The sequence below is a fragment of the Bradyrhizobium tunisiense genome, from assembly GCF_042263385.1.
Lineage (GTDB): Bacteria > Pseudomonadota > Alphaproteobacteria > Rhizobiales > Xanthobacteraceae > Bradyrhizobium > Bradyrhizobium tunisiense.
Genome location: NZ_JBHLEV010000002.1, coordinates 1,068,799 through 1,124,758 on the forward strand (window position 1 = coordinate 1,068,799; position 55,960 = coordinate 1,124,758).

The 55,960-nt window shown below is 65.1% G+C and carries 52 protein-coding genes (2 of these 52 running past the window's edge); 27 read left to right on the forward strand and 25 right to left on the reverse strand.

The window, feature by feature from the left end; all coding sequences use genetic code 11:
• Positions 1–162, reverse strand: the start of a protein-coding gene (locus tag ACFDR6_RS12545) for a response regulator (protein WP_212085023.1). The gene continues 216 nt to the left of window position 1, outside the view; 162 of the gene's 378 nt are visible here — the first part of the coding sequence; it begins with the start codon at positions 160–162; the stop codon falls past the left edge of the window.
• Between the two features lie 112 nt (positions 163–274).
• On the reverse strand, positions 275–1,060 hold the full coding sequence (locus tag ACFDR6_RS12550; RefSeq protein WP_375858466.1) for a Spy/CpxP family protein refolding chaperone: 786 nt from the start codon (positions 1,058–1,060) through the stop codon (positions 275–277).
• A 454-nt stretch (positions 1,061–1,514) separates the two neighbouring features.
• On the opposite strand from ACFDR6_RS12550, the gene ACFDR6_RS12555 reads away from it, so the two are divergent.
• The 6 genes from ACFDR6_RS12555 (at position 1,515) to ACFDR6_RS12580 (ending at position 7,667) form a co-directional block, all read left to right on the forward strand.
• Entirely contained in the window at positions 1,515–2,855 is a 1,341-nt protein-coding gene (locus ACFDR6_RS12555) for an ABC transporter substrate-binding protein (protein WP_375858468.1), read from the forward strand.
• Positions 2,856–2,987: 132 nt separating this feature from the next.
• A complete protein-coding gene (locus tag ACFDR6_RS12560) occupies positions 2,988–3,926 on the forward strand; it encodes a carbohydrate ABC transporter permease (protein WP_212085017.1) in 939 nt (312 codons plus the stop codon).
• Positions 3,926–4,837, forward strand: coding sequence for a carbohydrate ABC transporter permease (locus ACFDR6_RS12565; RefSeq protein WP_212085015.1), 912 nt, complete (start codon positions 3,926–3,928; stop codon positions 4,835–4,837). Before ACFDR6_RS12560 ends, ACFDR6_RS12565 begins: the two co-directional genes overlap by 1 nt.
• Positions 4,838–4,843: 6 nt before the next feature.
• Complete coding sequence (locus tag ACFDR6_RS12570; protein WP_212085013.1) at positions 4,844–5,944, forward strand: ABC transporter ATP-binding protein; 1,101 nt, start codon at positions 4,844–4,846, stop codon at positions 5,942–5,944.
• 34 nt (positions 5,945–5,978) lie between these two features.
• The gene (locus tag ACFDR6_RS12575; RefSeq protein ID WP_375858469.1) at positions 5,979–6,968 is read left to right on the forward strand and encodes a hydroxyacid dehydrogenase; all 990 of its coding nucleotides are present in this window, start codon (positions 5,979–5,981) and stop codon (positions 6,966–6,968) included.
• Positions 6,969–7,139: 171 nt separating this feature from the next.
• Positions 7,140–7,667: a hypothetical protein gene (locus tag ACFDR6_RS12580; protein WP_375858470.1), complete on the forward strand. Its 528-nt coding sequence runs from the start codon at positions 7,140–7,142 to the stop codon at positions 7,665–7,667.
• Between the two features lie 89 nt (positions 7,668–7,756).
• Here ACFDR6_RS12580 and ACFDR6_RS12585 read toward each other — a convergent pair whose 3' ends face one another.
• On the reverse strand, positions 7,757–8,260 hold the full coding sequence (locus tag ACFDR6_RS12585) for a DUF1993 domain-containing protein (protein WP_375858568.1): 504 nt from the start codon (positions 8,258–8,260) through the stop codon (positions 7,757–7,759).
• A gap of 112 nt (positions 8,261–8,372) precedes the next feature.
• Between ACFDR6_RS12585 and ACFDR6_RS12590 the strand changes: the two genes are divergently transcribed.
• From ACFDR6_RS12590 to ACFDR6_RS12605, 4 genes are all read left to right on the forward strand, one after another.
• The gene (locus tag ACFDR6_RS12590; protein WP_317239456.1) at positions 8,373–9,152 is read left to right on the forward strand and encodes a transporter substrate-binding domain-containing protein; all 780 of its coding nucleotides are present in this window, start codon (positions 8,373–8,375) and stop codon (positions 9,150–9,152) included.
• A gap of 1 nt (position 9,153) precedes the next feature.
• A complete protein-coding gene (locus ACFDR6_RS12595) occupies positions 9,154–9,654 on the forward strand; it encodes a hypothetical protein (protein ID WP_375858471.1) in 501 nt (166 codons plus the stop codon).
• A 195-nt stretch (positions 9,655–9,849) separates the two neighbouring features.
• Positions 9,850–10,707: a DUF2147 domain-containing protein gene (locus ACFDR6_RS12600; protein WP_317239454.1), complete on the forward strand. Its 858-nt coding sequence runs from the start codon at positions 9,850–9,852 to the stop codon at positions 10,705–10,707.
• 178 nt (positions 10,708–10,885) lie between these two features.
• The gene (locus ACFDR6_RS12605) at positions 10,886–11,242 is read left to right on the forward strand and encodes a hypothetical protein (RefSeq protein ID WP_317239453.1); all 357 of its coding nucleotides are present in this window, start codon (positions 10,886–10,888) and stop codon (positions 11,240–11,242) included.
• A gap of 74 nt (positions 11,243–11,316) precedes the next feature.
• On the opposite strand, the gene ACFDR6_RS12610 is transcribed toward ACFDR6_RS12605, so the two are convergent.
• On the reverse strand, positions 11,317–11,721 hold the full coding sequence (locus ACFDR6_RS12610; RefSeq protein WP_375858472.1) for a (R)-mandelonitrile lyase: 405 nt from the start codon (positions 11,719–11,721) through the stop codon (positions 11,317–11,319).
• Between the two features lie 16 nt (positions 11,722–11,737).
• Positions 11,738–12,436, reverse strand: coding sequence for a ribonuclease activity regulator RraA (locus ACFDR6_RS12615; RefSeq protein ID WP_011087336.1), 699 nt, complete (start codon positions 12,434–12,436; stop codon positions 11,738–11,740).
• Between the two features lie 258 nt (positions 12,437–12,694).
• Between ACFDR6_RS12615 and pxpB the strand changes: the two genes are divergently transcribed.
• Genes pxpB through ACFDR6_RS12630 form a run of 3 tightly spaced genes read left to right on the forward strand, consistent with a single transcriptional unit; the run spans position 12,695 to position 15,264 of the window.
• Complete coding sequence (gene pxpB / locus ACFDR6_RS12620) at positions 12,695–13,426, forward strand: 5-oxoprolinase subunit PxpB (RefSeq protein WP_317239451.1); 732 nt, start codon at positions 12,695–12,697, stop codon at positions 13,424–13,426.
• A complete protein-coding gene (locus ACFDR6_RS12625; protein WP_212084981.1) occupies positions 13,423–14,460 on the forward strand; it encodes a 5-oxoprolinase subunit C family protein in 1,038 nt (345 codons plus the stop codon). The genes pxpB and ACFDR6_RS12625 overlap by 4 nt, the downstream gene beginning before the upstream one ends.
• A 33-nt stretch (positions 14,461–14,493) precedes the next feature.
• Positions 14,494–15,264 (forward strand): LamB/YcsF family protein, encoded by a 771-nt coding sequence (locus ACFDR6_RS12630; RefSeq protein ID WP_317239450.1) that lies wholly within the window; start codon positions 14,494–14,496, stop codon positions 15,262–15,264.
• Positions 15,265–15,375: 111 nt separating this feature from the next.
• Here the strand turns inward: ACFDR6_RS12630 and ACFDR6_RS12635 are convergent, their stop codons facing one another.
• From ACFDR6_RS12635 to ACFDR6_RS12660, 6 genes are all read right to left on the reverse strand, one after another.
• Positions 15,376–15,528 (reverse strand): hypothetical protein, encoded by a 153-nt coding sequence (locus ACFDR6_RS12635; protein ID WP_035677849.1) that lies wholly within the window; start codon positions 15,526–15,528, stop codon positions 15,376–15,378.
• A 203-nt stretch (positions 15,529–15,731) separates the two neighbouring features.
• On the reverse strand, positions 15,732–17,342 hold the full coding sequence (locus ACFDR6_RS12640) for a sulfite reductase subunit alpha (protein WP_212084976.1): 1,611 nt from the start codon (positions 17,340–17,342) through the stop codon (positions 15,732–15,734).
• Positions 17,339–19,123 (reverse strand): NirA family protein, encoded by a 1,785-nt coding sequence (locus ACFDR6_RS12645; RefSeq protein WP_375858473.1) that lies wholly within the window; start codon positions 19,121–19,123, stop codon positions 17,339–17,341. The genes ACFDR6_RS12640 and ACFDR6_RS12645 overlap by 4 nt, the downstream gene beginning before the upstream one ends.
• Positions 19,124–19,457: 334 nt before the next feature.
• Positions 19,458–20,621 (reverse strand): CmpA/NrtA family ABC transporter substrate-binding protein, encoded by a 1,164-nt coding sequence (locus tag ACFDR6_RS12650; RefSeq protein ID WP_317239448.1) that lies wholly within the window; start codon positions 20,619–20,621, stop codon positions 19,458–19,460.
• Positions 20,618–21,208: an ANTAR domain-containing response regulator gene (locus ACFDR6_RS12655; RefSeq protein WP_027542860.1), complete on the reverse strand. Its 591-nt coding sequence runs from the start codon at positions 21,206–21,208 to the stop codon at positions 20,618–20,620. The genes ACFDR6_RS12650 and ACFDR6_RS12655 overlap by 4 nt, the downstream gene beginning before the upstream one ends.
• A 326-nt stretch (positions 21,209–21,534) precedes the next feature.
• Positions 21,535–22,098: a hypothetical protein gene (locus tag ACFDR6_RS12660; protein ID WP_375858475.1), complete on the reverse strand. Its 564-nt coding sequence runs from the start codon at positions 22,096–22,098 to the stop codon at positions 21,535–21,537.
• Between the two features lie 368 nt (positions 22,099–22,466).
• On the opposite strand from ACFDR6_RS12660, the gene rimO reads away from it, so the two are divergent.
• Entirely contained in the window at positions 22,467–23,786 is a 1,320-nt protein-coding gene (gene rimO, locus ACFDR6_RS12665; RefSeq protein ID WP_212084967.1) for a 30S ribosomal protein S12 methylthiotransferase RimO, read from the forward strand.
• A 93-nt stretch (positions 23,787–23,879) separates the two neighbouring features.
• On the opposite strand, the gene ACFDR6_RS12670 is transcribed toward rimO, so the two are convergent.
• On the reverse strand, positions 23,880–24,821 hold the full coding sequence (locus ACFDR6_RS12670; protein WP_375858476.1) for a hypothetical protein: 942 nt from the start codon (positions 24,819–24,821) through the stop codon (positions 23,880–23,882).
• A 431-nt stretch (positions 24,822–25,252) separates the two neighbouring features.
• Between ACFDR6_RS12670 and ACFDR6_RS12675 the strand changes: the two genes are divergently transcribed.
• Complete coding sequence (locus ACFDR6_RS12675; RefSeq protein ID WP_375858477.1) at positions 25,253–26,449, forward strand: acetylornithine transaminase; 1,197 nt, start codon at positions 25,253–25,255, stop codon at positions 26,447–26,449.
• A gap of 148 nt (positions 26,450–26,597) precedes the next feature.
• Here the strand turns inward: ACFDR6_RS12675 and ACFDR6_RS12680 are convergent, their stop codons facing one another.
• From ACFDR6_RS12680 to pcsA, 3 genes are all read right to left on the reverse strand, one after another.
• Positions 26,598–27,572, reverse strand: a complete 975-nt coding sequence (locus tag ACFDR6_RS12680) for a quinone oxidoreductase family protein (protein WP_094890344.1) — start codon at positions 27,570–27,572, stop codon at positions 26,598–26,600.
• Positions 27,573–27,664: 92 nt separating this feature from the next.
• Entirely contained in the window at positions 27,665–28,387 is a 723-nt protein-coding gene (locus tag ACFDR6_RS12685; RefSeq protein ID WP_375858478.1) for a TerC family protein, read from the reverse strand.
• On the reverse strand, positions 28,384–29,151 hold the full coding sequence (pcsA, locus tag ACFDR6_RS12690; protein ID WP_212084958.1) for a phosphatidylcholine synthase: 768 nt from the start codon (positions 29,149–29,151) through the stop codon (positions 28,384–28,386). The genes ACFDR6_RS12685 and pcsA overlap by 4 nt, the downstream gene beginning before the upstream one ends.
• 86 nt (positions 29,152–29,237) lie before the next feature.
• Between pcsA and ACFDR6_RS12695 the strand changes: the two genes are divergently transcribed.
• Positions 29,238–30,422, forward strand: a complete 1,185-nt coding sequence (locus ACFDR6_RS12695; RefSeq protein WP_375858479.1) for a UbiH/UbiF family hydroxylase — start codon at positions 29,238–29,240, stop codon at positions 30,420–30,422.
• 6 nt (positions 30,423–30,428) lie between these two features.
• On the opposite strand, the gene ACFDR6_RS12700 is transcribed toward ACFDR6_RS12695, so the two are convergent.
• Positions 30,429–31,382: an AEC family transporter gene (locus tag ACFDR6_RS12700; protein ID WP_317239441.1), complete on the reverse strand. Its 954-nt coding sequence runs from the start codon at positions 31,380–31,382 to the stop codon at positions 30,429–30,431.
• Between the two features lie 106 nt (positions 31,383–31,488).
• Between ACFDR6_RS12700 and hspQ the strand changes: the two genes are divergently transcribed.
• Complete coding sequence (gene hspQ, locus ACFDR6_RS12705; protein WP_212084946.1) at positions 31,489–31,821, forward strand: heat shock protein HspQ; 333 nt, start codon at positions 31,489–31,491, stop codon at positions 31,819–31,821.
• Between the two features lie 73 nt (positions 31,822–31,894).
• On the opposite strand, the gene ACFDR6_RS12710 is transcribed toward hspQ, so the two are convergent.
• The gene (locus tag ACFDR6_RS12710; protein WP_212084944.1) at positions 31,895–32,713 is read right to left on the reverse strand and encodes an invasion associated locus B family protein; all 819 of its coding nucleotides are present in this window, start codon (positions 32,711–32,713) and stop codon (positions 31,895–31,897) included.
• A gap of 261 nt (positions 32,714–32,974) precedes the next feature.
• Here ACFDR6_RS12710 and ACFDR6_RS12715 point away from each other — a divergent pair, with 261 nt between their 5' ends.
• The 3 genes from ACFDR6_RS12715 (at position 32,975) to ACFDR6_RS12725 (ending at position 37,648) form a co-directional block, all read left to right on the forward strand.
• On the forward strand, positions 32,975–34,831 hold the full coding sequence (locus tag ACFDR6_RS12715; RefSeq protein ID WP_375858480.1) for an extracellular solute-binding protein: 1,857 nt from the start codon (positions 32,975–32,977) through the stop codon (positions 34,829–34,831).
• A gap of 4 nt (positions 34,832–34,835) precedes the next feature.
• Positions 34,836–36,338, forward strand: coding sequence for an AMP-binding protein (locus ACFDR6_RS12720; protein WP_375858481.1), 1,503 nt, complete (start codon positions 34,836–34,838; stop codon positions 36,336–36,338).
• An 86-nt stretch (positions 36,339–36,424) separates the two neighbouring features.
• Positions 36,425–37,648 (forward strand): GGDEF domain-containing protein, encoded by a 1,224-nt coding sequence (locus tag ACFDR6_RS12725; RefSeq protein ID WP_375858482.1) that lies wholly within the window; start codon positions 36,425–36,427, stop codon positions 37,646–37,648.
• Positions 37,649–37,655: 7 nt separating this feature from the next.
• Here the strand turns inward: ACFDR6_RS12725 and mfd are convergent, their stop codons facing one another.
• Positions 37,656–41,174 carry a transcription-repair coupling factor gene (mfd, locus tag ACFDR6_RS12730; RefSeq protein WP_375858483.1) on the reverse strand — a complete coding sequence of 1,173 codons (3,519 nt, stop codon included), beginning with the start codon at positions 41,172–41,174 and terminating at the stop codon, positions 37,656–37,658.
• Positions 41,171–41,461: an FAD assembly factor SdhE gene (locus ACFDR6_RS12735; protein WP_375858484.1), complete on the reverse strand. Its 291-nt coding sequence runs from the start codon at positions 41,459–41,461 to the stop codon at positions 41,171–41,173. Before ACFDR6_RS12735 ends, mfd begins: the two co-directional genes overlap by 4 nt.
• A 184-nt stretch (positions 41,462–41,645) precedes the next feature.
• On the opposite strand from ACFDR6_RS12735, the gene recG reads away from it, so the two are divergent.
• On the forward strand, positions 41,646–43,754 hold the full coding sequence (recG, locus tag ACFDR6_RS12740; RefSeq protein WP_375858485.1) for an ATP-dependent DNA helicase RecG: 2,109 nt from the start codon (positions 41,646–41,648) through the stop codon (positions 43,752–43,754).
• Here recG and panE read toward each other — a convergent pair.
• The 4 genes from panE to glmS form a co-directional block, all read right to left on the reverse strand.
• Positions 43,751–44,680: a 2-dehydropantoate 2-reductase gene (gene panE / locus ACFDR6_RS12745; protein WP_375858486.1), complete on the reverse strand. Its 930-nt coding sequence runs from the start codon at positions 44,678–44,680 to the stop codon at positions 43,751–43,753. The genes recG and panE overlap by 4 nt on opposite strands.
• A 159-nt stretch (positions 44,681–44,839) precedes the next feature.
• The gene (locus ACFDR6_RS12750) at positions 44,840–45,697 is read right to left on the reverse strand and encodes an NAD(P)-dependent oxidoreductase (protein WP_375858487.1); all 858 of its coding nucleotides are present in this window, start codon (positions 45,695–45,697) and stop codon (positions 44,840–44,842) included.
• 128 nt (positions 45,698–45,825) lie between these two features.
• Positions 45,826–46,572 carry a DUF502 domain-containing protein gene (locus ACFDR6_RS12755; RefSeq protein WP_375858488.1) on the reverse strand — a complete coding sequence of 249 codons (747 nt, stop codon included), beginning with the start codon at positions 46,570–46,572 and terminating at the stop codon, positions 45,826–45,828.
• Positions 46,573–46,656: 84 nt separating this feature from the next.
• Positions 46,657–48,483, reverse strand: coding sequence for a glutamine--fructose-6-phosphate transaminase (isomerizing) (gene glmS, locus ACFDR6_RS12760; RefSeq protein WP_375858489.1), 1,827 nt, complete (start codon positions 48,481–48,483; stop codon positions 46,657–46,659).
• A 219-nt stretch (positions 48,484–48,702) separates the two neighbouring features.
• Between glmS and ACFDR6_RS12765 the strand changes: the two genes are divergently transcribed.
• Entirely contained in the window at positions 48,703–48,936 is a 234-nt protein-coding gene (locus ACFDR6_RS12765; RefSeq protein WP_212084909.1) for a hypothetical protein, read from the forward strand.
• A gap of 70 nt (positions 48,937–49,006) precedes the next feature.
• On the opposite strand, the gene glmU is transcribed toward ACFDR6_RS12765, so the two are convergent.
• Entirely contained in the window at positions 49,007–50,362 is a 1,356-nt protein-coding gene (glmU, locus tag ACFDR6_RS12770) for a bifunctional UDP-N-acetylglucosamine diphosphorylase/glucosamine-1-phosphate N-acetyltransferase GlmU (protein ID WP_375858490.1), read from the reverse strand.
• 171 nt (positions 50,363–50,533) lie between these two features.
• Between glmU and ACFDR6_RS12775 the strand changes: the two genes are divergently transcribed.
• The 3 genes from ACFDR6_RS12775 (at position 50,534) to ACFDR6_RS12785 (ending at position 53,283) form a co-directional block, all read left to right on the forward strand.
• Positions 50,534–51,871, forward strand: a complete 1,338-nt coding sequence (locus ACFDR6_RS12775) for a hypothetical protein (protein WP_375858491.1) — start codon at positions 50,534–50,536, stop codon at positions 51,869–51,871.
• A 136-nt stretch (positions 51,872–52,007) separates the two neighbouring features.
• The gene (locus ACFDR6_RS12780; RefSeq protein WP_212084903.1) at positions 52,008–52,448 is read left to right on the forward strand and encodes an MgtC/SapB family protein; all 441 of its coding nucleotides are present in this window, start codon (positions 52,008–52,010) and stop codon (positions 52,446–52,448) included.
• Positions 52,449–52,902: 454 nt separating this feature from the next.
• Entirely contained in the window at positions 52,903–53,283 is a 381-nt protein-coding gene (locus ACFDR6_RS12785; protein WP_212084900.1) for a hypothetical protein, read from the forward strand.
• Here ACFDR6_RS12785 and ACFDR6_RS12790 read toward each other — a convergent pair.
• On the reverse strand, positions 53,243–54,802 hold the full coding sequence (locus ACFDR6_RS12790; protein ID WP_375858492.1) for a glycoside hydrolase family 17 protein: 1,560 nt from the start codon (positions 54,800–54,802) through the stop codon (positions 53,243–53,245). The genes ACFDR6_RS12785 and ACFDR6_RS12790 overlap by 41 nt on opposite strands.
• A gap of 353 nt (positions 54,803–55,155) precedes the next feature.
• On the opposite strand from ACFDR6_RS12790, the gene ACFDR6_RS12795 reads away from it, so the two are divergent.
• Entirely contained in the window at positions 55,156–55,737 is a 582-nt protein-coding gene (locus ACFDR6_RS12795) for a beta-1-3, beta-1-6-glucan biosynthesis protein (protein WP_212084898.1), read from the forward strand.
• Between the two features lie 217 nt (positions 55,738–55,954).
• A protein-coding gene (locus ACFDR6_RS12800) for a glycosyltransferase (protein ID WP_375858493.1) crosses the window boundary here: on the forward strand, positions 55,955–55,960 show its 5' portion. Its footprint extends 2,655 nt past the window's final position; only the first 6 of its 2,661 coding nucleotides appear in the window; its start codon is at positions 55,955–55,957; its stop codon lies beyond the right edge, outside the window.

The following is a 55,960-nucleotide window of genomic DNA, read 5'->3' on the forward strand; positions in this document are numbered from 1 at the left end:
GATGGCCAGATCGTATTGCGCGGTCATGGCGAACGCGCTGGCGTCCCGGACATTGTCCGCTTCAGCGACGACGTGGTGGCCGAGTTCCACCACCATGTCGGCGATCATCATCCGGATCAACGCCTCGTCTTCGACCAGGAAAACGGAGAGTCCGTCCGCCATATCAACCCCGCAGTCAGCCTTAAGAAGCTAACCATAACCGAATTGCGGAGAGGATACACGAATTCGTGGCCAGCGCCGTTAATTCAGACGCGCACGATCCGATTCAACTTGATCAATCCAGTCCGCGCTCGTGGCTCAGGCGCACCATCTCCTGAATGAAGACTTGCTTCTGCTTGTCATCGAGGCTCGAAAAGAGCGGCTCCGCCGCGTCTGCGACATTGCGCTGGTCGGCGGCCCGGTCGATCAGGAACTGCGACTCGTTGCGCATCTGCTCGATGATGTCGTCGGGCGGATCCCGCTTGGCGCGCGCAACCCGCAAGTTGAGCCGCTCCGCACCATTATGCCCCAGGTAGTGCATGGCGCTTGAGAAGCCGTACCAGTGCTTCTCCTGGTCGGGCGTGAGATTCAGTTGGGTCTTGATCCGCTCGATATAGGCATCGCTGTTGGCGACGATCTGTTCGGCGGTCTGCTGCGGCGCGCCGGGCTGGGTGAGGACGGTGACATCCTTATCCTTGCCCTGCGGTGCGGTCTTCGCCTCCTTGGTCGCCTTGGCGCCCTTGCCTTTGGCGTTCTTGGCATCCTTGTCCTTGGCCGCGCCCTGCTGCTTGGCATCCTTCCCGGTGTCCTTGCCGGCGTCCTTTGCGGGTGGCGCCTGATTGCCATTGTTGTTGCCGACGCCGAGCACACCGGTGAAGACGCCGACCACACCGCCGATTGCGCCGCCAAGGACGCCACCGACCGGACCGGCCGCCTTGTTCCCCGCCGCCGCACCATCCTGAACGCCTTTGACCAGACCTTGAGCATTGGCCGCCGCGGGGTTGCAGAGCAGCGCGAGCACGGCCCCCAGCGCGCACCATCGCCGCATGTGAAGCCGCGCTGACGGCGCCGGGTTGATCATTCTCGTCTCCATCGTCGATCTGACTGGCCTGTTGGGGCGGAGCCCCGACAAACCGCAACTCTATCGTTTCCCCCGCTTCGCGGTCCAGACGCAACCGATTGCTGTCCACGCCCGAAAACTCTTTCGCGCGAAGCGGTTATGCAGGCTCATTCGAAACTGCGGCGTAATTGCGCACGGATCGTCCGCGGGCTCGCTTGCACGACGTGTGCGTCGCAAAATGAACGGCTGCGTCGACGGACGACGCGGGTGGCGGGCACACCATTAGTTCTAGACGAGGAGCCGTTCGGCTTTCTCGACAGACGCGATCAATCATGATCTGATCGCGCTACCAATTTGCTGTGGCCTGAATGCTCACGTCAGGCGACAGCACCAATAAGAAGATCCAACAACAAGAACTCGATAAGAAAGTCTCCCAGAGGAAACTCCAACAACAACACCCAGGCGAGGAAACGAGATGTCACGCAAGACACTGACGCGACGTCAATTTGTGGCTGCCACTGCAATGTCCTCCGCGGCGCTTATCACGGCGCCCTACGTCCGGGGCGCTTACGCCGCCGGCAAGCTTTCGATCGGTTTCTGGGACCATTGGGTGCCAGGCGCCAACAAGGCCTCTACCGATCTCGTCAACGAATGGGCGGCGAAGGAGAAGGTCGAAGTCTCCATCGACTACATCACCAGCAACAACAAGAAGCTCGAGCTGACGGTCGCCGCCGAGGCGCAGGCGAAATCCGGTCACGACATTCTCCAGATGCCGACCTGGTGGCCGCACGCCTATGCTGACCAGCTCGAGCCGGTCACCGACATCATGGGGCCGATCATCAAGCAGAACGGCGAGGTCAACGGCACGACCAAATATCTCGGCCAGGCCGGCGGCAAATGGCTCGCCGTCCCCGCGACCGTCGGCAGCCAGATCAAGGGCCCTTGCTCCCGCATCGACCTGATGAAGAAGCATGCCGGCATCGACGTTCAGGAGATGTATCCGGCAGGCAGCACGCCCAAGGACGAGAACTGGACGACCGACGTCTTCCTCAAGGCCGCCGAAGCCTGCAGCAAGGCCGGCTTCCCGTTCGGCATCGGCCTCGGCGAGACCACCGACAGCGTCGACACCGCCGGCGCGATCTTCCAGTCATTCGGCGCCGAGCTCGTGAACGCCAAGGGCGACGTCACCGTGAAGACCGACGCCGTGCGTCAAGCTCTCGAGTTCTACAAGAGGCTGATAGCGGTGCTGCCGGCGGACGCGGCCTCCTGGGATGACGCATCCAACAACAAATGGCTGATCTCGGGTCGCGGCGCACTGATCCTGAATCCGCCGAGCTCGTGGGCCGTTGCCAAACGCGACGCGCCACAGGTCGCCGAGCAGTGCTGGACGCACGGCATGCCGGTCGGTCCAAAGGGCCGCTTCGCGCCCTTCCTGCCCTATTTCTGGGGCGTCTGGGCCTTCGGCAAGAACAAGGAAGCCGCCAAGAGCCTGCTGACCCATCTGTCGCAGCCGTCGTCGATCGAAAAGTTCGTTGCGGCGAGCGGCGGCTACGACCTCCCGGCTTTCGCGAACATGACGAAGCTGAAGACGTGGGCCGAGGAAGGGCCGCCGAAGGGCACGCTTTACAGCTATCCCGACCCGCATGGCCGGCAGACGATGTCGATCGCAGCATCGCCGGCTCCGCCGAAGATCGCGCAGCAGATCTACTCGCAGGCGACGCTGACCAAGCTGGCGCTGCGCTATGCGAGGGGCGAGACGATGGAGCAGGCGCTCGCCTGGGCCGAGGGCGAGTGCGAAGGCTTCATGCGGAGCTGACCCCTGTGCGCCACGGCGGTACACCTGCTTGCATGTGAGCCGCCGACTGTCTCCGACCGTTCCATTCTCTTTCGAGAGGAGGCCGGCCGTCATGGCCGGCTTCCATTGAACCTTCCGTAGGAAAGTCCAAGCATGGCCGATGTCGTCGTTGAGCAAGCTCGCTCCGTACGCGCCGCGAGCCCGCGCAAACGCACCAGCTTGCACAATGCGCTCAGGCGGAAGTCGACGGTGGCGTTCTTCCTGACGCTGCCCCTGATTCTCCTGATCGCGCTATTGGTGCTCTATCCCGCCTTCTACTCCGTGCATCTGGCGACGCTGAACAAGTCGATGCAGAAGTTCGTCGGCTTCGCCAACTTCACGTTCCTGTTCAAGCGTGACACGTTCTGGATGGTGGTGAGGCAGTCCTGCATCTTCGCCATCACCGCCGTGTTCTTCAAGGCGCTGCTCGGCTTCATCGTCGCTCATTTCGTCCACAACCTTCCGGCCAAGGGCCAGCGCAAATGGCGCGGCATGCTGCTGGTGCCGTGGGTGATCCCTCCCGCAATGAGCACGCTGGCCTGGTTGTGGCTGTTCGACCCCTCCTATAGCGCCTTCAACTACACGCTCTCGTTCTTCGGCATCGGCCCGATTCCCTGGCTCGGCGACACCTTCTGGGCGCGCTTTTCGGTCATCCTCGTCAACGTCTGGTACGGCGCACCCTTCTTCATGATCATGTACCTGGCCGCGTTGAAATCGGTGCCGGACCAGCTCTACGAGGCGGCCGCCATCGACGGCGCCAATTGGTGGCAGCGGATCTGGTACGTGACCCTGCCGATGATGCGCAACATCATCGCCATTACTACGCTGTTCTCGCTGATCGTGACCTTCGCCAATTTCGACATCGTGCGCATCCTGACCTCGGGCGGCCCGCTGGACTCCACGCATATCTTCGCCACCTGGGCGTTCCAGGTCGGAATCCAGAGCAGCGACATTCCGCTCGGCGCCTGCGTCTCGCTGTTCATGGTGCCGATCCTCGCCGTCGCCGCGATCTTCATTCTGCGCGATGTCAACAAACGTGGGAACGAAGCCTGATGAGCACGATTGCGATCGACAAGGGCGGACCCACGCGCAAGGTCAAGTACCGCAGCATGAGCCGGGATCGCACCTGGGCGCTGCGCTGGTCCTACTTCTTTCTGGTGCTGTTCGCGATCTTCTCGCTCACCCCGCCAATCTACATGCTGATCACCTCGCTGAAGAGCAGCGCGGAGATCTCGGCGGCGACCAATCCGTGGTGGGTGTTTCACCCTACCCTGTCGAACTACGTCGAGCTCTTGACCTCGAACCAGTTCTTGCGCTTCTTCTGGAACTCCGCCATCGTCTCCATCGTGGTCGTGATGGTCACGATGCTGATCAGCATTCCCGCAGCGTTCGCCCTGGCCAGGATGAAGTTCTGGGGCTCCACCACGCTCGCGACCGGCGTATTCCTCACCTACCTGGTTCCCGACAGCCTGTTGTTCATTCCGCTGTTCAAGATGCTGGCCATGGTCCAGGACCTGACCGGCATCACGCTGCTGAACAGATGGTACGTTCTGCTGTTCATCTATCCGACGCTGACCGTGCCGTTCTGCACCTGGATCATGATCGGCTATTTCGCCTCGATCCCCAAGGAGCTCGATGAGGCCGCCCTCATCGACGGCGCCTCCTGGCTGCAGACGCTGACGCGAATCTTCATTCCCGTGGCGCTGCCCGGGCTGATCGCGGCGACCATCTTCGCCTTCACCGTCTCCTGGGCCCAGTTCCTCTATCCCCTGGTGTTCACGACGTCGGTGGATCAGCTCGTCCTGCCGGTCGGTATCACCACCACGCTGATCAAGGGCGACGTCTTCAACTGGGGGCAGATCATGACCGGCGCGCTGCTCGGCGCCGCGCCGCCGCTCATCATCTACGCGTTCCTGATGGACTACTACATTGCCGGCCTGACCGCCGGTGCGACAAAGGGTTGATGTCTCATGGCTGACGTTGCTTTGCGGAAGGTTGTCAAGCGTTACGACGATGTCGAAGCCGTGCGAGGCATCGATCTCGACATCGCAGACCATGAATTCATCGTGCTGGTCGGCCCCTCCGGCTGCGGCAAGTCGACGACGCTGCGCATGATCGCGGGACTCGAAGACATCAGCGACGGCGACATCATGATCGGCGGCGACGTCGTCAACGACGTGCCGCCGAAGGACCGCGACATCGCGATGGTGTTCCAGAACTACGCGCTCTACCCGCACATGACGGTCGCGGAGAACATGTCGTTCGGGCTGCGCCTGAAGCACTATCCCAAGGCCGAGATCAAGGCGCGGGTAACGGAGGCTGCTCGCCTCCTCGACATCACCGATCTGATCGACCGCAAGCCGAAGCAGCTCTCGGGCGGCCAGCGCCAGCGGGTCGCGATGGGCCGGGCCATCGTGCGCAATCCGAAGGTCTTCCTGTTCGACGAGCCGCTGTCCAATCTTGACGCGAAACTCCGCGTGCAGATGCGGATCGAGATCAAGAAGGTGCACCAGAAGGTGCGCACCACCACCGTCTACGTCACCCACGACCAGGTCGAGGCGATGACGCTGGCCGACCGCGTCGTTGTCATGAACAAGGGCCGGATCGAGCAGATCGGCACGCCGAACGAACTCTACCACAAGCCGGCCACGCGCTTCGTCGCCGGCTTCATCGGCTCGCCCGCGATGAACTTCATTCCGTGTCGGCTCGAGGATGTCGGCGGCACGCTTCAGATCCGCCTGACCGACCGGATCGCTTTCCCGCTGCCGCCGGCCCGTGCCGCGCGCTACAATGCGCTGCCGCGCACGGAGAAGCTGCTGCTCGGCCTTCGGCCCGAGCATCTGTCCGAGGCGCATGCGCATCTGGAGCCCGGCGTCGAGACTTTCGAAACCGTACTCGACGTCACCGAGCCGATGGGGATGGAAACGTTCGTTTATTTCGGGCTCGAGGGCACACCGATCTGTGGCCGCGTCAACCCCAATGCCGGCGCCAAGGACGGGGCACCCATGCGTTTGGCGATGGACCTCAACAATATGCACCTGCTAAACGAGGCGTCCGGCGTCGTGTTATGACGACCGGACAAGAAACTCGCGCAGGCAGGGGACGATGGCGACCAACAAGAAGAAGATTTTCGTTACGCAAACTTTGTCGCAAGGGGCGCGCGCCCTCCTCACCCAGCGCGACGATATCGAACTCGTCGAGTTTCCGAACCTGATCTCGGCCGGGGATTTCGAGGCGTTGCTGAAGAGCCATGCGCCGGTCCACGGCGTGGCACTTGGCGCCACCGCCTTCGGCGAGACCGAGCTCGAGGCGTCCCGCGGCATGCAGGTGGTGACCCGCATCGGCGTCGGCTATGACGCCGTCGACGTGCCCGCCCTCTCCCGCCGCAAGGTGCCGCTGATGGTGGCCGGCAGTGCGAACTCTCCTTCGGTCGCGGAAGCGGCGCTGTTCATGATGCTGACGCTCGCCAAGCGCGCGCAGGAGCTGCACGCCTGCGTCAGGGACGGCAAATGGGCCGACCGGCTCGGCATGCTGCCGTTCGATCTCTACGGCAAGACCGTGCTGGTCATCGGCTTCGGCCGCATCGGCAGCCGTACCGCCAAGCGGTGCCTCGCGATGGAAATGAACGTGCAGGTCTACGATCCCTACAAGCCTGCCTCCGAGATCAAGGCCGCCGGTTGCGAGCCGGTCGCCGACCTCGACGCCGCACTGCCCCAGGCCGATTTCGTCACCATCCACTGCCCGAAGACGCCCGAAACCGTGGGCCTGTTCGATGCGGCGCGGATCGGTCGGATGAAGCCGAAATCCTATCTCATCAACACGGCGCGCGGCGGCATCGTGAAGGAAGCCGCGCTCTACGACGCCCTGGTCTCCGGCAAGCTGGCCGGCGCCGGGATCGACGTGTTCGAGGTGGAGCCGCCGCCGGTCAGCAACGCGCTGTTCGCGCTGCCCAACGTCATCATTGCCCCGCATGTCGCCGGCGTCACGGTCGAGGCGGTCCAGCGCATGAGCGAGCAGACCGCGCGCAACATCCTGAGTGTGCTCGACGGCGATCCGATCAGACAGAACGTCATCAATCAGGACGTGCTGGGCTGAGCGAAATCACGCGCCGGCGTCCGGTCCACCCGCCTTCGGGACGCCAGAAAGCGTCCCATTTTGGTGCAGATCGGGCCCCAACTCAGCCTTAATCAAACGCGCGTAATGGAGGCGGAAGCACGGCGGTAGCGGGACAGACTGGCCGCCCGTGTCGAGCTGGAGGATGCCCCCTTGTCAGAGATCGATCCGACCGACCAAACGCTGGCGACCATCGCCAGCATCCTGGAGAATCCCGAGCCCGTTCTCGTCATTCGCAAGACCGAGACCGAAATCGTGATCGCCGGCGAGCGCGATCACAAGGACCCCCACGAGCAGCAGGTCGTCGACGAACATCCGGTGCTCGACGAGCATCCGTCGATCGACGAGCATCCGTCAGTCGAAGAGCATCCGGTCGTCGAAGAGCAACCGCTGGTGCCGGAGCACACCGATGCCGACGGCTACAGCAAGGTCGGCCCCGGCCCGATGGTCGCGATCCGCCTCAAATGGACGGTGCATCGCGGCGATGACGGCCAATTCTACGTCCACGAGACCATCGGCGAGCAGTCCGCGCCCGTGGTCAACGGCCCGATGACGAGCGAGGCCGCCGTGCGCTTCGTCGACGAGCAGGAGGACGAGGCCCAGCGGCGCTTCGAAGAGCTGCGCAGCGAGATCGCCGGCCGCAGCTCGCTCGCCGATTACGAGCGCAAAGGCGAAGCCTAAAGCGCGATCAGATATCGTCTGAGCATGATCTCCCCGGAAAGCCGCTTCGCACTTTGCGCTAACGCGGCCTTTCGGGTCCGGATCATGCTCTAGCGCTCGCGCGGGCCGAGAAAGTCCCGCTTCACCAGCTCGACGCCGGCGTGCCGCAACAGGTCGTAGGCCGTCGTCACGTGAAAGAAGAACTGCGGGACGCTGAACGTCAGCAGCAGCGTCCGCCCGGTGAAGGGCAGCTCGGTCCCGTTCTTCAGCTTGAAGAAGACATTCCGCTCCGCCGCCGCGTCGATCTCTGCGCGCGGCAAGCTCTCGATGAACTCGATCGACGTCGCGATGCGGGCCTGAAGCCCGGCCAGGTCGTGCTCGAGCACCGGCATCGCCACCGGCTCGCGCTGCGCCAGCAGGGCCGCCGCAACGGTGGCGTGGCGGCAGGCCTCACCGACCTGCTGCGCCAGATCGTACATGTCCGGCGCAATGCGCATACCGAGCAAAACCGTCGGATTGAACTTGCGGGTCTCGGCATAGGCCACACCTTTGTCGAGCAGGACAGACAAGTTGCGCAGGTAAGGCACGAACAGGCCGACCGAGGCCTCGTGCATCGAGATCGTCATTTCAAATTTCCCTTCGATTTCCGCCTCGTCAGCGACGGGCATCTGATCTAAACCCAACCTCAAGAGCCGCACAATGACAGCTCGCGCAGGGGTGGAGAAGATGATCGTTCGAATCGTAACCGCTTTGGCCATGGCGCTGTTGGCAAGCCTTTCGGCGCAGGCGCAGCAGACGCCCTCACGCCTCGACGAGATCGTCAAGCGCGGCACGTTGCGCGTCGGTATGACCGGCGACTACAAGCCGTTCACCTATCTGGACAAGCCGACGCAGCAGTTCAGCGGATTCGATGTCGACATGGCGCAGGCGCTCGGCAAGGCGCTCGGGGTCAAGGTCGAATTCGTCCCGACGGGCTGGCCGAAGCTGATGCAGGATTTCGAGGCCGACCAGTTCGACATCGCGATGGGCGGCGTCTCGGTCACGCTCGACCGACAGAAGAAGGGCTTCTTCTCCACGCCGATCATGCGCGAGGGCAAGACGCCGATCGCCCGCTGCGCCGACGTCGGCAAGTACCAGAGCATCGCCGACATCGATAAGAAGGGCACCCGCGTGATCGTCAATCCCGGCGGCACCAACGAGCGCTTCGCGCGCGCCAACATCCGCGATGCCGAGATCACCGTCTTTCCCGACAACACGATGATCTTCGACGAGATCGCCAAGGGCAATGCCGATTTGATGATGACGGACGCTTCCGAGACACGCTACCAGCAGAAGCAGCACGCAGGCGTGCTCTGCGCGGTGCATCCCGAAAAGCCGTTCGACTTCTCGGAGAAGGCCTATTGGCTCCAGCGCGACATGGCGCTGAAGGCCTTCGTCGACCAATGGCTGCACATTTCCATGGAAGACGGCAGCTACAAGAAGATCTACGCAACGTGGTTCGACTGACATGCGAAGGAAACTGGTGGTCGCAATTGTGCTCGGGATCAGCGGCGTCCACGGTGCGCTCGCACAGTCGAAGTTCACACCGGCGACCGGGCCGGCCTGCAAGGACGAGTCGACAGACGAGCTTGGTGTGTGGACCTGCCCTGGGCCGGCCGGTTACGTGGTGAGCTTTGCCGACGAAGGCAACATCGTATCGGTCACGATTGCGCCTCGGAGCGCAATCGAGAAAGTGTCCGGGCCGACTGCGCAATGGCGCGGTGCCCGCAAATCGTTTGGCGATAAGGTGCAGTGGATCATGCGTGCCGGCGTACCGAGGGCCGCGGTAATCCGCACGTGGCGACGGGTCGGCGAGGATGAAAAGGAGCTGCAGGAGCTCTCCGTGTTCGCGATCAGCGGCGCAAAGGCCTGCCTCGTCGGTTCCGTCGATGTTCATGCCGACAAGGCGAACGACGTAGCGCTTGCCCGCGCCCAACAGGCGGCCAATGCGGGTTGTCCGCGGAAATAGGCGGGGCGCGCTGAATTCTCGCGGATCAGGCGCGGACGGGGGGCATCGCCCGCCCAACTCCAGGCAGAGTTCGGCGTTATTGAACCAAGGCCGGCGTGAGCACGACTCATACCGAGAACAGTGATCTAGATCACGTTTGAGGATCAAGCCGGGGCGTAAGCGTCGGTCCGGGGACTATCTGCTCAGGAGATGGAAATGAGGAAGCTGTTGGCCGCGGCCGCATTCCTTTTGGCGAGTACAGCTGCTCAAGCACAGTACACGTTCGAATATGGCGGGCGCACCATCCGGATCGATCCGGACCGCGGCACGGTGCAGATTCCCGGCGTGTACGACAACACCGGCCAGGGCAAGGCCAAGAAAGCCAAGAAGAATGAGCAAGCGCCGCAGCAGGCGACGGTCGATCCGCAAGCGCTGGCGGCACCAGCTCCAGCTCCTGCCGCGCCGCCCGCCACCGCGCAGACGCCTGCAGCTGCGGCCGTAGCACCGGCTCCTGCACCGCCACCGCCACCGCCGGCGCCGCCGGCAACTACTGCCGCCACCGCACCGGCCGATACGGCCGTGCTGCCGCCGCCTGCGCCGCCATCCGCCCCTGCGCCGCAGCAGCAGGCAGCCCCCGCCGTGGCGCCTCCGCCCGCGCCGACCGTGGCTGCAGCGCCACCGGCACCGCCTCCACCACCTGCCGCGGCGCCCGCTCCCGCTCCCGTTCAGGCTGCCGCAGCCACGTCGGCTCCGGCCGCAGCCACTCGCGATCTCAGCTCGCCACTCGGCGTCTGGCTCACCGAGGAGAAGGAGGGCAAGGTCCGCATCGAGCAATGTGGCAGCAATCTCTGCGGCTATTCGGTCGATTCCAAATCGAACCAGAACGGCGAGCAGGTGCTGATCAACATGAAGCCCGGCAAGGACCAGAAATGGTCAGGCCGTATCCTCGACCCCAACTCGGGCTCGACCTACGATTCGACCATCGCGATGAAGGGCACGGACCGGCTGCGCGTGCAGGGCTGCGCCTTCGGCGGCATGTTCTGCGGCGGCCAGACCTGGACGCGGGTGAACTGAGGCCGGCTGTCGTTCCGGGAGAGACAAGGGGCCCGTCATGCGGGCCCCTTTGCTTTTGTGCGCGTGCCGTGGCGAGGTGCGCAACGTCACACAGCCTCGCGCGCACGTGACAGCCCTCACATCGCCGGTTCCACAGGCATGTCACCGTCCCCGCATGGTCAACCCACAGGGGCGTGTCATGAACGGATTTCGCAAGGGTCTCTTCGCCACCATCGTCGCCATCGCCTTCCCGCTCGCACAGGCTGATGCGGCGACAAGCACTTTCGACGGCACCTGGAATGTTCGCATCTCGTCAGCGAGCGAGACCTGCGGCAACGGCGCGAACGTTGCGATCGGCATCAACAACGGCCAGATCGCCTCGAGCAGCGCGGCCGTGTCGGCGTCGGGCCGCGTGGCCGATGCCGGCAGCATCAACGTCACCCTGAGCACCGGTATCAAGCGTGCCGTAGGCTTCGGCCGGCTCAGCGGCACCTCGGGCTCCGGCACCTGGCGCGGCGCGCTGTGCAAGGGCACCTGGACGGCGGAGCGGATGTAGGTTTGCCGTGTCCCGGACGCGCTGCAACGCGCCAGCGTTGCTGCGCAAATCCGGGATACACGCACAAGGCTTTCTTAGCCCAACGCCGCCCCATACTCCGCGTCCGTCACCGGCTCCAGCCAGGTCGAGTAGACGCCGTCGAGCGCTTCCTGCATGGCGATGTGGCACATGCCGTTGGTCGGCGAGGCCCCGTGCCAGTGCAATTCGCCCGGCGGAATCCAGACGGTGTCCCCGGGACGGATGTCCCTGACGGGGCCGCCCTTGGTCTGCACCCGCCCGACGCCGGAGATGACGTAGAGCGTCTGCCCGAGCGGATGGTAATGCCAGTTGGTGCGCGCGCCCGGCTCGAAGGCAACGCGCGAGCAGTTCAGCCGCGCCGGCGCGGGCGCCATGATGACCGGGTCCTGCCACACGGTGCCGGTGAAGTTTTCCTTGGGCGCGCGGCGGGTCGGCCGCGTGCCTGCAACAGTGATCTCCATGGGGTCCTCGCTCCTGTTACTTCTTGCTGGCGGCGTAGCGCGCCTTGGTCTCGGCGTTCATGGGATAGAGCCCCGGCAAGACCGCGCCGTTGTTCACCTCGTTGACGATCCAGGCTTCCATCCGCTCCTGCTCGACGCCCTCGTTGAGGACGTGATCGAGCATCGCCTGCGGGATCAGCACGCAGCCGTCCTGGTCGGCGACCACGATGTCGTTCGGGAAAACAGCGACCCCGCCGCAGCCGATCGGCTCGCCCCAGCCAACGAAGGTCAGGCCGGCCACGGAGGGCGGCGCGGCATAGCCGTCGCACCACACCGGCAAATTGGTGCCGAGCACGCCCTCGACGTCACGCACGACACCGTCAGTGACGAGCGCGGTGACGCCGCGCTTCATCATGCGGGCGCAGAGAATGTCGCCGAAGATGCCGGCGTCGGTGATGCCCATGGCATCGACCACGGCGATGCATCCCTCCGGCATCGCCTCGATCGCGGTACGGGTCGAGATCGGCGACGACCAGGATTCCGGCGTCGCCAGATCCTCGCGCGCCGGCACGAAGCGCAGCGTGAAGGCCGGTCCCACCAGGCGCGGCAGGCCCGGGCGCAGCGGCCGCGCGCCCCGCATCCACACATTGCGCAGGCCCTTCTTCAGCAGGACCGTGGTGATGGTGGCGGTGGTGATGCCGGCGAGGGTCTTGCGGGCTTCGGGGGACAGCGACATGGACGACAACGAGCTCCGAGGTGCGGGAAAGAACGCGCGCATCTTGCGAGCCGCAGCTCTTGCGTCAAGGGCCAAGAGGCCATCAATAACGCAGGGCGGCTGAGCCGTTATGCGACGCGATAACAAGGTCTTATCGCGCCCACTTGCATTAATTTATTGGACTTGCGGCCGCATTTACGCGAAGCAGGACGAAGCGGAACCCTCACGTCGGGGGCCGCATTCCTCAGAAGCCCGATTTCGACAGCTCTTCGACAGCTCATGGCCGCGACGCTTCCCCCGCCCCGCCTTCTGCCCAGTGGCGACAGCGCCGTCACTGTCGAGTTCAGCCGCACGATCGATGACGTCGCCAACCAGCGCGTGCTGGCGCTCGACAAGGCGCTCGCTGCGAGCCCCATCGACGGCATCACTGAGACCGTGCCGACCTATCGCTCGCTGCTGGTGCACTACGATCCCAGCAAGATCGGCTTCGACGCGCTCGGCGACAAGCTGCTCGCGCTCGCCACCCGGCCGCTGCCGCCGGTGACCAAGGCTCGCCGCTGGCGCATTCCCGTCGCCTATGGCGGCGAGCACGGCATCGATCTCGAGGATGTCGCCAAGGCACTCGGCACCACGCCAGACGACATCGTCGCCCGCCATGCCGGCGGCGACTACAAGGTTGCCATGATCGGCTTCACGCCGGGCTGGTCCTATCTCAGCGGTCTCGACAAATCGCTGCACATGTCGCGGCGGCAAAATCCGCGGCTGCTGACGCCCGCCGGCACCATCTCGATCGGCGGCATCCAGGCGGGCATCCAATGCCTGGCCGCGCCAAGCGGCTGGCACCTGCTCGGCCGCACGCCTGTGCGAACCTATCAGCTCCACCGCAATCCGACCTTCCTTACCGAGCCCGGTGACCGCGTGACGTTCTTCGCCATCGACCACAAGAGGTTCGACGAATTGGACCGCGCGGCGGAAGCCGGCGAGATCGTTGCCGAGCAGGTGAACGCATGAGCCGGCTCGTCGTCGCCAGCATCGGCCCTGCCAGCTCCGTCCAGGACGGCGGCCGCCATGGCGCGCAGCGCTATGGCCTGACCGTGAGCGGGGCGATGGACCGGTTGTCGCTGGCTGCAGCGAACACGCTGGTCGGCAACGAGCCGTTCGCGGCCGCCGTCGAGATCGGGCCGTTCGGCGCCTCCTTTACCGCGCGTGACGGCGCCGTACGCGTCGCGATCTCGGGCGCGCCGCGTAACGCTGACGTTGCCGGAAGCCCCCTCGCCATGGACACGTCAGTGACGCTGAAGGACGGCGAGACGCTGACGCTGGGCTTTGCCCGCGGCGGCGCCTTCACCTATCTCGCCATCGAAGGCGCCATCAAGGGCGAGCCGGTATTCGGCAGTCTCGCGGTCAATGCGCGCGCGGGCCTCGGCAGCCCCTACCCGCGCCCGCTCCAGGCCGGCGACGAGTTCAACGTTGATGCGGCGAGCGGCGCACCGGAACTGCGGATCGAGCTGCCGAAGCCCGCGAGCGGCCCGATCCGTGTGCTGCTGGGGCCGCAGGACGACGAGTTCGACGATGCCAACAAGGCACTCTTCCTGGACAGCGAGTGGAAGATCTCGGCAACGTCCGACCGCATGGGTTATCGGCTTGAGGGCCCCGCCATCAAGCATCTGCACGGCCACAACATCGTTTCCGACGGCACGGTCAACGGCAGCATCCAGGTCCCCGGCAACGGTTCGCCGATCGCGCTAATGATGGATCGCGGTACCTCCGGGGGCTATCCCAAGATCGCAACTGTCATCACGGCCGATGTCGGCCGTCTCGCGCAGACCTCGGCGGGAACGGCGTTTCGCTTCGAGGCGGTCGGCATGGCCGAGGCGCAGGACGAGGCAAAGAAATTCGCGCAACTGATCCGGGCCCTGCCCGATCGGCTGCGTTCTGCCGACACCGTCGCGCTCAACATCGAGGCGCTCAGCGATGCCAACGTTGCAGGCTATGCGGTGAGCGCCGTCGACGCCGGGACCTGGCAGGTCACCGCGGAGCCATAAACGCAACAACAAGACCAGAGGCGGAGAGCACCCATGAAGACAGTCGACCTCAATTGCGACCTCGGCGAAGGTTTTGGCGCGTGGGAGATGGGCAACGACGCCGCAATGATTGAGCTCGCAAGCTCGGTCAATGTCGCCTGCGGCTTCCATGCCGGCGATCCCGACATCATGCGAAGGACGGTGGAGCTTGCAAAGGCGCGCGGCGTCTCGGTCGGCGCACATCCCGGCTACCGCGACCTGCACGGCTTCGGCCGGCATCCGATCGCGGGGCTGAAAGCCTCCGAGATCGAGAACCTCGTCGCCTACCAGATCGGCGCGCTTCAGGCGATCGCCACCGCAGCCGGCCACAAGGTCACCCATGTGAAAGCGCATGGTGCGCTCTCCAACGTCGCCTGCGAGGACGACATGACGGCAAAGGCGATCGCCGCCGGCATCAAGGCGGTCGATCCCAGCCTGATCTTCGTCGTGCTCGCCAATTCGAAGCTGGTGCAGGCGGGCGAAGCGGCCAACCTGCCCATGGTCCACGAGGTATTCGCCGACCGCGCCTATGAGGACGACGGCAATCTCGTCTCGCGCAAGAAGCCCGGCGCGGTGCTGCACGATGCCAAGGCGATCGCCGACCGCGTGGTGCGCATGGTGCAGGACGGCGCGGTGGTCTCGGTCACCGGCAAGGTGATCAAGATGCGCACCGACACGGTCTGCATCCACGGCGATACGCCCGGCGCGGTCGACATAGCGCGCGGCTTGCGTCAGGCGTTGAAGGCTGCGGGGATCGAGGTCGCGCCGTTCAAGCGCGGGGCTTGAGGCACGAGAGGTGCCGTAGGGTGGGCAAAGGCGCAGCGCGCCGTGCCCACCATCTTCGCATGATTGAGACAAGCGGTGGGCGCGCTTCGCTTTGCCCACCCTACGAGACCGTCAGAACGGATGCACCGATAGCGTGCCGAACACGATGGCCGCGATAACCGCAAACGCGCTGTAGAGCGCCAGATGATGGGCGTTCGCCCGGGTCTGCCGCGAGAGCGAGCGCGCGTAAAAGTGCAGTCTGGCTTCCGCCGATAGTTCGCGCATGGTCGATCTCCAACGCCCCATTTGCGCGATTATGAAGGATCAACCAGGGCGGGAGGCAAGACGGTCGCGCAAATAGCGATAATGGTTCTTCGGAAGGGCCCGATTGCAGGTCCAAATTCTTCCGAAACGAGGGTTCCGAGAATCTTATTCGTTCAAATCCGAGCCAGTTGGAACCGGCTCGGATGATGGTGGAGTGACAGTCCTCAGTACACGTCAGCCTGGAAACGGCCGCTCTTCTTGAGTTCGGCGACGAAACTGACGGCCTCATCGGTCGAACGTGCGCCGAACTGGGCGACGATGTCGACCAGCGCGCGCTCGACGTCCTTGGCCATGCGCTTGGCATCGCCGCAGATGTAGAGATGCGCGCCTTCGGCGAGCCAGGTCCAGACCTCGCGGCCGACCTCACGCATGCGGTCCTGTACGTAGAACTTCTTCTCGCCGTCGCGCGACCAGGCCAGCGACATGCGCGTGAGCAGGCCCGAGGTCTTCATCGCGTTGAGCTCCTCCTGGTAGAAGAAGTCGCAATCGCTGCGCTGATGACCGAAGAACAGCCAGTTCTTGCCGGGTGCGCCGGTCGCCTTGCGGTCGAGCAGGAAGGCGCGGAACGGCGCGATGCCGGTGCCGGGACCGATCATAATGATTGGCGTCTTCGGGTCTCGCGGCAGGCCGAAGGCGTGCGCCTTCTGCACATAGACCTTGAGATTCTCGCCCTCATTGATGCGCTCGCCGAGGAAGGTCGAGGCGACGCCGAGACGCCTGCGCTTGCCGACGACGTAGCGCACGGAATCGACCGTCAGCGACAGCTTTCCGGGCGTTGCATTGTGCGAGGACGAGATCGAATAGAGCCGCGGCTGGAGCGGCTCCAGCGCCTCGACGAAGGCCTCCGGGTGCGGCCGCGTGCCGGAAAACTTCTGCAGCGCCGCCATCACGTCGAGAGTTGCGGCATCGCCATCGGGATCCTCCCCCTGTGCCAGCGCCCGCGCCTTTTCGCGCGCCCCGCCGCCGGTGATGAAGGAGATCAACTCGAACAGCGTGTCGGGTGCCGGCGACAGCGAGACGTCGTCGATCAGCACCTCGCGCAGCGTCTTGCCGTTGACCTTGGTGGTGTGGGAGGCGCCGAGCAGCGCGATGATCTGGTCGACGAGGCCGACATCGTTGCGCGCGAACACGCCAAAAGAGTCGCCGACGACGTAGTCGAGCCTACTCTCGGAAAGATCGAACTCGACGTGATAGGTTTCCTTCTCCGATTTGCCCTTGTTGAGCAGGCGGCGCGACAGGAAGGTCGCGGTAACAGGGTTGTCGCGCGAGCGGCCGGGCTCTGCGATCGTGACGGTCACCGCCGGCGCTGGAGCGTCCGGCTTGTCACCTGCCTTGGCCGCCGGGGCCTTGTCGAGCTCCTCGTACAGCGACTTCAGCATCCGCGCGGTTTCCTTGCCGCCGGGAACGCAGAGATTGAGCCGCGCTTCGCTGCGGCCTGCGATCGCCTCCGAATAGTCGTGGCAATTGTAGCCGCACTGGCCGCAATCCTGCTGCGCCATCGCCGCCATCATCTTGCGGCGCACGGGACGGCCCTCGGCGAGCTTCATCCGCTCAGTGATCGGCATGGTCTGGTCGTGCCAAGGCGCTTCGCCGTCGTCACCGTCACCGGCTCCGCCTTGCATGACGGCAGCGCCCTGCTCCGCCGACAGCGGCGCGGCGACGTCAGGCGACAGCAGCCCTGCGAAGAAACCGTTCAGCCAGGAGCGCTGCGCATCGGAGAACGGGGCGCTGGCGGGAATGATGTCGAGCTTGGGCGGAGGGGTGATCTGGTTCATGCGGACACCTGTGCATCGGCAAGCTTGCGCAGCGCTTCGCCGTCATGGCGGCGCGCGAAGGAGAGGAAGGTTTCGTCGGGAGACGCGCGATGGGCGATATAGGCCTTGAGCAGTGCCTCGACCGTCTTCGGCGCGTCCTCGGCCTTGAGGTCGTGATAGACCTCCTGCCCGACATCGGCGTCGGGACCGAAGCCGCCGCCGGTGAAGAGGTGATAACCCTCGACCGTATCGTCCTCGTTGACAGGCACGCGCGCCCCGATCAGGCCGATGTCGCTGATGTAATGCTGCGCACAGGAATGGTGGCAGCCGGTGACGTGGATGTTGACCGGCTTGTCCATTGCAACGCGCGGCTCGCACCAGTCGCCGATCTCCGCGGCATGGCGCTTGGTATTGGACGCGGCAAAGCGACAGCCGGCATTGCCGGTGCAGGCGATCAGGCCCGCGCGGATATGCGAGGCCTCGACCGCGAGCCCGATCTGCTTGATGGCCGCAATGGCGAGTTCGACGTTCTCGTCGCGCACTCCTGAAATCAGCAGGTTCTGCCAGACCGTCAGCCGAATCTCGCCGTCGCCGAGGTCGCGCGAAACCTTGGCAAGGCCGCGCATCTGCTCGGAGGTGAGCTTGCCGAGCGTCAGCGACACGCCGAGCCAGTTGAGGCCGTCCTGCTTCTGCTTGTGCACGCCGACATGCGCCATGCGGTCCGCTGCGGGGCGCGGGAGAAACGCCTCTTCGGGCACGCGCACGAATGACGTCTTCAGCCGTTCCTCGACCAGCTTGAGGAAGCCGTCGTGGCCCATCGCGTCGAGCACGTATTTCAGCCGCGCCTTGTTGCGGTTGGTGCGGTCGCCATGGTCGATGAACACGCGCACGATGGCATCGGCAACAGCGGTCGCCTGCTCCGGCTTGACGATGATGCCGGAATACTTTGCAAAATCCTTGTGGCCGGTAATGCCGCCGAGGCCGAGCCGGAACCAGATTCCGGGCTCGACGCCGAAGCCGTCCTTCACCTCATAGGCCGTAAACGCGATGTCGTTGGTCTCCTCCAGCACGGCGATCCTGCCGGCGCCGTCGAAGGCAACGTTGAACTTGCGCGGCAGGCCGTAGAGCGAGCGGTCGTTGAGGATGTGGTAATGCCACTCGCGCGCATAGGGCCGCGTGTCGACGATTTCCTGCGGATCGATGCCCGCCGTCGGCGTGCCCGTGACGTTGCGGATGTTGTCGGCGCCGGAGCCGCGCGAGCACAGGCCGAGTTCCTGAATGCCTTCGAGCAGCTTGATCGCGTGCTTCGGCGGAATCTCGCGGAGCTGCAGGTTGGCGCGCGTCGTGACGTGGCTGTAGGGGCCGCAGAGCTCTTCGGCGAGATCGGCAAGCCCTGACATCTGCCAGTGCTTCATGATGCCGTTCGGAATCCGCAGGCGGCTCATGTAGGAGTCCTGCGTCGGCGCGACATAGAAGATGCCGTAATAGCGCCAGCGGAAATTGTCCGCCGGGCTCGGCGGCGCGTTGTCGAGCGCTTGCTGGCGCAGTCTCGGATAGGCGTCGAAGGGGTGCTCGTCGCGCTTGAACTTCTCTTGGTCGGCGAGCTTCTTGCCCGACGCGATGACCTTGTCCTGCGCCTTGATGTGCACGGCATCGGGACCGGTCGGCTCCGCGTTTGCCTTGCCGGCGCCGCCGCCGCCAAGACCGCGCCCGACCCGGCTGATCTGCAGACCGGTCGTGAAGCCTTCGAGATAGCGTTTCTGCTCGTCGGTAAAGTCGACTGCGAGCGTATCGATTTTCATGGTCGGTAACGAAGCTCCTGCGGCCACCTCGGTGGCTTCGACGGAAATTGGTGCGACCCGCGAGCAACCTTGCCGGCTCGAGAGCCCGCCTGGCCACCAACGGTCCGATCAGCTTCGTTGCTGTAGGACTCGGCTCAGCAGGCACCTGTGACAAGCTGGCCGCACTGCAACATTCAAGTTGCGTGCCAGCTTAGTGAAAATGGAAAGCTTCGTCTTTTCAGTTGATTAGGCGCCCACCCGGAAAATCTCGGGGTGTGCACGTTCACGAAATTCGGGCACTCTGATCAATGTTTGGGCGATCGAATCGACTGCTCAAAAACGATGCAAACCCGAATCAGGCCTTCCAGCGCCCAACCTCGAAGGCCTCAAGATGCCCTGGGATGTTGTCGGGATCAAAAACCGGGCCAGCGAAAGCACCGAACGCTGCCGGAGCCTGCTCGGGCGGCCGACGGCCGAGAGCTGCATCGTAAAGGTCGGGCCTGAACACGGCCATCGCCGTCTTGACGCCCTCCGGGCTGAGCGCGGTCTGCCCCCAGCGCACCATCTGCGCATAGAGCCAGGCGGCCTGGACCGGATCGGGGCGCCCTGCCCCTTCCCGCCCCACCAGAAGGTAGCGGCCGCTTTCGCGGAAGGTGCCATCCGGGGAAATCTTCAGGCGTCCTGTCAGAGTGCGCTGGATGACTTCGGCGTCGACGCCGATCCGCTCGGGCTGCGCCAGGATACGCGCCGCCTCGGTCCGGTTGTCCGGATGCTCGATGAACTCGCCGGCCTTCACTGCCGCGCGCACGAGGCGAGCGACCACATCCGGATTCTTGTCGGCCCAGACCTGGCGGACCGCCAGCACCTTCTCCGCTGCGCGGTCCAGGATGTCCGAGACGAAGTGCAGGATATGACCAATGCCGAGATCGACTGCAATCGAGTTCCAGGGCGCACCGACGCAGAATGCGTCGACATGGCCATTGGCGAGGCTGTCGACCATGTAAGGCGGCGGCAGCACCACGAGGCGCACGTCCTCGTCGGGATCGACGCCGGCCGCGGCCATCCAGAACCGTAGCTGGTAATTGTGGGTCGAGAACGGGAAGGTCATGCCGAAGGTCAGCGGCTCAGCCCCTGCCTTGCGGCGCTTGGCAACCACCCGTGCCAGCGCTTTCGCAGTGGCGAGCGGGTCGAAACGGTCGCCCTCGACCTCCTCCATCAGGGCAGCATGGAGCGCCGGCGACACCGTGATTGCATTGCCGTTGACGCCCAGATTGAAAGGCGCGGCGATCGGCACCTTGACGTGGCCGAGCCCGAGCGAGGACGCGATCGCCACGGGCGCTAGCAGATGCGCGGCGTCGAACAGGCCGATATTGAGCTTGTCGCGGACGTTGGACCAGGAGACTTCGCGCACCAGTTCGACTTCGAGCCCCTCGGCGGCGGTGAACCCCTTGTCGACGGCAACGATCAGGGCTGCGGCATCGACCAGCGGAATGAACCCGATACGGAGGGGAGCAGTCATTTCAGCATCTCCGACGCGGTGATGATCGACTGCGCGATCTCGCCGATTTTTTTCTTCTCGCGCATCGCCGTGGAGCGCAGCAGCACATAGGCCTCGTCCTCGGTGAGGCCCTTCACCTTCATCAGAATGCCCTTGGCGCGTTCGATGATCTTGCGGTCCTCGAGCTGCGACTTGGTGCGCTCCAGTTCCTCCTGGAGCTTGGCGAAGGCGTTGAAGCGGGACACGCAGAGGTCGAGGATCGGCTTGATGCGCTCCTTCTTCAACCCGTCGACGATATAGGCCGAGACCCCCGCCTCGACCGAGGCCTGGATCGAGGCGGAATCGCTCTGGTCGACGAACATGGCAATCGGCCGTTTCACGGCGCGGCTGACCTGGAACATCGCCTCCAGCACGTCGCGGCTGGGGTTCTCCAGATCGATCAGGATGATGTCGGGGTCCACCGCATAAATACGGGCAAGCAGGCTCTGCATCTCGCGGATATGGGCGACCTGCGTGAATCCGGCCTCCCGCAACCCCTCCTCCAGGATCGCGGCCCGGATCGGGCTTTCGTCGACGATCACGATTTTGGGCGACTGTTCGGCGCTCATGGCTCACTCGCGGCAGGTGATTCATCCATAGCACGCCCGAACGCTCTGCAAAGGGTTGTAATTGTAAGCGATTGGAACTAGCTCAGGCCCCTCAATCAGGCAGTTCAGATATGGATCAGACGGCTGCGCCCGAGGTCAGCTTCGTGTCGCTCGGGTGCGCCTGAACGAACGGATGTAAGCTTGAGCTGCAGCTCCCAAAAAGCGTACCGCGCAGGCGGGCTCGTACTCGCTCAGGCGAGATTTGGGCTTTCGGACGCGAAGCAGAGCTATGTGGTCTATCGGAGCCCGATCGGTCGCTAGCCGGACCGAGCATCTGGCTCATGCTCTCACGGAATCTTCGCGCCAGCGATCATCTTGTCGAGAAGTGGTACGGCAGCCAGCACCGCCGCCTCGCTGAGGCCGGAGACCACTAGCCGCACGACGTAGGAATTGCCGTCCTTGTCGAGATCGGCGTAATGCGCGATCACTTCGACCGGTTGGTCCTTCAGGGACGGATTGTCGTAACGTTTGATAATGACCTTGGGGTCGACCGAAGGAAGCGTGGTGATCTTGGCATTCTTGCCGGACGTCGTCGCCCAGTCCCGATCGCTGGCTGCGACCCATTGAACCAATTCGGTCCGGTCCTTGTTGTAGCGGCCTTCGGCATAGATGATTGCCTCTGCTTTACCGAAGCTCTTCCCGTTAGGCACGAACATCGAGGCGCCGTATTTGAGACTGGCCGCCTCGTCCCTCGTCCACCGATCAGGTGCTTTCACGCGTGGCCTGAATTCCGGACATAATCCTTCTTGCCGGCCGCAGACATGGGCGATCTTGTCGACTTCAGCTCGCGCCGGAAACATCGCTCCATAGGAAACGATAATCAAAGCCATGCCGAAGATGAAACGGCGCATCGCAGTTACGCTCCGTGGAATCAAGCAAGTTCGTCGGGAGTGAGGACGGTTGGTTCACTCTCAAAAAGGGCGAGAGGTCCATGTCCGGCGGAAACTCGCGGCTCCCGCTAAGCCTTGGTCGTCTGATTGATCTATCCCGTTCAAGGAGCACAACGCGACCCGCCACCAACAGGTCCGCGTCAGCGGGGACCACCTGTCGGGTGTGTTGAACCTGCGCTGTCGCGTTGACTTGTGTCCAGGGCACCGATGAGCTCCAGCCGTCACGGACGAGCACCGCTTTATCATCACGGAAGCATTCTAAACGGTTGAATTTTTCTGTCAGATCAATTACTTGGATCGCAAATCTCAACGATCTAGAAGCAAGTTTCATGGAAAGAGCGCCGCGCATTAGCTTCCACAGCTTGGGTTGTCCCAAGGCCTTGGTGGATTCCGAGCGCATCATCACGCGCCTGCGCGCCGAGGGCTATGAGCTCGCCCGCAAGCATGACGGGGCTGATATCGTCATCGTCAACACCTGCGGCTTCCTCGACAGCGCCAAGCAGGAATCGCTCTCGGCGATCGGCGAGGCTATGGCCGAGAACGGCAAGGTGATCGTCACAGGCTGTATGGGCGCGGAACCCGAGCAGATCGAGCAGGCCTATCCCGGCGTGCTCTCCATCACCGGCCCGCAGCAATATGAAAGCGTCCTCGACGCCGTGCACCGCGCACTGCCGCCCGCCCACAATCCGCATCACGACCTGGTGCCGCCGCAGGGCATCAAGCTGACGCCGCGGCACTACGCCTATTTGAAGATCTCCGAGGGTTGCAACAACCGCTGCACCTTCTGCATCATTCCGAAGCTGCGCGGCGACCTGGTCTCGCGCCCCGCCAACGACGTGCTGCGCGAGGCCGAGCGCCTGGTCGGGGCCGGCGTGAAAGAGCTGCTGGTGATCTCGCAGGACACCTCGGCCTACGGCGTCGATCTCAAATATGCCGAGAGCCCGTGGAAGGATCGCCAGGTCCGCGCCAGATTCCTCGACCTCGCGCGCGAACTCGGCGATCTCGGCGCCTGGGTCCGGCTGCAATATGTCTACCCATACCCGCATGTCGACGAGGTCATCGCGCTGATGACGCAAGGCACGGTGCTGCCCTATCTCGACATCCCGTTCCAGCATGCGAGCCCCGAGGTGCTGAAGGCGATGAAGCGCCCGGCGGCGCAGGACAAGACGCTGGCGCGGATCAAGCGCTGGCGCGAGGAATGCCCCGATCTCGCTCTGCGCTCCACCTTCATCGTCGGCTTCCCCGGCGAGACCGATGCCGATTTCGCCTATCTGCTCGACTGGCTCGATGAAGCCGAGATCGACCGTCTCGGCTGTTTCAAATACGAGCCGGTGGCCGGCGCCACGTCCAATGCGATCGAGAACCCCGTGCCGGAAGAAGTCAAGCAGGAGCGCTACAACGCGCTGATGGCGCGACAGCAGAAGATTTCCGCGCGCAGGCTCAAGCGCAAGGTCGGCACCCGCCAGCAGGTCATCATCGACGAGGTCGGCCCGACGGTAGCGAAAGGCCGCTCCAAGGCCGATGCACCGGAAATCGACGGCGCGGTGTATCTCACCAGCCGCCGCCCCTTGCGCGTCGGCGAGATCGTCACCGCGAAGATCGAGCGCGCGGATGCGTACGATCTGCACGGCAGCGTCGCGGGGTTTTAGACCCCGGTCCTTCTGCCTGGTTGGGATAGTGCTGCGGTAAGTCGCTGGTGCAGCGCCAACCCTGGCAAATGCGACAATCAGGACTACGACTTGTCACGCCAGCCATTTCGGCACCCAGCGCTCCGGGCGCGGGGCGCGCGCAAGATCGGCTTGCGCCTCGGACAGTTTTGCCGGCTCGCCGTCAATGTTCGGGCGTACATCGTATTCGAAATTGGGCATGACGCGACCGTCCGCATAGAGCCCAAAATTCATCGCGTACCACAACCCAAGCTCGGGCTGCGCACGACGCATCTCCTCGCGCAGATCGCGCAGCAGGGATTCGATTGAGGCAGCTTCCTCGAACGGCTGGGGCCCGCGCGAGAGCACGCGCGCCTCGTATTGCTTGCCGACGATCGCGACCTCGAAGCGCGTCCGGTCCCAGGGCTTCTTGCCCTTGGGCAAATGCGCGGCCAGCCGCCAGCCGAGCTCCGCCATCAGCCGGTGATTGGCCCAATAGTCCTCGCGATCCCGGCTCCATTTCTCCACGAAGCCTCGGAAGTCGGGCAGCTCCGACGAAGCTTCCTCCGGAGGAGTCGGCTCGCCCTGCGGCCGTCCGGCAAGCCATTGTGCGAGCTCGACCGTCTGGCACTCGACCTCGTCGTGCGGATTGAGATCGCTCCAGGCATTGTCGAATTGTTGCGAGGTCAGTTTGGCGAGCAGACCATCAAGGCTCGGCGCGAGCAATTCGTAGTCGCCTTCCGACCCCAGTCCCACGATCGGCGGATTGTCGCGGTCGAGACCTGCGCCGTACCAGCCGCCGATGGCCGAGCCGTCCGGCAGCCGCATGAACAGCGAAAACCTGTCGCGCAAGGAACTGCCGTCGACGATCGGGGCGTGATCGGAGAATTGTCCCTGCAAAGAGAAACAGCCGACGCTGCCCCACGGGCGCCCCTTGAGCCAACCCGCAAAGTCGACCAGCAGCGGAGGCGCTTCGATGCCGGGCGGAAACGCGCCGCGAATGCTGTCGAGGTCGATCGGATAAGGCGTATCGGACAAGGCTGAAACTGTCTCGTTGGTCCCGCGACTCTTGGTCTGAGCCGCCGTTCGTCCGGTTCGAACCAAGTCCCGCCTTTCGATCACAAACGCGCCAGAGGCGCGATGGTTCTAGCGGGACCCGGATGAAATACGAGCGACATCCGGCTCATGGTACCGCACGCGACGGCACGCGCCGCACGGGTGGTTCGGAACAGTCCGCTTGACAAGCCCTGCCATTCGGCTGTAGGGACGCGCCCCATGTTCAACGCTCGGACCCATCAGCGCACCGAAATGCTCCGTCGTCGCTCCCGCGACGATGAGAGGGTGCGCCATGTCCGACGACGCCGCTGAACCACTAAAATTCAGCTGAAGTCTTCGAGAAGGCCGCACCCGCAAGGTGCGGCCTTTCTGCTTTTGCGCCCGCTTTCCACCCGCCTCCAGAGGAGTTCGACATGACCACCGCCACCCATCCGTATGATGCGCTGATGGACATCACCGCACGGCCAAAGGCCGTGTTCGTCCGCGGCGCCGGCTCCTACCTCTGGGACGACGGGCGCAAGCGCTATCTCGATTTCGTGCAGGGCTGGGCCGTGAATTGTCTCGGCCACTCGCCGCCGGCGATTGCCGAGGCGCTCACCGCGCAGGCCAAGCGGCTGCTGACGCCGAGCCCGGCCTTCTACAACGAGCCGAGCCTCAAGCTGGCGCAGGCACTGGTCGAGAACAGCGCCTTCGACCAGGTGTTCTTCGCCAATTCCGGCGCGGAAGCCAACGAAGGCGCGATCAAGCTCGCGCGGAAATATGGCAGCCTGCACAAGGGCGGCGCGTTCGAGATCATCAGCTTCGAGGGCGGCTTCCACGGACGGACGCTGGCGACGATGTCGGCCTCGGGCAAGAAGGCGTTCGAGCCGCTGTTCGAGCCGAAGGTCGCCGGCTTCAAGAAGGCGAAGCTCAACAACATCGCCTCGGTGAAGAATCTGATCAACGACAACACGGTTGCCGTGATGCTCGAACCGATCCAGGGCGAGTCCGGCGTGTGGCCCGCGAGCGATCAGTTCCTGCGGGACCTGCGCGCACTCACTGAGGCGCACGGCCTCCTGCTGATCTTCGACGAGATCCAGACCGGCATGGGCCGGACCGGCAAGCTCTTCCACTACGAGCACACCGGGATTTCGCCCGACGTCATGACGCTCGGCAAGGGCATCGGCGGCGGCGTGCCGCTCGCCGCCCTGCTCGCGACCGAACGTGCCTCGTGCTTCGAGCATGGCGATCAGGGTGGCACGTTCAACGGCAACCCGATCATGTGTGCGGCGGGGCTGGCGGTGCTCGAGGAGGTCGGCAAGCCGAACTTCCTGAAGCAGGTCACCGAGACCGGCCTGCTGCTCGAAAGCGAGTTGCAGAAAGTCTCGGCCCGGCACGGCCTAGGCGGCGTGCGGGGACGCGGCCTTCTGCTCGCGCTGGACCTCAAGCTGCCGATCGCGCCCGGCATCGTCGCGCAGGCGTTCGAGCAAGGCGTGCTGCTCAACGCCCCGCAGGTCGACACCCTGCGTTTCATGCCGGCGCTGAACGTCGGGAAGGCAGAGATCGCCGAGATGATCGATTGTCTCGACGGGATCCTGACCAGGGCCGGCGCAGCAAGGCGGGTGGCATAGAGCCGCTCGTGCCCCGGACGCAGCGCAGCGCCTCTTCGACGGTGCGCTGCTGAGCCGGGGGCCCATCTCTCTGCGAGTCCCGTGTCGCCCCTGGGTCCCGGCTCTGCGCTGCAATGCTCGCGCGTTGCAGCTTGTCCGGGACACGATACTACGGCTTCAAGATCGACGCGCCCGTGGTCTTGCGGCTCTCGAGGTCGATATGCGCCTTGGCCGCGTCCTTGAGCGCGTAGGCGTGGTTGATCGGCACGTGCAGCTTGCCGTTGATGACGGCGGCAAACAGCGTGTCGGCGCCTTCCAGCAGCTCCTTGCGCGTGCCGACATAATCGTTGAGCTTCGGCCGGGTCGCGAACAACGAGCCGTGATTGTTGAGCTCGGCGATCGAGAACGGCGGCACTGGACCTGAAGCGTTACCGAAGGAGACGAACATGCCGCGCGGCTTCAGGCACGACAGCGAGCCCGGGAAGGTCGCCTTGCCGACGCCGTCATAGACGACGTCGCAGCCCTCGTTGCGGCTGATCTGCTTGACGCGTGCGACGAAATCCTCCTCGTTGTAAAGGATGACGTGGTCGCAGCCATTGGCCTCGGCGAGCTCGGCCTTCTCGCGCGAGCCGACCGTGCCGATGACGTGGGCCCCGAGCGCCCTCGCCCATTGGCAGGCCAGAAGGCCGATGCCGCCGGCGGCGGCATGGATCAGGACGCGGTGATGCGGTTCGACCTTGAAGGTCTTGTGCAGGAGATACCAGACGGTCAGGCCTTTCAGCATCAGCACGGCGCCCTGCTCGTGGGTGATGTGATCGGGCAGCTTGACCAGCTTCTCCCAGGGGATGTTGCGCTCGCCGGTGTAGGCGCCGAGATTGTAGTAGTAGGCGACGCGGTCGCCCGGATGGAAATTCGTCACGCCCGGACCGACCGCGACTACCTCGCCGGAGGCCTCGTTGCCGGCGATGAAGGGCAGCCCCGGCGCCTTGTAGAGACCGGTGCGGTAATAGACGTCGATGAAGTTCAGGCCGACCGCGTGCTGGCGGATGCGCACCTCGCCGGGCCCGGGCGCCGGCACGTCGACGCTCTCATAGACCAGGGCCTCGGGGCCTCCGACCTTGTGCACACGGACGGCTTTGGTCATCACCTGACCTCCTCTTTTTCTTCTCGCGGACAAGCGAAAGACATCACGCCTGCCTTGTCAACTCGACGGCATCGGAACGCCTAAACCGACGGCTAGCCCGACTTCTTGCGGTTGCGCCTGGCCAGCACGTTGAACAACTCGACCGCCGCCGAGAACGCAATCGCGAAGTAGATATAGCCGCGGGGAATGTGGAACTGGAATCCGTCCGCGACCAGCGCGACGCCGATCAGCACGAGGAATGCCAAGGCCAGCATCTTCGTGGTCGGATGTTCCGCGACGAAGCGCGAGACTGGCCCGGCCGAAACATACATGACCGCGCAGGCGATCACGACCGCCGCGACCATGATCTTGATGTCCTCCGCCATGCCGATGGCGGTGATGATCGAATCCAGAGAAAACACGAGGTCAACGACGATGATCTGAACGATCACCCAGAAGAAGGCGTTGCCCGTGGTTTGCTTCTCGCTCTGGCCGTGATCGGATTCGACCTCGCCGTGAATCTCATGCGTCGCCTTGGCGATCAGGAACAGGCCGCCGCCGATCAGGATGAGGTCGCGCCAGGAGAAATCCTGCCCCGCAACCGAGAGCACCGGCGCGGTGAGGCCGATCAGCCAGACCAGGAGGCTGAGCAGGATGAGGCGGAAGACCAGGGCCAGCGAGAGCCCGATTTGCCGGGCACGGTGCGCCTGCTTCTCGGGAAGGCGCGAGACGAGCACCGAGATGAAGATGACGTTGTCGATGCCGAGCACGATCTCGAGCGCCGTCAAAGTGAGCAGCGCGGCCCAGGCTTCGGGGCTAACGAGGAGGTCCATCATCCAAACGATTTTCCCAGACGGATCAGGGCATCACTGAAGCTGATCCAGAGCGCGATGGCGCAAAGCACGAGGGTGACGCCGGTGCCGACGCGGAAATCCATTTCCAGCACGTAGAGAGCGAGCACCGCCCAGAGTGCGATCAGCGACATCGTCAGCCAGCGCAGCCGCACGACGCGAACCGGATGCAGCACGTGGAATGGTACGAAGGTCAGCACGACGAGTGCCGCCACCAGCAGCGTCGACCACAGCGGCGGCCAGTGCAGCAGGAACAGATAGAACGCCGCCGCATTCCACAGCGCCGGAAAGCCGCGGAAATGATTGTCGTCCGCCTTCATGCGCAGATCGGCGAAATACAACGCGCTGGTGACGATGATGGCGATGCCGAGCAAGGGCGCTGCGACCGGCAGCAGCAGCCCGCTGGCCACGATCGCGTAGGCCGGCACGAAGACGTAGGTCACGAAGTCGACCACGAGATCGAGCACGTCGCCCGACCAGTTCGGCTGCACGTTCTTGACGTTGAGCCGGCGCGCGATCGGCCCGTCGATGGCGTCGATGATCAGGGCGACGCCCAGCCATTGAAACATCGCCGCCCAGTGCTCGCGCACGGCTTCCAGCATCGCGAGCAGCGCGAGCGCCGCGCCGAACGCGGTGAAGATGTGCACCGAGAAGGCCGCGACGCGGATCGCGGGCGTGGGCTTCAGGGAATCCTCTTGGCTGTCCATGGTTTCTGCTATCAGAACGAGGCCGGTTTGCACATCCGCCATGGCGTCGCCGGGTTGCACAATTCGTCGAAAAATCAGGCAAAATCAGTGGACTTGAATTTGCCGCCGGGCGTGTCATGTGTCGTTCCATGACAGACGCATCGACACTCCATGACGCCGCCGTGATCGGTGGCGGACCGGCCGGACTTGCGGCGGCCATCGCGCTGGCGCAGGCGGGTGCGCGGACTGCGCTGGTGGCGCGGCGCCTACCCTATGCCGACAATCGCACCACCGCGCTGTTGGGAGCCTCCATCGATCTGCTGGAGACGCTCGACGTCTGGCCGCGCTGCAGGGACAAGGCGGCTGCGCTCGAGGTCATGCGCCTCGTCGACGATACCGGCCGGCTGTTTCGCGCGCCGGAAGTCCGGTTCTCCTGTCACGAAATCGCGCTCGACGCCTTCGGCTACAACATCGACAACCGCTCGCTGATGCTGGCGCTGGAACAGCGTGTGGCCGAGCTGCCCAATCTCGCCCGTTTCGACGACGAGGCCGAAAGCGTCGTCATCGAGGCCGACGATGTCGCCATCCGCACGGCCTCCGCGCAATTCCTGTCGGCCCGGCTTGTGGTCGGCGCCGACGGTCGGCATTCGCTGTGCCGCGAGGCGGCCGGCATTGCGGTGACGCGGCGGGAGCTGAACCAGACCGCGCTGACCTTCAACGTCGGCCATGCGCGGCCGCATCGCAATGTCTCCACCGAGTTCCACACGCCGCATGGCCCCTGCGTGTTCGTGCCCCTGCCCGGCGACCGATCCAGCATCGTCTGGGTTTCAGCACCCGCGGAAGCGGATCGCCTGCGCGGCCTCAGCGATGAGGACCTCTCTGCCGCGATCGAGAAGCAGTCGCACTCGATCCTCGGACGGATGAGTGTGGAGCCCGGCCGCAACCTGTTCCCGCTGGCGATCGAGCGTCCAAAATCCTTCGGCAGCGATCGCATCGCGCTGGTCGGCGAAGCCGCCCATGTCGTTCCCCCGATCGGCGCCCAGGGTCTCAATCTCGGCCTCCGCGATGCCGCCGACATTGCGCGGCTAGCTGGCGAAGCTGTCACTGCTGGCCAGGATCCGGGCGCGGATGAGGTGATCAAGCGCTACGACCGTGCCCGGCGCCCGGACATCCTGAGCCGCACGTTTGCGATCGATATGGCCAATCGCTCTCTGCTGAACGACTTCCTGCCGCTGCAGCCGGTCCGGGCCGTCGGCATGCACCTGCTCGGGGCCGTCGGCCCGCTTCGCCGGTTTGCCATGCGCGAAGGCCTGACACCGACCTGGCGACGGTAGGGCTCCTCACGGAAACGCCAGACGTCCGGTCTGGATCGCCCACATCACGGTGGTCAGCGTGACCACGGACGCAAACGTCCCGAGCAGCACCGCGACGGAGGCGGGTTCGATCCAGGCATCGTTCTGCCGGGCGATCACGAACACGTTCAGCGCCGGCGGCAGCGAGGCCATCAGCACGGCGGTTGCGGCCCAGGGCTGCGCGAACGGCCCGAACGCGAGCATCAGGCCGAACGCCGCGAGCGGATGAAACAGAAGCTTGATTGCGATCACGCCGGGCACCTCCCAAGGGACGCGGTCGAACGGCCGCAGCGCCACGGTGACGCCGAGCACGAATAGCGCCGTCGGCGCTGCGGCGTTCTGCAGAAAGGTGATGGTACGATCGATCGCGACGGGCATCTCGATATGCAGCGCCGCGACCGCCGCTCCGAAACAGGCCGACATGATCAGCGGGTTGAGCACGATCTGCTTCAGCACGACGCCGAAGGCGTGCACGATCGAGGGATGGTCCCGGTCGGAGAGTTCGATCAGCAGCGGCACGATGGTGAACAGGAAGATGCTGTCGCAGCAGAAGATCAGCGCGGTCGGCGCGGCAGCCTTGGTCCCGAGCACGGCGAGCGCCAGCCCGGGCCCCATGTAGCCGATATTGCCGTAACCGCCGGAGAGACCGGCGAGCGTCGCCTCGCGCAATGTCAGCCGGCCAAACACCTTGCCCACGACCAGCGCCAGGCTGAACGCAGCGACGGTCGCGAGCGTGGTTGCGATGAGGAACGGCGGGTTGTTCAATTCCGAGAACGGCGTCTTCGACATGATCGCAAACAGCAGTGCCGGCAGCGACACGTAGAGCAGGAAGAAGTTCATCCAGGCGAGGCCTGATTCCGGCAGCGACTTGGCCTTGCCGCACGCGAAACCGACGAAGATCAGCCCGAAATAAGGTAACGCCAGATTGAGGATATCGACCATTGATGAAGTGTTTTCTGAAGAGTTGGGGGCTATGCGCCCCTTAAGTGAACGCTAATTCCGGATGAGGCCACTAGCATCGGCCACAATCCTGGTCTATCGACGGGGGATGATTAAAGCGCGGACCGCCAAATTCCAGATCGGACAGGTCGTGCGCCACCGGATCTTCTCGTTCCGGGGCGTGATCTTCGACATCGATCCGGAATTCAACAACACCGAGGAGTGGTGGCTGTCGATCCCCGAGGAGGTGCGGCCCCACAAGGACCAGCCGTTCTACCACCTGCTCGCGGAGAACGCGGAGTCCGAATACGTCGCCTATGTCTCCGAGCAGAATCTGTTGCCAGACGATTCCGGCGAGCCGGTCCGGCATTCCCAGGTCGCCGAGATCTTCGTCAAGAGCAAGGACGGCGGCTACCGGCCGCGCAATCCCTCCCTGAACTGAGTCGTTCCGACAATCGCTCAACAAAAAAGGCGCTCGAGGTGAGCGCCTTTTTCATGTCCGGGATCGGGTCCGATTACTTCTGCCCAGCCGGAGGTGTGCCGGGAGGCGTGCCCTGTTGCTCGAGCTTCTTGCGCTGCTCGTCGGCCTTCTTCTGAAGCTCTTCCTGGAGCTTCTTCTGGGTTTCCTCGAACACCTTCGGATCGGTCGGCGGACCGTCATAGGCCTTCTGGAATTCACCGGTGAGCGGCAGCGGCAGGGTCAGCGGCGCGCCGTTGGCATTGATGGCCTGGACAACGAGATTCTGGCCCTTCTTCATGTTGTTGATGAGCTCAGGCGTCGCCTCGTAGTCAGACATGCAGCCGTTCTGGAAGCAGATGACATAGGGTTGCTGCAGCGGCGGGTTGCTGTCGACGATGATCCGGGTGCCGTGGACGAGCTGCATGCCGAGCGGCAGCGTCACGCGCAGGATCTTCTTGGGCTCGCCTTCGGGCTCGATGATCACGGCGGCGATGACAGGCTGGCCCGATTCGATGCGGCCGTCCTTGCCGGTGAAGCAGACTTGCTTGGCATTGGCGTCCTGGCCCTTGAGGCAGAACTTGGTCCAGGGGGCGTAGATCAGCTGGATCTGCTGGTCAGCGGGCTGGGCCGCGCCCTGCTGGCCGCCTTGGGCAGGAGCCGGCTGGGCCTGCGGAGATGCCGCGGGCGCCGGAGCCTTGGGGGCGGCCTTCGGAGGAGCCTTCGGGGCTGGAGTCGCTTTGGGTGCGGGCGCACCCGGAGCCGGCGCCGGGGTCTGAGCCTCGGCGGCAAACGGAACGGCCAACGCCGTCGCCGTCAACAGGGCGAGAAGTCGCCCGCGCGGCCGGACGGACGCGGCCAAGTAACGGAAATTCATTGCGGAAAACCCTTTCTGAACGGGAAGTGCCCGAACCGCTCCTAAGCGCCGAACCTAGCCGCCTTGGGCGCGGCTCTCTCCCCGTCAAATGAGGCGGATAAGTGACGGGCTCGGCGCTCTTGCGCGATTGGGTGCCTTCTTAACGTGGCCGGCGAAAAGATCAATGCCGACAAGCGCCTTTGACCACATCCGCGGCTGCGTCCGGTGAAATTCCCTGTGATAGGATTCAAGCCTGCCCGGCCCTCGAATCAACGTGTGCTGATGTTCATGTTCCAACGCCTTTTCGAGGGCCCCGGTGTCCGCTTTTGCGTCTTGGCCTCAACCCTCGTCTTGGCCCTCGGCGGGGGACACTCGACTGGCGCCGCCTCGGCCGAGGAGACGCATGCCATCGCCATGCACGGCAAGCCGGCGATGCCGGCCGATTTCACCCACATGCCCTACGCCAATCCCGATGCCCCCAAGGGCGGCCGGTTGACCTGGGGTGTGCTCGGAACCTTCGACAGTCTCAATCCCTTCATCGTGAGGGGATTGGCCGTGCAGCAGATGCGGAGCTACGTGATCGAGAGCCTGCTCGCGCGGGGCAATGACGAGCCGTTCACGCTCTACGGCCTGCTCGCCAGGAGCGTCGAGACCGACGACGAGCGAAGCTTCGTCACGTTCCGCCTCGATCCCCGCGCCCGTTTCTCCGATGGCAAGCAGGTCACCGCCGAGGACGTGCTGTTCTCCTGGCAGCTCCTGCGCGACCACGGCCGGCCGAACCACCGGCAGTACTATGCCAAAGTCGCCAAGGCCGAGGCGACCGACCCCCTCACCGTCCGCTTCGACCTCGCAGGGGCCAATGACCGCGAGCTGCCGCTGATCCTCGGCCTGATGCCGATCCTGCCGAAGCATGCGGTCGACGTCGCGACCTTCGAGGAGACGACGCTGACGAGCCCGATTGGCTCCGGTCCCTATCGGGTCACGGCGGTGAAGCCCGGCGCCAGCGTGACCCTCACCCGCAATCCCGACTATTGGGGCCGCGACCTCGCCATCAACCGCGGGCTCTACAATTTCGACGAGATCAAGCTCGACTATTTTCGCGAGGCCAACGGACAGTTCGAAGCCTTCAAGCGCGGCCTCTACGATTTCCGCGTCGAGCACGAGCCGTTGCGCTGGCACGACGGCTACGATTTTCCGGCCGCGAAAAGCGGCGAGGTGATCCGCGACACCGTCAGGCCGGGCGTGCCGCAGCCATCCGAATTCCTGGTGTTCAACACGCGCCGGCCGCTCTTCGCCGACATCCGCGTGCGCCAGGCACTGACGCTGCTGTTCGATTTCGAGCTGGTCAACCGCAACTATTTCTTCGGCCTCTATGCGCGCGTTGCCGGCTATTTCGCCGGCTCCGACCTGTCGGCCTATGGCCGCCCCGCGGACGCGCGCGAGCGCGAACTGCTCCAGCCGTTCGCTGCTCGAATTCCGCCCGACATCATGGACGGCAGCTACCGCCTGCCGGCCACCGACGGCTCCGGGCGGGACCGCACCACGCTGCGCGCCGCGCTGAAACTGCTGTCGGATGCCGGCTACGATCTCGACGGCACGGTGCTGCGCAACCGCGCGACCAGGGCGCCCTTCACATTCGAGATCCTGGTCACGACCCGCGACCAGGAGCGGATCGCGCTCGCGTTCCAGCGCGACCTCAAGCGCGCCGGCATCGAGCCGAGCGTGCGGTCGGTCGATCCCGTGCAGTTCGACCAGCGCCGGCTCGCGTTCGAGTTCGACATGATCCAGAACCGCTGGGATCAGTCGCTATCGCCCGGCAACGAGCAATCTTTCTACTGGGGCAGCGCCGCCGCGGACAATCCGGGGACCCGCAACTACATGGGCGCCAGGGATCCGGCGGTCGATGCCATGATCGCCGCCCTTCTCGAGGCCCGTGCACATACGGACTTCGTCGCGACGGTGCGGGCGCTCGATCGCGCCTTGATTGCGGGCGTCTACACAATCCCCCTGTTTAACGTATCCGAGCAATGGATCGCGCGCTGGAATCGGATAGAACGGCCCAAGGCCACCTCGCTCTCAGGCTATTTGCCGGAGACCTGGTGGTCGAAGGGGCAGCCTCCCGCTCATCAAGCAAAGTGACGCCGTGAACCAGCCAGCCATATCGCCGACGCTCGACACGTTGTTCCAGCGCACGCTGATGCGGCAACCGCACGCGACCGCGCTGCTCGATCCCCTCAACAAGGCCCGCGTGACCGGGCACCAGCCGCGACGGATGACCTATGCCGAGGCCGACACCGCCATCGAGGCGCTGTCGGCCTATTTCGTCGAATCGGGCCTGCCGGCCAATTCCGTCATTGCGATCCAGTTGCCTGCGACGGTCGAGTTCGTGCTCACCGTGCTCGCCGCCCATCGCGCAGGCCTCGTCGTCGCGGTGTTGCCGCTGCTGTGGCGACATGCGGAACTGACCGCTGCGCTCAATCGCACCGCGGCGCGCGCCATCGTCACCATGAGCACGGTCGACGGCGTCAGCTATGCCGACCTCGCGATGCACGCGGCCGCCGAAGCCTTCTCGATCCGTCACGTCTGCGGCTTCGGCACCGATCTGCCCGAAGGCATGGCTTCGCTCGACGAGGTGCTGGCCCGCCCGCCCGGCACCACACGCGCCGTGATCCAGGACGGCCGCAAGGCGGCGATGATCTCTTTCGACGTTACGGCGGAAGGCTTTCGCCCGGTGCCGCGGCCGCATTTCAGCCTGATCGCCGGCGGGCTCGCGATGTCGCTGGAAGCCGACATCAGGCAGGGCGCGACATTGATGGCCGCGTTCGCGCCGATGTCGTTTGCCGGCCTTGCTTCCTCGCTCGCCGTATGGCTGCTCTCCGGCGGCGCGCTTGCGCTGCATCATCCCTTCGAGAACGAGGTGCTGGAGCAGCAGATCAACGAGCACGAATGCGAGGTGCTGATCGCGCCCGCGCAGCTTGCCTTGCGGCTCGGCGATGCCGATCTGGCAGCGCGAATGCCGTCCTTGCGCAACGTCATCGGCTTGTGGCGCGCGCCCGAGCAGGTGGCGGCGAGCGATGCCTGGATCGCGCCGCGTGCGCCGCTGACCGACGTCTATCTGTTCGGCGAGGCCGGCCTATTCGGCGCCCGCCGCGGCGAGGACGGCATGCCGGTGCCGGTGATGCCGGGTCCGCACGGCGCCCCGCGCGAGCAGGCCGGCTCGTCCATCGCCGGCGAGATCCTGCTGACGCCGAAGGGCACGCTCGGCCTGCGCGGCGCGATGGTGCCGATCGCGGCCTATGTCCCGCCGCAGCCAGCCGGCGACACCCTGATCGCGCAGCCGCCGCGCGACTATGTCGACACCGGCTATGCCGCCCGGCTCGACCGCCCGAGCGGCGCGATCTGCATCACCGCGCCGCCCTCCGGCATCATGGCCGTCGGCGGCTACCGCTTCCTCTCCAACGACCTGCAGGAATGGGCACGCCGGCTCGGCCAGGGCGCGCTGCTCACCGCGCTGCCCGACCGACTTTCCGGCCACCGGCTGGCCGGACGCGCCCAGGACAACGCCCGCGCCCGCGAGGCTCTCAGCGAGCTCGGCCTTAACCCCCTGATGGTCGAGGCTTTTCGCGATCGCTCCGGCCCGGTCTAGGCGCAGTTTCGCCGGGTATGTTGACGCCGCATTAATGCGGCCAAACTAGATTGCGCGGCAACTGTCGCGTGATCAGAGTTTGACGAATGTCCCAGTCGGGCCCGATCCTGTTTGTGTCCAATGCCGAACGGCCGCCCTTCGTCGGGGCGCTGGACGAGGCCCGGCTGTTTCCCGTGGTCGATATCGACTGGGCCGGCGCGGCGCGCGCGGTCGAAGAGGTTCAGCCGGCCGCGATTCTCGCTGCGATGCATGGCGGACACGAGCCGCATATGGCCGCGCTCGCCAAGAAGATCGCCGACCAATCGCCCTACCTTCCCTTCGTGGCCGTGGATGCGGCGGGCATGCTGCCTCATAACGCCCTTCCCTTCTCCTCGCGCGGCGGCAATCCCGATCGCCTGATCGCACGGCTTCGCGCCGCGCTGCGCGTGCGCACGCTCCATGCCACGGTGCTGCGCCGGTTGCCGGAAGTGAAGGTGGTCCTGCCGCAGGGCGATCCCGCACGTGATGCGACCGTGCTCCTGATCGGCAGGGGCGCGGCCTATCCCGCGCTCTCCGTCGCGTTCGGTGAACGCGTCGGCGTGGTCGGCGCGCTCTCGATCGAGGCTGCCGCGAAACATCTCAACACCCGCGACCTCGACGGCGTCGTGCTTGCCGAAGGTTTTACCGCGCGTGTCACTGACGCCTTCCTCACCGTGCTCGCCGAGGACACCCGCTTCCGCAGCCTGCCCGTCGTCCTCACCGCGCACCAGCTGACGCAGACTTACGACCTGCCCAATCTCGAGCTGATCCCGGGCGAGCCGGCGAAGGTCGCGGCCAACGCGCTGCCCCTGATCCGCCAGCACGCGATGGAAGCTCAATTGAGCGGCACGCTGCGCTCGATCGATGCCGGCGGCTGGCTCGATCCGCGCAGCGGCCTGCTGACGGTCGAAGCTTTCGCGCGCGATTTCGCCAAGGCGGTCGAGCAGACGCTGGCCCGCGGCGGCGGCCTGTCGGTCGCACGCTTCGCTTTCGACCCTGGCAATTCCCGCGCCCAGCTCGATGCCGCCCGCATCCTCAGCCGCCTGATGCGGCAGATGGATTTCGGCGCGGCACAGAAGGACGGTTCGGTCATCGTCGTGTTCGCGGAAACCGACTTCCGCACCGCCCACATGATCGCCCGTCGCCTCTCCGCGGTGATGCGCCACACCTCCAACGGCAAGCACGAGATGCGCAGCGAGCCGGTCGTCAGCGTGGACTCGCTCTCGCCATCGGATACGGCAAGATCGCTGCTGGCCCGGCTATCGGCGGACGCGTCACGGGCGGCGTCGTAGTTACAGGCTACGCCGCCTTCTTGCTCTCCGCGAGCTGCGCCAATTGCCGCATGATCTCTGTCGTGCCGGCGAGGCGCTCTTCCGGCGTCTCCCAGTCCTGCAGGAACACCACCTTCATGTCGGGCCGCACCTTGGCGGCCTGGCCGTAGCTGCGGATGAATGACACCAGGCGGTCGGGATAGGCAAAGGAATTGTCGCGGAAGGCGATGACGGCGCCCTTCGGGCCGGCATCGATCTTGCCGACATTGGCCCTTCGGCAGAACGCCTTGATCGCGGCGACCTTGAACAGGTATCGCACCTCGTCCGGCAGCACGCCGAAGCGGTCGCGCATCTCGGCGCCAAAATTCTCGATCTCCTCCTCGGTCTCGAGATCCGCAAGGCGCCGGTACAGCGACAGCCGCACCGAGAGGTCGCTGACATAGTCCTCCGGAATGAGCACGGGCATGCCGATCGTGATCGACGGCGACCAGCGGTCGGCGGCGGGCTCGGAGACGCCGGCCTTGAGGTTGACGATCGCCTCCTCCAGCATCGATTGGTACAGCTCGAAGCCGACCTCCTTGATATGGCCGGACTGCTCCTCGCCGAGCAGATTGCCGGCGCCGCGGATGTCGAGGTCGTGCGAGGCGAGCTGGAAGCCCGCGCCCAGCGTCTCCAGCGATTGCAGCACGGTAAGCCGGCGCTCGGCCTGCGCCGTGATCTTCTGCTGCGCCGGCAGCGTGAACAGCGCATAGGCGCGCAGCTTGGCACGGCCGACGCGGCCGCGGAGCTGATAGAGCTGGGCCAGGCCGAACATGTCGGCGCGATGCACGATCAGCGTGTTGGCGTTGGGAATGTCGAGGCCCGACTCCACGATCGTGGTCGACAGCAGGATGTCGAACTTGCCGTCGTAGAAGGCGGTCATGATGTCCTCGATCACGGCGGGCGGCATCTGGCCGTGCGCGACCGCGACCTTCATCTCGGGCACGTTCTTGTCGAGGAAGTCCTTGACCTCGGCGAGGTCGTCGATGCGCGGCACCACGTAGAACGCCTGCCCACCGCGATAGCGCTCGCGCAGCAGCGCCTCGCGGATCATCAGGGGATCGTGCGGTGCGACGAAGGTGCGCACCGCCAGGCGATCGACCGGGGGCGAGGCAATGATCGAGAGTTCGCGGACGCCGGTGAGCGCGAGTTGCAGCGTGCGCGGGATCGGCGTCGCCGACAGCGTCAGCACGTGCACCTCGGCGCGAAGCGCCTTCAGCCGCTCCTTGTGGGTGACGCCAAAGTGCTGCTCCTCATCGACGATGACGAGGCCGAGATCGCGGAATTTGATCGCCTTGCCGAGCAGCGCATGGGTGCCGACGACGATGTCGACCGAGCCGTCGGCAATGCCCTTCTTGACCAGATTGAGCTCCTTGGCCGCGACCAGGCGCGAAGCCTGCGCCACGTTCACCGGAAAGCCCTTGAAGCGCTCCGTGAAGGTTCTTGCGTGCTGGCGCGCCAGGAGCGTGGTCGGCACCACGACCGCGACCTGCTTGCCCTCGAGCGCCACGGCAAACGCGGCGCGCAAGGCCACCTCGGTCTTGCCAAAACCGACGTCGCCGCAGATCAGCCGGTCCATCGGACGGCCGAGTTCGAGGTCCTTCAGTGTGGATTCGATGGCCCCGAGCTGGTCCTCGGTTTCGTCATAGGGGAAGCGGGCACAGAATTCGTCGTAGAGGCCGGGCTGCACCAGAAGCTTGGGCGCCTCGTGCAGATGACGCGCGGCGGCAATCTTGATCAATTCGCCCGCGATCTCGCGGATGCGGTTCTTGAGTTTGGCCTTGCGGGTCTGCCAGCCGCCACCCCCCAGGCGATCCAGCTCGACATCGGTCTGGTCGGAGCCGTAGCGCGACAAGAGCTCGATGTTCTCGACCGGCAGGAAGAGTTTTGTCTCGGCGGCATAGTGCAGCTCCAGACAGTCATGCGGCGCGCCGGCGACATCAAGCGTTTGCAGGCCGACGAAGCGGCCGATGCCATGATCGACGTGGACCACGATGTCGCCGGCGGCAAGGCTCGTCACCTCCGAGATGAAATTGTCGAGCTTGCGGCTGGCCTTGCGCGGCCGTACCAGGCGGTCGCCCAAAATGTCCTGCTCGCTGATCACAGCGATCTCGTCGGTCTCGAACCCGCTCTCGAGGCCGAGCACGGCGAGCATGGTCTCGTTGCGCGGGGTGGCCTGCACCGTGCGCCAGCTGTTCACGCTGGTGGTGTGGGTCAGCTTGTGGTCGCGCAGCATCGAAGTCATGCGGTCGCGCGAGCCTTCGCTCCAGAGCGCGATCACGACCTTCTTGCGCTGGGCGTGCAGCGCCATCACATGGCTCACCACGGACTCGAATACGTTGACCGTGGTGTCGTTGCGCTCCGGCGCGAAGTCGCGGCCCTTGCGCGCACCGGCGTCGACGACACTCGTCCCGTCGGCGGGAACCGAAAATTGCGTCAGCCGCACCAGCGGCATGTCGCTCTCGCGCCTGGTCCATTCCTCGCCGGTGAGATACAGCCGATCCGGCGGCAGCGGCTTGTAGATGGCGCCGCCGCCCGGATGCTCCATGGCGTCGCGGCGGGCTTCGTAATAGTCCAGGATCTGCTTGAACCGTTCGCGGATGGCGTCCTCGGCCTGCGGCTCGATCGCGATCGGAGCGCCTTGCAGATAGTCGAACAGCGTGTCCATCCGGTCCTGGAACAGCGGCAGCCAGTGCTCCATGCCGGGATGGCGGCGGCCTTCGCTGACGGCCTCATACAGCGCATCGTCGCGCTCGGGCGCGCCGAACTCGGCGACATAGCCCATGCGGAAACGGCGGATGGTGTCGGTGACGAGCTGGAATTCCGAGATCGGCACCAGGTCGAGCGCGCGCATGTCGAGCAGCGTACGCTGGGTCTCGGCGTCGAAGGTGCGGATCGATTCCAGGCTGTCGCCGAAGAAGTCGAACCGCACGGGCTGATCGAGGCCGGCCGGAAACAAATCCAGAATGCCGCCGCGCACGGCATATTCGCCGGGCTCGCGCACGGTCGAGGAGCGATTGTAGCCGTTGTGCTCGAGCCAGGCGATGATGGTGTCCATCGGCACGACGTTGCCGGGCGCGACCGACAGCGCCTGCGCCGCGACGAGTTCGCGCGCGGGCACGCGCTGCACGACCGCGTTCACCGTTGTCAGCACGATCAGCGGCTTGTCGCTGCCCGTCAGGGACGCAAGCCGTGCCAGCGTCGTCAGGCGTTGCGCCAGGATGCCGCCATGCGGCGAGACGCGGTCATAGGGCTGGCAGTCCCAGGCCGGGAAGGTCAGCACCGGCAGATCGGGGGCGAAGAACTGCAGCGCGCGTTCGAGCTGCTGCATGCGGGGACCGTCGCGGCAGACCACTGCAAGGCTGACGGCCGGCTTCTTCGGCCGCGCCGCGATGGCCCGGGCGAGATCGGAGACGACGAGGCCTTCGGCGCCTTCCGCGACATTGGCAAGCGTCAGCGCACGGCCGGGCGCAAGCAGCTCGGCCGGAGATTTCATGCCCGATTTCATACGCTGCGGTCCGCGATCGGATAGGCCTTGATGCGGGCAAACAGCGCGCCGGTGACATCAGCCGGCAGCACCTTGTCGCCGGTGATGGCGGCATAGAGATCGGGATCGTTGACCTCGAGCAGCGTCTCGAGCTCGGCGAGCTCGGCATCGGACAAATTGCCGATCTCGGCATCCGCGAAGCGGCCGAGAATCAGGTCCATCTCGCGCGTGCCGCGGTGCCAGCAGCGGAACAGCAGCCGCTTGCGGCGGTCGTCCAGCCCGCTGCTCGATCGTGTCGTTCCCGTCATGTCTCAAATCCAGTCAAACGCAGAAAGCCCGGACGTGCCGGGCCGGGCTGATATAGCCACTCGGGGTGGCCCTGTCAGCCCTCGATTTGGCATGACCGGATGCCCGGACGAAGGCTGCAAAAAAGACGTGGATGCCCGGCATAAAGCCGGGCATGACGGGCCGAAACGATCCTAGATACGCCTGATGCGCCCCAGCCTGCTCAATCCGCTGTTTGCTGCCGTGACCAGCCTGCCCGGCGTCGGTCCGAAGCAGGACAAGCTGCTGCAATATTTGCTCAGCCGGAGCGAGACGCCGCGGCTGGTCGATCTGCTGCTGCATTTGCCGACCCAGGTGATCGACCGCCGCGCGCGGCCAAAAATCAGCGACGCCGTGCAGGGAACCATGGTGACGCTGGAGGTGACGGTCGACCGCCACCGCCCACCCCCGCCGCGCAACGCACGCGCGCCGTATCTGGTCTACGCCAGCGACGACACCGGCGACGTCGTGCTGACCTTCTTCCGCGCCAAGCCCGGCTATGTCGAGAAGCTGCTGCCGGTCGGCGAGAAGCGCTACGTCTCCGGCACGCTTCAGATGTACGACGGTATTCCGCAGATCGTGCATCCCGACCGCGTGCTCGACGAGGAAGCGATCTCGAAACTCTCCGGCATCGATCCGGTCTATCCCTTGACCGAGGGCCTCGCGCTCGGCTCGCTCCGCCGCGCGATCGCGCAGGCATTGCAGAAGCTGCCGGCCCTGCCGGAATGGATCAGCCCGGAAGTGATGCGCAGGTGTCATTTTCCGCCGATCGCAGAAGCGCTCAATCGCGTGCACCAGCCGGTCGAGCTCACGGACATCCTGCCCGACCAGCCGTTCTGGTCGCGCCTCGCCTTCGACGAGCTTCTGGCCGGTCAGCTCGCGCTCGCCCTGATCCGCGCGCAACTCCGCCGTCCTGCCGGCGTCCGCAATGCCGGCAACGGTCACCTGCGCAACAAGATCATCGACGCCCTGCCCTACGCGCTGACGCCTTCGCAGCGCAGCGCCGCCGCCGCCATCGCTGAAGACCTGCAACAGCCTGTGCGCATGCTGCGGCTCCTCCAGGGCGACGTTGGCTCGGGCAAAACGGTCGTGGCGCTGCTCGCTGCCGCCGCCGTCGCCGAAGTCGGCAAGCAGGCCGCGCTGATGGCGCCGACCGAAATCCTGGCGCGCCAGCACATCAAGACCATCGCCCCGCTCGCCGAGCGCGCCGGCATGCGCGTCGCCATCCTCACCGGCCGCGAAAAGGGCAAGGAGCGGCGCGAGATCGTCGCCCGGCTCGCCGCAGGCGAGATCGACCTGCTCGTCGGCACCCATGCGCTGATCCAGGACGATGTGATGTTCCATGATCTCGCGCTCGCCGTCGTCGACGAGCAGCATCGCTTCGGTGTACGCGAACGGCTTGCGCTGACGTCGAAGGGCGAAGCCGTCGACGTGCTGGTGCTGAGCGCGACGCCGATTCCGCGTACGCTGGTGCTGACCTATTTCGGCGACATGGACATCTCGGAGCTACGGGAGAAGCCCGCGGGCCGCCAGCCGATCGACACCCGCGCCGTCGCCATGAGCCGGCTCGGCGAGGTGATGGACGGTGTCGGGCGCGCCCTCGAAACCGGCAAGCTGGTCTACTGGATCTGCCCCCTGGTCGAGGAATCCGAAGCCGAGGGCACCGAGCATCTCACCAACGCGACCAAGCGTTTCGAGAGCCTGCAAAAACGTTTCGGCGAGCGTGTCGGCCTTGTCCACGGCCAGATGAAGGGCACCGAGAAGGACCGCGTCATGGGCCAGTTCGCTGCCCATGAGATCGGCCTTTTGGTCGCGACCACCGTGGTCGAAGTCGGCGTCGACGTGCCCGCCGCGACGATCATGGTGATCGAGAACGCCGAGCGGTTCGGACTTGCCCAGTTGCACCAGCTCCGTGGCCGCATCGGGCGCGGCTCGGAAGCCTCGACCTGCATCCTGCTCTATTCGGAGCCGCTCGGTGAGATGTCGAAGGCCCGGCTGAAGGTGATCCGCGAGACCACCGACGGTTTTCGCATCGCCGAGGAAGATCTGAAGCTGCGCGGCGAAGGCGACGTGCTGGGCGTGCGCCAGAGCGGCCTGCCCGGCTACCGCATTGCGCGCTCGGAGGTGCACGGCCAACTGATCGCCCAGGCTCGTGACGAGGCGCTGCGGATCCTGAAGGACGATCCGAAGCTCAAGGGTGAGCGCGGCGAGGCGCTGCGGTGCCTGCTGTATCTCTACGAGCGCGACGAGGCGATCCCGCTGATCGGAGCAGGTTAGCTCGCGGCTCTTCGGCGCCCCACTTCATAGGCCGACACATGCGCGCGGGCCAGATCCAGCAGCGGCGTCTCGATGCCGAGCGCGCGGGCGCGATTGGCCATATCGCCAAGGATGTGCTCGGACTCGGTGACCGAACCGCGCTCGATGTCGCGCAGCATCGAGGCCTTCAGCGGCGAATCCAGCGTCGTGAAGAGCTTGCGGTCAAACTCGATGAAGGGAGCGCGCGGCTCGTATCCCGAGGCCGTCGCAACGGCGCAGCATTCGGCGAACAAGCGGAAGATGGACTGCTCGCCGTTGGGCACGGCCAGGATGTCTCCGATGCTTGCACGCATCAGGCAGGTGATGCCGGCGAGCGTCGAGAGCTGCACGAACTTCTCCCACATGTCCTGCATGATCGCTTCGCTGGCGCGCACGTCGATGCCGGGAACACCGAGCAGCGTCTCCAGCGCGAGCGCGCGTTCACTTAATGCGCCCTCGATCTCGCCGAAAATGATGGTCTGGTTGGCCATGAACTGAACGACCCGGCCATCGGCATCCAGCCCGGCACTGACATTCGCGAGACCGCCGAGGACACGAGCGGCGCCGAACCTTGTGGTGAGAGCGTCGACATGCTTCAGCCCGTTCAGGATCGGAAGGATCATCGTGCTCGTGCCGACGGCGGGCGCAAACTGGCTCATCGCGTCATCGAGCGAGTAGGCCTTGACGCCGACGAGCACGAGATCGAATGGCTCCTTGAGATCGCTTGCCAGCAGGATCGTCGGATGCACGGCAAAATCGCCGTGCGGGCTCACGACCTGCAATTCGTTCTGCCGCAATTGCTCGGCCCGCGTCTCGCGCACGAGAAAGGTCACGTCGCGGCCTGCACGGGCCAGACAAGCTCCGTAATAGCCGCCAAGCGCCCCTGCGCCGATGACGAGCACTCTCATTCGAACTCCCATTGCACACGAACAGCTGCCGCAGAGACAATAACAGATGGGCTCCGCGGCGTCTCCTCCCCGTCATTGCGAGCGCAGTGAAGCAATCCAGAATCCTTCCGCGGCGACAGTCTGGATTGCTTCAGCGAACGGCGAGTGAGCCCAAAGCGATCAGGCCTTCTTCCGCGCGATCCCCGCCGCGAACGCCTTCATCAGCTCCGCATCCACCGCCTTGCCCTTCGCATCTTCCGCCAGATGCTCGAACCAGCGCGCGAAGCCCTCGTAGATCTGGCTGGCCGGATGGTCGGGCCCGAGGAAACCGGAGATCTCCCGCATCTCCGCGACCCAGCGATAGGCTTTCGGAATCATGTCCGGCAGCGCGACTTCGAGCCGGGCCAGGATCGCGGGTTGGCTCAGCGCCAGTTCGTCGCGCAGCGCGTCGGCCGCGCCCGCTTTCGTTGCCGCGATCACCATGGCCGATCCGATGCCGGCGAGGCCCTTGACGATCCCGGCGTAGGACATTTTCAGCGCGGACGCCGCGCCCACTGGGCCTTCGACGATCCGCACGTCGAGGCCGAGATCCTTCAGCACGACGACATCCTTGGCGTATTCGCCGGACATGTAGAAGACCGGGCTCTTGCCGCCGGGCTGCGGCGGAAATCCGATGATGCCGCCATCGACGAACGGGGCCTGCGCCGAGCCGATGATCTCCTCGATCCGCAACACGGTGTCGACGTTGACCGCGTTGCAATCGACCACGACCGGCTTCTTCTCGCGTCTGACGATCAGCGACGCCAGCCGTTCAGCCAGTGCGACGGCTTCGCCCGGCGGCACGATCGAAAGAATGATGTCGGCACCTGCGATCGCGTCGTCATCGGCGCCGATCATGCCGGCGTCTGCTGCGCGCTTGCGCGTCGCCTCGCTCCGCCCCGCCAGGGACGTCAGCACGCGCGCGCCATGCTCGCTGAGGCGGCGGGCGACGGCGCTGCCCATGGCGCCTGGCGCGAGGATCGCAATGGTTTTGGACATCATGCACTCCAGGTCGAACGCCGGGCGAGGCGCTCGGCTCGACAGGAGACTAGCAGAGGATGCCCGCGCGCGCGTGACCGGCGCCATCACGCAAGGGAATGGCCCTACTCCACCTTCGCAGGCTCGGGCTAACGTGCCGACGCGTTGGCGATACGCGCGGCATTCGCCACGCCGGCAAGCGCCGCCGCCTTCTTCGGATCGGGCGCCGAACCCGGCTGCACCACGCCGGCCGACATGATCAGGGTCGCGGCATCCTCCGTGCTCATATCCACTTCGACGATCTTGCTCTTGGGCACGTAGAAGAAGAACCCGGTGGTCGGGTTCGGCGAGCACGGCAGGAACACCGAGACGTGCTCCTCCTGCCCCGGCAGGCTGCGCGCGACCTCTTCATTCGGCGATTGCGAGATCAGCACGATCGACCACATGCCCGGCGAGGGAAACTCGACCAGGCCCACTTTCCGGAAGCTCGAGCCCTTGCCCGAGAACAGCGTCTCGAACACCTGCTTCAGGCCGCGGTAGATGGCGCGCACGGCCGGGATCCGGCCGAGGAACGTTTCGCCGACATCGACCAGCGTCCGGCCGATCAGGTTGGCCGCGAGGAAGCCGACCAGCGTCAGCGTGAAGAATGCGACAACCAGTCCCCAGCCGGGAATGACGTACGGCAGATAGGTTTCCGGCCGGTAGGCCAGCGGCACGAACGGCCGCACCACGCCATCGACCCAGGTGACGAACCACCAGACCAGATACAGCGTGATGGCGATCGGTCCTGTGACGATGAGACCGGTCAGGAAATAATTGCGGAAGCGGCCCATCAGGCCGGTATGCGGTTCCGGAAGGGGATCTAGAGGCGCAGGCGCGTCGTCGCGGGGGGTCATTCGGGTTCCAAGTCGGTCGCAGCACACAAGCTAGGGTCTTCTAGCAGGTTTTGGAAGACCGCGACCGGTTGATATCCCTTCTGCCTATTCCACAGTCACCGATTTCGCGAGGTTGCGCGGCTGGTCGACGTCGGTGCCCATCACGACAGCCGTGTGATAGGCGAGCAGCTGCACGGGGATGGCATAGACCATCGGCGTGAAGGCGGCCGCCATGTCGGGCATGACGATGGTGACGAGGGACTCCACCGTCGCCTCCTCCGCGCCCTTCGCGTCCGTCATCAGGATGATGTTGCCGCCGCGGGCGGCGACCTCCTGCATGTTGGAGACCGTCTTCTCAAACACCCGGTCGTAAGGGGCGATGACGACCACCGGCATGGTCTCGTCGATCAGCGCGATCGGCCCGTGCTTAAGCTCGCCGGCGGCATAGCCCTCGGCGTGGATATAGGAGATCTCCTTCAGCTTGAGTGCGCCTTCGAGCGCGAGCGGAAAGCTGGTGCCGCGGCCGAGGTAGAGCACGTCGCGGGACTTTGCGATCCGGTGCGCGAGCCTTTCGATCTGGCTCTCGGTGGTAAGCGCATCCGCCATCAGGCGCGGGATCTCGACCAGGCCGTGAACCAGCTTGGTCTCGTCCTCATCGGACAATTCGCCGCGAGCCTTGCCAGCCGCAATTGCAAGATTCGCCAGCACCATGAGCTGACAGGTGAAGGCCTTGGTCGAGGCGACGCCGATCTCGGGGCCGGCCAGCGTTTGCAGCACGGTCTCGCTCTCACGCGCGATCGTCGAGGTCGGCACGTTGACGACGGCGACCGTGTGCACGCCCTCGGCCTTGGCATAGCGCAGTGCCGCCAACGTGTCGGCGGTCTCGCCGGACTGCGAGATGAAGATGGCGAGATCGCCCTTGCGCAAGGGCGCCTCGCGGTAACGGAACTCGGAGGCGACATCGACCTCGACCGGAAGACGCGCAAAGCGCTCGAACCAGTATTTTGCGACGAAGCCGGCATAGCTCGCGGTGCCGCAGGCGGTGATGTTGATGCGCTGGATATTCTTGAAGTCGAAGGGCAGCTTGACCGGCAGCGAGACGCGCTCGGTCGCCATGTCGACGTACCGCGCCAGCGTGTGGCCGACCACTTCCGGCTGCTCGTGGATCTCCTTGGCCATGAAGTGGCGGTAGTTGGCCTTGTCGACCAGCGAGGTCGAGGCGGCGTGCCTGATCTTGTCGCGCTGGACAGCGTGGCCGTCCTTGTCGAAGATCGTTGCGCTCTTGCGCCTCAGCACGACCCAGTCGCCGTCCTCGAGATAGCTGATCGTGTCGGTGAACGGGCCGAGCGCGATGGCGTCCGAGCCGAGATACATCTCGCCCTCGCCATAGCCGATCGCCAGCGGCGGGCCATTGCGGGCGCCGATCATGAGATCGTTGTTGCCGGCGAAGATGAAGCCGAGCGCGAAGGCGCCGCGCAGGCGCCCCAGCGCCAGCTTGACGGCCTCGACCGGCTTGTTGCCGCGCGAGAGCAGATCGTCGACGAGATGCAGCACGATCTCGGTGTCGGTCTCGGTGTGGAACACCGCGCCTTTCTTCTCGAGCTCCCCGCGCAGCTCGCGGAAGTTCTCGATGATACCGTTGTGGACCACGGCGACGCGTTCGGTCGCATGCGGATGGGCGTTGTTGACGGTCGGCTTGCCGTGGGTGGCCCACCGGGTGTGGCCGATGCCGGTGGTGCCCTTCAGAGGCTCGGCTTCGAGCCGCTTCTCCAAATTCTTCAGCTTGCCTTCGGCGCGGCGGCGCTCCAGGTGCTTGCCTTCGAGTGTGGCGACGCCCGCGGAATCATAGCCGCGATATTCGAGACGTTTGAGCGAATCGACCAGTTGCTCTGCAACCGGCTCGCGCCCGAGAATGCCGACAATTCCGCACATGCGGATCACTATCCCCCAAATCGTCGAAAAATCGCCTAAACGACGCGCTCGGTTTTTAGCGAAGTTCGCAAGGAAGCATATACTCAATAATTATTGCTGATTGAGACAGCATGGACCCGTCACCCTGCTTCACCTGCGTCGAATTGGCCGGCCTTAAACCGCGCGCATTAACCTGTTGTCAACAAGTCTGACCAACGCTTGCCGTTTAGGAGTGAGGTCATGAAGGACTCGTCCGACCGCAAAGGGCTGCCACCGATCCACCTGCGCGCCAGCGAGACGACGGGCACGCACCTTTCGCACTGGCCGCCGCCCCTGCGTGCCAAGGAGCGGGGCAAGGAATCCAAGCCTGCCCTCGTCAGCCAGGCCGCCGCCGCCGAACCGGCAAAACGCGCCGGGCCGCGCGGATGGCGCTTGCAGCGGGCGATGTTCTCGAAACTCGACGAGGACGACTAGGGCATGATCGGGAAAAATGTGCAGCGGTTCTCCGAAAAGATCATGCTCAAACTACAGCCCAAAGCGGCGCTCACTTCTCCGGTTTCTTGACGCCCGTCTTCAGCTCGCGATAGCGCGCCGCGCCGCCTTCCCGGATGGTCTGCTGGTTGCGCTCGAGCGCCATCGCATCGTCGGGCACGTCGCGCGTGATCACCGAGCCCGAGCCGATATAGGCGCCGTTGCCGATTTTCACCGGCGCGACCAGCGAGGAGTTGGTGCCGACGAAGGCACCCTGCCCGATCACCGTCTTGTGCTTCTTGAAGCCGTCGTAGTTGCAGGTGATGGTGCCGGCGCCGATGTTGGAGTTGGCACCGACGGTGGCATCGCCGATGTAGGAGAGATGATTGACCTTGACGCCCGCCTCCAGCGTCGCCGCCTTGGTCTCCACGAAATTGCCGATCCGCGCGCCGTCGCCGAGCGAGGTGCCGGGCCTTAAGCGCGCATAGGGGCCGATCGAAACGTTCTTGCCCAGCGTCGTCTGCACGATGTGGGAGAAGGAGTGGATCACGGTGCCGTCGGCGATCGACACGCCGGGGCCGATCACCACGAACGGCTCGATGGTCACGTCCTTGCCGAACATGGTGTCGGCGGCGAGATAAACCGTCTCGGGAGCGATCAGCGTGACCCCGGCCTCCATCGCCGCCTTGCGCAAGCGCGCCTGCATCACGGCTTCTGCCTCGGCGAGCTGTGCCTTGGTGTTGATGCCGCGCACCTCGTCCTCGCCGGTCTCGATCACCACGGCCTCCCATCCCTGCTTGCGGACGATTTCGACCGCGTCCGTCAGATAATATTCGCCCTTGGAATTGGCATTGCCGATTTGGCCGAGGATTTGAAGCGCCCGGCGCCCGTCGATCGCCATCACGCCGGCATTGCACAGATCGATTTTGCGCTCGTCAGCGCTCGCATCGGCCTGCTCGCGGATCGCGACCAGACGTTCGCCCTCGACGATGAAGCGGCCATAGCCGGTGGGGTCGGCGGCACGGAAGCCGAGCGCGGCGATCGCAGCGCCCCTGGCGAGCGGCGCGCGCAGCCGCGCCAACGTCTCGGCCGAGATCAGCGGCGTGTCGCCGAAGGCAATCAGGAGATCATCGACGCCCCGTTCGATCGCCTCGCGCGCCGCCAGCACCGCATGCGCGGTGCCGAGCCGCTCGGCCTGCACGAAGGTGAGCGCGTCGGGCCTGCTGCGCTTCGCTTCGTCCGCGACCGCCTGGTGATCGGGACCGATCACGACCGCGAGCGAGGTGCCGGTTCCCTTGGGTGCCGCAGCGAGCACGTGGTCAAGCAAGGTCTGGCTTGCGACCGGATGCAGGACCTTGGGCAGGCTCGATCGCATGCGCGTGCCTTCGCCGGCGGCGAGCACGATCGTGAGGCTGGAACGGGCGGTCATCGAAATCCTGTCAGATACGGCCGAATCAATTGGCGCGACGGCGGCGGGTCATCCCGAAAAGCTCTCGCCTTGCTACCCCCGCAAACGCCCGGAATTCAAGTGTGACGGGGTTTTCCTGTTAATGTTCCCTGATTGATTCGGGGAAGCTTCGGGGTTGGGCACTTAACGTTCATGGCAAAGGATTCCGACCCACTGGCGGATGCCTTCGGCACCAAGGAGACCGGCGGGCTGTTCTCCGGACTTGTAGCCGAGGAGAGCGCGCTCGACCGCCGCCTGATGTGGCGACTGGGCTCGTGGGGCGTGGCGGCCGTGGGCGCCGTCACCATCGCGGTGATGGCCAACCAGGCCGGGCTCGGCTGGCGACGCGACCAGGTCGCCTCCGCCGATCTCGCACGCCAGGCTGACCGGCTCCAGATGCTGACCCGGGAGAGCCAGAACGAGGCCCGCCGGCTCGCTGCCGCCGTAGAGACGCTGAACAGCGATCGCGACCGGCTCTATTCACGCGTCACGGTGCTGGAGCAAGGCCTCGATTCCGTCACGGGCGCCATCGCCAAACAGACGACCGCCCCGCCGAAGCCGCAGGATGCTGCGGCGGCACCCGCAGCTCCCAGCGTCGCACCCGTCGCCTCGACGCCAACTCCGGCGACCGAGAAGCCGCGCACCGAAGCCGCCAAGGACGCTCAAAAGGATCCTCCGAAGGAAGCTTCGAAGGAGCTCCTGAGCCCGCCACCGCAGACCGCGGCGGCCGCCTCGCTCGTGCAGCAATCGGCGGCCATGACATCGGCGCTGCCGACCATTCCGCTGGTGCCGTCCAAGTCGATCATGGCGCCACCCGATCCGGCCGCATCGAAATTGATTCAGCCCGAGACAACCGAGAAGGCCGCCGAGCCCGCGCCGGCCCCCGCCGAGGTCGTCGCAGCAGCAACGAAGCCACCGGAAGCAGCCGAGACCGAGGCGCCCGCGATCGCAGTCCAGCAGACGCGCTTTGCGATCGACCTCGGCGGCGCCAATTCGATCGACGGTCTGCGAGCGCTCTGGCGCGGCGTGACGAAATCCAATCCGGAAGTTGGAGCGCTGCGTCCGATCATCATGATCAAGGAGGGCGCCACGGGCCTCGGCATGCAGCTCCGCCTGGGTGCCGGCCCCCTCGTCAACGCCGCCGCCGCCGCAAAATTCTGCGCGAGCCTCGCCGAGAACGATCGTCCCTGTGAGACCGCCGTGTTCGACGGCCAGCGCCTGTCGATGCGCGGCGGACCGGAGAAGCCCGAGAAGAATCAGGACCGGGTGCAGGAGAAAACCTCCGAGAAGAGCCAGGAGGCGGCACCGCAAGCCGAAACCGCGCCCGCGCCCAGCGCCAAGCCGGACAAGCGCCGCCGCAGTTCTTCCTCGAAGCGCTCGTCCAAGCGCGAGGAGCCAGCACCCGCCCCTGCGGCGCCGCAGCCCGCGCCAGCGAAGCCGGAGGCCTCTGCATCTCCAGGATCAGGGCTGGCCTCTTTCTTCCGGCGATAGTGTTGCGCTCACCGCCAGTGGAGCGGCGAGCATGCGACCATCGGCCGCTTGAACCGGCCTGCTTTTTCTCGCGAAGTGCGAGTTCATTCCGGCGCGCCCGAAGGCGTTCGCGTCACCACCCAACTCAAGGGCCCCGATGAACGAACTGGATGATGTGCTGAGACTCCTCGTTGCCGCGGCGACAGGGCTGGTGATCGGCATCGATCGCGACATGAACGACAAGCCGGTGGGCATGCGTACCCTGGCGCTGGTGGCCCTGGGCTCTGCGCTGATTTCGATTTCTGTGATCGAGTTTCAGAATCTGCGCGACCACCCGGATGCGATCTCGAGGGTGGTCCAAGGCATTGTTACCGGCGTGCTGAGCGGCGTCGGGTTCATCGGCGCGGGCGTCATCCTGCACGACGTCAGGGCCAAGACGGTTCATGGCCTCACGACGGCGGCCACCGTCTGGATCGCTGCTGGTCTTGGCATCGCCTGCGCGCTGGGCGCCTGGCTGCTGGTCGGCGCCGCCATCGCAGTCACGCTGTTCGTGCTGTTCGGGCTCAGCTGGCTCGAACGCCGCCTGGGGTTGAAATGAGCCTGGCAGTCGCACACGGCAGGTGACCGACTTCATCTCTTCCGAGCGTACCAAATGATACGAACGAGGTTCGCGTAGGACTGCACTATCCGCCACGGATTTGATTCGGAGCGGAGATGACGGACACGAATTTTCTGCGCGACAGCTCACATTGATCCGCGAGCTGGCCGAGCAGGCTGATCCCTACATCAGGAAACGACTCATCGCATTGGCGGAGAAATACGAGCGCCGGCTGGCGGAGCAGCGCCGGAACGCGCAAGGTCTCCCATGAGCTGGTTCAACTGCTCTTGCGTTGGCTTGTCTATGCTCACTCCTCGGCGGCACATGCGTGAGGCGTCACACGCCCAGAACAACCCTCGTGCTCGCCTGTCCTCCGGGAAGCCTGAAGCGGCGGATCGACAGAAACATCGCCTGCCCTGTTGCCTGCCCGCGCCATCCCGACCATATTGCCCCCATGACAAAAAAGCCCTTCCGTCTCACGCCCTACCAGGTGCAGTTCCTGATCGTCGTCGGCTTCGTTTCCGTCGGCTGTGCGCTCTATGTGCGCTATCTCGCGGTCGAGTTCTCGCAGGTCGCCCTCGCCTGTGACGCCGGGCTTCAGACGCTGACCTGCAAGGCGCGGTCGGTCTCGACCGTGCTGTTCAAGAATTCGGTGTTCGGCATCGTCGCGCTGGTGGTTGCGACGCTGAACCTGATGCGCCCGTCGATCGTGCTGCTCACCGTCGGCATCATCGCGGCGGGCCTCGGCATCGTGCTCTACAATGTCGTGCTGTCGGGCCTTGCGATCGGCCTGTTCATTCTTGGCTTTGCTCGGCCCGCGCCCGCCACAGCGTGAGCGCGAACAACAGATAGATCGCGCAGGTCCACAGCGACTGCCAGTTGTCGCGGCCTTCGTTGAAGAGCACGAAGACCCCCGACAGCGCCAGCAGCCCCGCGAACACCGCTTCGGCGATCGGACGCTGGCCGATCTGCGGCCGGTTCAGCATCAATAGCGCAAACGGTACCACCGCCATCGTCAGCGCGGCGTAGGGAAAATCCTTGTAGCGCGGGTCGAACACGAAGCCGAGCGCGGTCGCGGCCGCGATCACCGCCGTCACCGCGAGCGTCAGGCCGAGCACGGCGGTGAGCTTCGACCATTTGCGGCCCTCGCGCGGACCGAGCAGATCGAGGAAGGTCGGAAGGCTGCGGCCGATCACCATCGCCTGCGCGCAGAAGATCGGCGACAGGATGCCGGCCAGCAGCAGCGCGCCCCAGAGCAGCCAGCCGCCGATGCCGTAGCTCTCGTAATACATCTTGTCGACGCCGATCCCGAGGAGGATCCCTGCCGTCGTCGCCGAGATACCGACGCCGAGCCAGGCCGAGAAGCGCGGCGTCCAGGGCCGCCGGCGCAGCGTGATGAGGGCGACCGCGAACACCAGCACGGAAAGTCCCATGCCCGCGCCCATGTACCATTTCCAGTACGGGAAGTTGCTGATCGCCTGGCCCGGCGGATATTTCAGGTTCCGGCGGACCGAATCGTACAGGCCCCAATAGCCGCCGACGGTGCCTTCCAGCTTGCGCTTCCACGGCTGGTCGTAGGACTCGATCAGGTTGACGCGAAACTTGTTCGCCTTCGCAAGGCCGAGGATTTCCGAGACCACACGCGCCTGATTGGTGCGCGAGGGCAACGCGCCGTCGCGCATCCGTCCCGCGCTCGGCCAGCCGGTCTCGCCGATCAGGATCTCCTTGCCGGGGAAGGCCACCGCCATGCGCTCGCGGATCGCCTCGACATGGGCGGAAGCGAATTTGGCCTTGACGGGCAAATCTTCCCAATAGGGCAGGATGTGGATCGTGACGAAGTCGACGACGTCATAGACCTCGCGGTTCTTCAGCCAATATTCCCAGACGTCGGCATAGGTGACGGGCACGCTGACCTGCCCCTTCACCAAGCGGATGATGGAGACGAGGTCGGCCGTCGTCATCTCGCCGCGCAGCAGCACCTCGTTGCCGACGATGACCGTGGTGATGATCTCGGGGAACTGCTTGGTGAGGCGGATCGCAAGGCCGGCCTGCTCGTAATTCTTCGTGCGATTGCTGGAGAGCCAGATGCCCTGCAGCACTTTCATTCCGCCGACCTTTGCCGCGATCGCCGGCACCTGGTCGAGCCCGTTCTCCATGGAATAGGTGCGGACGCAGTCGGTGATCTCCTTGAGCTGGCGCAGATCCTGCTCGATCTGCTCGGCCTCGATATGAGTCCACGGCTCCAGCGGCGTCTGCTCGCCGCGGAACGGCGCGTAGGACACGCATTGGACCTTCTCGGCGGGATCGATCGGGGCGCGCGCGAGCGTGATCGGCGTCGCCAACCACCACCACACGGCAGCAATCGCACCCAGTGAAACGAGCAGCAGCGCCAGTGGCGTACGAAGAGAAATCGGTTCCGTCCTCCGCGAAGGGTCCGTCGATTACCTGCTTGCAAGCCGTCTGCCAAGGGGGGCCCAAATGTGGATCCGACGCATGTATCCGCTCCGCGGATCCGCGCCTGCTCCAAAGAAACCGGCTGCGGCCGTTCGACCGGGGCCTAGCATCGTGACTTTGCTGGACAAAATTCCAAATACAGGTCATGGACTCCGAAAGACTTTTCCGCCGCATTGGAGACCCATTTGGACGCCATCACCGGCGCGTCCGCGGGATCCTGACGCGGACGGCCAGCGGATACATTGGGGAATTCATGCGGCAACGGGTGTTCGAGTCACGAAATGCGGTCCTGCGGCAGTTCGCCGCCACCTTGGCCGTCTCCTGCCTTCTCGTTCTCGCCGGTCTCGGTGGCGCCTCCGCCCAGAGCGGCACGCCCGCCCCGGACCAGGGCAAGGCCGCCGCCCAGCCCGCCGACGCCGCCAAGGATACCGCCCAGAACCAGCGCCGCACCGACGAGTTCGCAGAAGCAGCCCAGGTCATCAACGGCCCGGCCGGCAACCCCGAATGCGTCTGGCTCGGCCGGCGCGTGGTTCGGCTGATGTGGCGGGATGACCTCGATACCGCGTTCCGCCATCTCGACCTCTACGATCGCTTTGGCTGCCCCGGCGGCCACATCCAGGCTGCGTTCCGCTGCCTGACCCGCTTCGGCGGGCAGATCGATCCCAAGGTCGCCGAGACCCTGGACAGCCGCGTGCACGCTTGCTGGATCAATCCGGCCTCCCAGCCGCAGGCGGCGAGCGCCGCCCAACCGGCCGCGCCGGCCGCCAATGCACAACCCCAGCCGGCCGCCAGCCCCTCGCCTGCGGCGAGCCCGTCCCCGGCCCCCCCGAAATAGCCGCGATCGTTTCAGCTCTCGTTCAGGAACGATCGGCCATAGACGCGGTTGGCACCGCCGCGCGTCGTTCGAAAAAGGCCATGCCCTCATAATAAGGACATGAGGCCATGACAGTTGAACCGCACGGCGGAGATATGCTTCCTTTGCCGTGGACTTGGTCGGATCTCGGGGTCGGATCCGCTGCCCTGCCCCCTCAGCCCCTTTTGGTTTAGCCGCGATGCGC

Bases quoted from the DNA above. Each gene is read 5' to 3' on its own strand.
- ACFDR6_RS12785 (WP_212084900.1), top strand. From the start codon at position 52,903: ATGACAAAAAAGCCCTTCCGTCTCACGCCCTACCAGGTGCAGTTCCTG.
- ACFDR6_RS12605 (WP_317239453.1), top strand. From the start codon at position 10,886: ATGAACGGATTTCGCAAGGGTCTCTTCGCCACCATCGTCGCCATCGCC.
- ACFDR6_RS12625 (WP_212084981.1), top strand. From the start codon at position 13,423: ATGAGCCGGCTCGTCGTCGCCAGCATCGGCCCTGCCAGCTCCGTCCAG.
- ACFDR6_RS12600 (WP_317239454.1), top strand. From the start codon at position 9,850: ATGAGGAAGCTGTTGGCCGCGGCCGCATTCCTTTTGGCGAGTACAGCT.
- rimO (WP_212084967.1), top strand. From the start codon at position 22,467: ATGGAAAGAGCGCCGCGCATTAGCTTCCACAGCTTGGGTTGTCCCAAG.
- ACFDR6_RS12795 (WP_212084898.1), top strand. From the start codon at position 55,156: ATGCGGCAACGGGTGTTCGAGTCACGAAATGCGGTCCTGCGGCAGTTC.
- ACFDR6_RS12630 (WP_317239450.1), top strand. From the start codon at position 14,494: ATGAAGACAGTCGACCTCAATTGCGACCTCGGCGAAGGTTTTGGCGCG.
- ACFDR6_RS12590 (WP_317239456.1), top strand. From the start codon at position 8,373: ATGATCGTTCGAATCGTAACCGCTTTGGCCATGGCGCTGTTGGCAAGC.
- pxpB (WP_317239451.1), top strand. From the start codon at position 12,695: ATGGCCGCGACGCTTCCCCCGCCCCGCCTTCTGCCCAGTGGCGACAGC.
- hspQ (WP_212084946.1), top strand. From the start codon at position 31,489: ATGATTAAAGCGCGGACCGCCAAATTCCAGATCGGACAGGTCGTGCGC.
- ACFDR6_RS12735 (WP_375858484.1), bottom strand. From the start codon at position 41,461: ATGACGGGAACGACACGATCGAGCAGCGGGCTGGACGACCGCCGCAAG.
- ACFDR6_RS12675 (WP_375858477.1), top strand. From the start codon at position 25,253: ATGACCACCGCCACCCATCCGTATGATGCGCTGATGGACATCACCGCA.
- ACFDR6_RS12550 (WP_375858466.1), bottom strand. From the start codon at position 1,060: ATGATCAACCCGGCGCCGTCAGCGCGGCTTCACATGCGGCGATGGTGC.
- ACFDR6_RS12700 (WP_317239441.1), bottom strand. From the start codon at position 31,382: ATGGTCGATATCCTCAATCTGGCGTTACCTTATTTCGGGCTGATCTTC.
- ACFDR6_RS12635 (WP_035677849.1), bottom strand. From the start codon at position 15,528: ATGCGCGAACTATCGGCGGAAGCCAGACTGCACTTTTACGCGCGCTCG.
- pcsA (WP_212084958.1), bottom strand. From the start codon at position 29,151: ATGGCGGATGTGCAAACCGGCCTCGTTCTGATAGCAGAAACCATGGAC.
- ACFDR6_RS12640 (WP_212084976.1), bottom strand. From the start codon at position 17,342: ATGAACCAGATCACCCCTCCGCCCAAGCTCGACATCATTCCCGCCAGC.
- ACFDR6_RS12650 (WP_317239448.1), bottom strand. From the start codon at position 20,621: ATGACTGCTCCCCTCCGTATCGGGTTCATTCCGCTGGTCGATGCCGCA.
- ACFDR6_RS12570 (WP_212085013.1), top strand. From the start codon at position 4,844: ATGGCTGACGTTGCTTTGCGGAAGGTTGTCAAGCGTTACGACGATGTC.
- ACFDR6_RS12775 (WP_375858491.1), top strand. From the start codon at position 50,534: ATGGCAAAGGATTCCGACCCACTGGCGGATGCCTTCGGCACCAAGGAG.
- ACFDR6_RS12765 (WP_212084909.1), top strand. From the start codon at position 48,703: ATGAAGGACTCGTCCGACCGCAAAGGGCTGCCACCGATCCACCTGCGC.
- ACFDR6_RS12555 (WP_375858468.1), top strand. From the start codon at position 1,515: ATGTCACGCAAGACACTGACGCGACGTCAATTTGTGGCTGCCACTGCA.
- ACFDR6_RS12565 (WP_212085015.1), top strand. From the start codon at position 3,926: ATGAGCACGATTGCGATCGACAAGGGCGGACCCACGCGCAAGGTCAAG.
- glmU (WP_375858490.1), bottom strand. From the start codon at position 50,362: ATGACCGCCCGTTCCAGCCTCACGATCGTGCTCGCCGCCGGCGAAGGC.
- ACFDR6_RS12685 (WP_375858478.1), bottom strand. From the start codon at position 28,387: ATGATGGACCTCCTCGTTAGCCCCGAAGCCTGGGCCGCGCTGCTCACT.
- ACFDR6_RS12780 (WP_212084903.1), top strand. From the start codon at position 52,008: ATGAACGAACTGGATGATGTGCTGAGACTCCTCGTTGCCGCGGCGACA.
- ACFDR6_RS12585 (WP_375858568.1), bottom strand. From the start codon at position 8,260: ATGCACGAGGCCTCGGTCGGCCTGTTCGTGCCTTACCTGCGCAACTTG.
- ACFDR6_RS12595 (WP_375858471.1), top strand. From the start codon at position 9,154: ATGCGAAGGAAACTGGTGGTCGCAATTGTGCTCGGGATCAGCGGCGTC.
- panE (WP_375858486.1), bottom strand. From the start codon at position 44,680: ATGAGAGTGCTCGTCATCGGCGCAGGGGCGCTTGGCGGCTATTACGGA.
- ACFDR6_RS12645 (WP_375858473.1), bottom strand. From the start codon at position 19,123: ATGAAAATCGATACGCTCGCAGTCGACTTTACCGACGAGCAGAAACGC.
- ACFDR6_RS12680 (WP_094890344.1), bottom strand. From the start codon at position 27,572: ATGACCAAAGCCGTCCGTGTGCACAAGGTCGGAGGCCCCGAGGCCCTG.
- ACFDR6_RS12725 (WP_375858482.1), top strand. From the start codon at position 36,425: ATGTCCCAGTCGGGCCCGATCCTGTTTGTGTCCAATGCCGAACGGCCG.
- recG (WP_375858485.1), top strand. From the start codon at position 41,646: ATGCGCCCCAGCCTGCTCAATCCGCTGTTTGCTGCCGTGACCAGCCTG.
- ACFDR6_RS12610 (WP_375858472.1), bottom strand. From the start codon at position 11,721: ATGGAGATCACTGTTGCAGGCACGCGGCCGACCCGCCGCGCGCCCAAG.
- ACFDR6_RS12755 (WP_375858488.1), bottom strand. From the start codon at position 46,572: ATGACCCCCCGCGACGACGCGCCTGCGCCTCTAGATCCCCTTCCGGAA.
- ACFDR6_RS12715 (WP_375858480.1), top strand. From the start codon at position 32,975: ATGTTCATGTTCCAACGCCTTTTCGAGGGCCCCGGTGTCCGCTTTTGC.
- ACFDR6_RS12750 (WP_375858487.1), bottom strand. From the start codon at position 45,697: ATGTCCAAAACCATTGCGATCCTCGCGCCAGGCGCCATGGGCAGCGCC.
- mfd (WP_375858483.1), bottom strand. From the start codon at position 41,174: ATGAAATCGGGCATGAAATCTCCGGCCGAGCTGCTTGCGCCCGGCCGT.
- ACFDR6_RS12615 (WP_011087336.1), bottom strand. From the start codon at position 12,436: ATGTCGCTGTCCCCCGAAGCCCGCAAGACCCTCGCCGGCATCACCACC.
- ACFDR6_RS12710 (WP_212084944.1), bottom strand. From the start codon at position 32,713: ATGAATTTCCGTTACTTGGCCGCGTCCGTCCGGCCGCGCGGGCGACTT.
- ACFDR6_RS12655 (WP_027542860.1), bottom strand. From the start codon at position 21,208: ATGAGCGCCGAACAGTCGCCCAAAATCGTGATCGTCGACGAAAGCCCG.
- ACFDR6_RS12560 (WP_212085017.1), top strand. From the start codon at position 2,988: ATGGCCGATGTCGTCGTTGAGCAAGCTCGCTCCGTACGCGCCGCGAGC.
- glmS (WP_375858489.1), bottom strand. From the start codon at position 48,483: ATGTGCGGAATTGTCGGCATTCTCGGGCGCGAGCCGGTTGCAGAGCAA.
- ACFDR6_RS12575 (WP_375858469.1), top strand. From the start codon at position 5,979: ATGGCGACCAACAAGAAGAAGATTTTCGTTACGCAAACTTTGTCGCAA.
- ACFDR6_RS12695 (WP_375858479.1), top strand. From the start codon at position 29,238: ATGACAGACGCATCGACACTCCATGACGCCGCCGTGATCGGTGGCGGA.
- ACFDR6_RS12660 (WP_375858475.1), bottom strand. From the start codon at position 22,098: ATGCGCCGTTTCATCTTCGGCATGGCTTTGATTATCGTTTCCTATGGA.